This window comes from Candidatus Omnitrophota bacterium, from assembly GCA_025453395.1.
Taxonomy (GTDB): domain Bacteria; phylum Omnitrophota; class Gorgyraeia; order Gygaellales; family Profunditerraquicolaceae; genus JAlOQK01.
Window position 1 is genome coordinate 1 of record JALOQK010000001.1, and the last position, 57,671, is coordinate 57,671.

50 protein-coding genes and 6 tRNA genes (1 of these 56 running past the window's edge) are annotated in these 57,671 nt (G+C 43.0%); 1 reads left to right on the top strand and 55 read right to left on the bottom strand.

Annotated features, from left to right (window positions below; all coding sequences use genetic code 11):
- Positions 1 to 1,339 (top strand): hypothetical protein (locus MUF05_00005; protein MCU0665477.1); only part of this gene is annotated, 1,339 nt, incomplete at its 5' end.
- Positions 1,340 to 1,369: 30 nt separating this feature from the next.
- Here MUF05_00005 and MUF05_00010 read toward each other — a convergent pair.
- From MUF05_00010 to MUF05_00280, 55 genes are all read right to left on the bottom strand, one after another.
- On the bottom strand, positions 1,370 to 1,945 hold the full coding sequence (locus tag MUF05_00010; GenBank protein ID MCU0665478.1) for a hypothetical protein: 576 nt from the start codon (positions 1,943 to 1,945) through the stop codon (positions 1,370 to 1,372).
- Positions 1,945 to 2,523 (bottom strand): methyl-accepting chemotaxis protein, encoded by a 579-nt coding sequence (locus MUF05_00015; protein ID MCU0665479.1) that lies wholly within the window; start codon positions 2,521 to 2,523, stop codon positions 1,945 to 1,947. Before MUF05_00015 ends, MUF05_00010 begins: the two co-directional genes overlap by 1 nt.
- A 10-nt stretch (positions 2,524 to 2,533) precedes the next feature.
- Positions 2,534 to 3,013, bottom strand: coding sequence for a SurA N-terminal domain-containing protein (locus MUF05_00020; protein ID MCU0665480.1), 480 nt, complete (start codon positions 3,011 to 3,013; stop codon positions 2,534 to 2,536).
- Between the two features lie 240 nt (positions 3,014 to 3,253).
- Positions 3,254 to 6,214 carry a filamentous hemagglutinin N-terminal domain-containing protein gene (locus MUF05_00025; GenBank protein ID MCU0665481.1) on the bottom strand — a complete coding sequence of 987 codons (2,961 nt, stop codon included), beginning with the start codon at positions 6,212 to 6,214 and terminating at the stop codon, positions 3,254 to 3,256.
- Between the two features lie 183 nt (positions 6,215 to 6,397).
- On the bottom strand, positions 6,398 to 8,098 hold the full coding sequence (locus tag MUF05_00030; GenBank protein MCU0665482.1) for a BamA/TamA family outer membrane protein: 1,701 nt from the start codon (positions 8,096 to 8,098) through the stop codon (positions 6,398 to 6,400).
- 109 nt (positions 8,099 to 8,207) lie between these two features.
- Positions 8,208 to 9,257, bottom strand: a complete 1,050-nt coding sequence (locus MUF05_00035) for a hypothetical protein (GenBank protein MCU0665483.1) — start codon at positions 9,255 to 9,257, stop codon at positions 8,208 to 8,210.
- A 12-nt stretch (positions 9,258 to 9,269) separates the two neighbouring features.
- Positions 9,270 to 10,094 carry a hypothetical protein gene (locus MUF05_00040; protein ID MCU0665484.1) on the bottom strand — a complete coding sequence of 275 codons (825 nt, stop codon included), beginning with the start codon at positions 10,092 to 10,094 and terminating at the stop codon, positions 9,270 to 9,272.
- A gap of 149 nt (positions 10,095 to 10,243) precedes the next feature.
- Positions 10,244 to 10,909, bottom strand: a complete 666-nt coding sequence (locus MUF05_00045) for a M48 family metallopeptidase (protein ID MCU0665485.1) — start codon at positions 10,907 to 10,909, stop codon at positions 10,244 to 10,246.
- Between the two features lie 6 nt (positions 10,910 to 10,915).
- Positions 10,916 to 11,185, bottom strand: a complete 270-nt coding sequence (locus tag MUF05_00050; GenBank protein ID MCU0665486.1) for a cupin domain-containing protein — start codon at positions 11,183 to 11,185, stop codon at positions 10,916 to 10,918.
- Positions 11,186 to 11,198: 13 nt separating this feature from the next.
- Positions 11,199 to 11,399: a DUF6485 family protein gene (locus MUF05_00055; GenBank protein MCU0665487.1), complete on the bottom strand. Its 201-nt coding sequence runs from the start codon at positions 11,397 to 11,399 to the stop codon at positions 11,199 to 11,201.
- A 38-nt stretch (positions 11,400 to 11,437) separates the two neighbouring features.
- Positions 11,438 to 12,406: a hypothetical protein gene (locus tag MUF05_00060; protein ID MCU0665488.1), complete on the bottom strand. Its 969-nt coding sequence runs from the start codon at positions 12,404 to 12,406 to the stop codon at positions 11,438 to 11,440.
- Positions 12,407 to 12,775: 369 nt separating this feature from the next.
- Positions 12,776 to 12,864, bottom strand: a tRNA-Ser gene (locus MUF05_00065).
- A 154-nt stretch (positions 12,865 to 13,018) separates the two neighbouring features.
- On the bottom strand, positions 13,019 to 13,771 hold the full coding sequence (locus MUF05_00070; protein MCU0665489.1) for a response regulator: 753 nt from the start codon (positions 13,769 to 13,771) through the stop codon (positions 13,019 to 13,021).
- Positions 13,772 to 13,791: 20 nt separating this feature from the next.
- A complete protein-coding gene (tadA, locus tag MUF05_00075) occupies positions 13,792 to 14,256 on the bottom strand; it encodes a tRNA adenosine(34) deaminase TadA (protein MCU0665490.1) in 465 nt (154 codons plus the stop codon).
- A 186-nt stretch (positions 14,257 to 14,442) separates the two neighbouring features.
- Positions 14,443 to 14,516: transfer RNA gene (locus tag MUF05_00080), tRNA-Arg, on the bottom strand.
- A 190-nt stretch (positions 14,517 to 14,706) separates the two neighbouring features.
- On the bottom strand, positions 14,707 to 14,955 hold the full coding sequence (locus MUF05_00085; protein ID MCU0665491.1) for a prepilin-type N-terminal cleavage/methylation domain-containing protein: 249 nt from the start codon (positions 14,953 to 14,955) through the stop codon (positions 14,707 to 14,709).
- Positions 14,956 to 14,963: 8 nt separating this feature from the next.
- Positions 14,964 to 16,139 (bottom strand): S1C family serine protease, encoded by a 1,176-nt coding sequence (locus tag MUF05_00090; protein MCU0665492.1) that lies wholly within the window; start codon positions 16,137 to 16,139, stop codon positions 14,964 to 14,966.
- A complete protein-coding gene (locus MUF05_00095) occupies positions 16,139 to 17,269 on the bottom strand; it encodes a response regulator (GenBank protein ID MCU0665493.1) in 1,131 nt (376 codons plus the stop codon). The genes MUF05_00090 and MUF05_00095 overlap by 1 nt, the downstream gene beginning before the upstream one ends.
- A gap of 5 nt (positions 17,270 to 17,274) precedes the next feature.
- Entirely contained in the window at positions 17,275 to 17,649 is a 375-nt protein-coding gene (locus MUF05_00100) for a response regulator (protein ID MCU0665494.1), read from the bottom strand.
- A gap of 16 nt (positions 17,650 to 17,665) precedes the next feature.
- Positions 17,666 to 18,028, bottom strand: coding sequence for a response regulator (locus MUF05_00105; GenBank protein ID MCU0665495.1), 363 nt, complete (start codon positions 18,026 to 18,028; stop codon positions 17,666 to 17,668).
- 2 nt (positions 18,029 to 18,030) lie between these two features.
- The gene (locus tag MUF05_00110) at positions 18,031 to 20,796 is read right to left on the bottom strand and encodes an ATP-binding protein (GenBank protein MCU0665496.1); all 2,766 of its coding nucleotides are present in this window, start codon (positions 20,794 to 20,796) and stop codon (positions 18,031 to 18,033) included.
- Between the two features lie 7 nt (positions 20,797 to 20,803).
- A complete protein-coding gene (locus tag MUF05_00115) occupies positions 20,804 to 21,328 on the bottom strand; it encodes a PAS domain-containing protein (GenBank protein MCU0665497.1) in 525 nt (174 codons plus the stop codon).
- Position 21,329: 1 nt separating this feature from the next.
- Positions 21,330 to 23,438: a Flp pilus assembly complex ATPase component TadA gene (gene tadA / locus MUF05_00120; protein MCU0665498.1), complete on the bottom strand. Its 2,109-nt coding sequence runs from the start codon at positions 23,436 to 23,438 to the stop codon at positions 21,330 to 21,332.
- A 1-nt stretch (position 23,439) separates the two neighbouring features.
- Positions 23,440 to 23,814: a response regulator gene (locus tag MUF05_00125; protein MCU0665499.1), complete on the bottom strand. Its 375-nt coding sequence runs from the start codon at positions 23,812 to 23,814 to the stop codon at positions 23,440 to 23,442.
- A gap of 64 nt (positions 23,815 to 23,878) precedes the next feature.
- On the bottom strand, positions 23,879 to 24,742 hold the full coding sequence (locus MUF05_00130) for a hypothetical protein (protein ID MCU0665500.1): 864 nt from the start codon (positions 24,740 to 24,742) through the stop codon (positions 23,879 to 23,881).
- Between the two features lie 69 nt (positions 24,743 to 24,811).
- Entirely contained in the window at positions 24,812 to 25,369 is a 558-nt protein-coding gene (locus MUF05_00135) for a TMEM165/GDT1 family protein (protein ID MCU0665501.1), read from the bottom strand.
- Between the two features lie 3 nt (positions 25,370 to 25,372).
- The gene (carB, locus tag MUF05_00140; protein MCU0665502.1) at positions 25,373 to 28,576 is read right to left on the bottom strand and encodes a carbamoyl-phosphate synthase large subunit; all 3,204 of its coding nucleotides are present in this window, start codon (positions 28,574 to 28,576) and stop codon (positions 25,373 to 25,375) included.
- Positions 28,577 to 28,674: 98 nt separating this feature from the next.
- Positions 28,675 to 28,989 (bottom strand): zinc ribbon domain-containing protein, encoded by a 315-nt coding sequence (locus MUF05_00145; protein MCU0665503.1) that lies wholly within the window; start codon positions 28,987 to 28,989, stop codon positions 28,675 to 28,677.
- Positions 28,990 to 29,051: 62 nt separating this feature from the next.
- Positions 29,052 to 29,435: a peptide chain release factor-like protein gene (locus tag MUF05_00150; GenBank protein ID MCU0665504.1), complete on the bottom strand. Its 384-nt coding sequence runs from the start codon at positions 29,433 to 29,435 to the stop codon at positions 29,052 to 29,054.
- A 187-nt stretch (positions 29,436 to 29,622) separates the two neighbouring features.
- Entirely contained in the window at positions 29,623 to 30,717 is a 1,095-nt protein-coding gene (locus tag MUF05_00155) for a glycosyltransferase family 39 protein (protein ID MCU0665505.1), read from the bottom strand.
- 18 nt (positions 30,718 to 30,735) lie between these two features.
- Entirely contained in the window at positions 30,736 to 32,256 is a 1,521-nt protein-coding gene (locus tag MUF05_00160; protein MCU0665506.1) for an SDR family oxidoreductase, read from the bottom strand.
- Between the two features lie 8 nt (positions 32,257 to 32,264).
- On the bottom strand, positions 32,265 to 32,759 hold the full coding sequence (locus MUF05_00165) for a YajQ family cyclic di-GMP-binding protein (protein MCU0665507.1): 495 nt from the start codon (positions 32,757 to 32,759) through the stop codon (positions 32,265 to 32,267).
- Positions 32,760 to 32,904: 145 nt separating this feature from the next.
- The gene (rfaD, locus tag MUF05_00170; GenBank protein MCU0665508.1) at positions 32,905 to 33,882 is read right to left on the bottom strand and encodes an ADP-glyceromanno-heptose 6-epimerase; all 978 of its coding nucleotides are present in this window, start codon (positions 33,880 to 33,882) and stop codon (positions 32,905 to 32,907) included.
- Between the two features lie 64 nt (positions 33,883 to 33,946).
- Positions 33,947 to 34,945, bottom strand: coding sequence for a hypothetical protein (locus MUF05_00175; GenBank protein MCU0665509.1), 999 nt, complete (start codon positions 34,943 to 34,945; stop codon positions 33,947 to 33,949).
- 1 nt (position 34,946) lies between these two features.
- Complete coding sequence (hydF, locus tag MUF05_00180) at positions 34,947 to 36,203, bottom strand: [FeFe] hydrogenase H-cluster maturation GTPase HydF (GenBank protein MCU0665510.1); 1,257 nt, start codon at positions 36,201 to 36,203, stop codon at positions 34,947 to 34,949.
- Positions 36,187 to 37,575 (bottom strand): aspartate ammonia-lyase, encoded by a 1,389-nt coding sequence (locus tag MUF05_00185; protein ID MCU0665511.1) that lies wholly within the window; start codon positions 37,573 to 37,575, stop codon positions 36,187 to 36,189. The genes hydF and MUF05_00185 overlap by 17 nt, the downstream gene beginning before the upstream one ends.
- Before the next feature lie 8 nt (positions 37,576 to 37,583).
- Entirely contained in the window at positions 37,584 to 39,092 is a 1,509-nt protein-coding gene (gene hydG, locus MUF05_00190) for a [FeFe] hydrogenase H-cluster radical SAM maturase HydG (protein MCU0665512.1), read from the bottom strand.
- Between the two features lie 4 nt (positions 39,093 to 39,096).
- Entirely contained in the window at positions 39,097 to 39,345 is a 249-nt protein-coding gene (locus MUF05_00195) for an iron-only hydrogenase system regulator (protein ID MCU0665513.1), read from the bottom strand.
- Positions 39,346 to 39,769: 424 nt separating this feature from the next.
- Positions 39,770 to 39,855, bottom strand: a tRNA-Ser gene (locus MUF05_00200).
- Entirely contained in the window at positions 39,856 to 41,865 is a 2,010-nt protein-coding gene (gene glgP / locus MUF05_00205; GenBank protein ID MCU0665514.1) for an alpha-glucan family phosphorylase, read from the bottom strand.
- Positions 41,866 to 41,943: 78 nt separating this feature from the next.
- Positions 41,944 to 42,030: transfer RNA gene (locus MUF05_00210), tRNA-Ser, on the bottom strand.
- A 16-nt stretch (positions 42,031 to 42,046) separates the two neighbouring features.
- Positions 42,047 to 42,331: a hypothetical protein gene (locus MUF05_00215; protein ID MCU0665515.1), complete on the bottom strand. Its 285-nt coding sequence runs from the start codon at positions 42,329 to 42,331 to the stop codon at positions 42,047 to 42,049.
- A 328-nt stretch (positions 42,332 to 42,659) separates the two neighbouring features.
- Positions 42,660 to 42,747 (bottom strand) — tRNA-Ser (locus MUF05_00220).
- A gap of 311 nt (positions 42,748 to 43,058) precedes the next feature.
- Positions 43,059 to 43,751, bottom strand: coding sequence for a hypothetical protein (locus tag MUF05_00225; protein MCU0665516.1), 693 nt, complete (start codon positions 43,749 to 43,751; stop codon positions 43,059 to 43,061).
- Positions 43,729 to 44,997: a serine--tRNA ligase gene (serS, locus tag MUF05_00230; protein MCU0665517.1), complete on the bottom strand. Its 1,269-nt coding sequence runs from the start codon at positions 44,995 to 44,997 to the stop codon at positions 43,729 to 43,731. The genes MUF05_00225 and serS overlap by 23 nt, the downstream gene beginning before the upstream one ends.
- 30 nt (positions 44,998 to 45,027) lie before the next feature.
- A complete protein-coding gene (locus MUF05_00235; GenBank protein MCU0665518.1) occupies positions 45,028 to 46,464 on the bottom strand; it encodes an RtcB family protein in 1,437 nt (478 codons plus the stop codon).
- A 1-nt stretch (position 46,465) separates the two neighbouring features.
- Positions 46,466 to 46,888, bottom strand: a complete 423-nt coding sequence (locus tag MUF05_00240) for an archease (GenBank protein ID MCU0665519.1) — start codon at positions 46,886 to 46,888, stop codon at positions 46,466 to 46,468.
- An 8-nt stretch (positions 46,889 to 46,896) separates the two neighbouring features.
- Complete coding sequence (locus MUF05_00245; protein MCU0665520.1) at positions 46,897 to 48,678, bottom strand: NADH-dependent [FeFe] hydrogenase, group A6; 1,782 nt, start codon at positions 48,676 to 48,678, stop codon at positions 46,897 to 46,899.
- A 14-nt stretch (positions 48,679 to 48,692) separates the two neighbouring features.
- Positions 48,693 to 51,848, bottom strand: a complete 3,156-nt coding sequence (locus tag MUF05_00250; protein ID MCU0665521.1) for an FAD-dependent oxidoreductase — start codon at positions 51,846 to 51,848, stop codon at positions 48,693 to 48,695.
- The gene (locus tag MUF05_00255) at positions 51,845 to 52,360 is read right to left on the bottom strand and encodes an NAD(P)H-dependent oxidoreductase subunit E (GenBank protein MCU0665522.1); all 516 of its coding nucleotides are present in this window, start codon (positions 52,358 to 52,360) and stop codon (positions 51,845 to 51,847) included. The genes MUF05_00250 and MUF05_00255 overlap by 4 nt, the downstream gene beginning before the upstream one ends.
- A 136-nt stretch (positions 52,361 to 52,496) precedes the next feature.
- A tRNA-Lys gene (locus MUF05_00260) sits at positions 52,497 to 52,569 on the bottom strand.
- A 132-nt stretch (positions 52,570 to 52,701) separates the two neighbouring features.
- On the bottom strand, positions 52,702 to 54,114 hold the full coding sequence (locus tag MUF05_00265; GenBank protein MCU0665523.1) for an NAD(P)-binding protein: 1,413 nt from the start codon (positions 54,112 to 54,114) through the stop codon (positions 52,702 to 52,704).
- Positions 54,107 to 55,066: a class I SAM-dependent methyltransferase gene (locus MUF05_00270; protein MCU0665524.1), complete on the bottom strand. Its 960-nt coding sequence runs from the start codon at positions 55,064 to 55,066 to the stop codon at positions 54,107 to 54,109. The genes MUF05_00265 and MUF05_00270 overlap by 8 nt, the downstream gene beginning before the upstream one ends.
- Positions 55,041 to 56,402 (bottom strand): B12-binding domain-containing radical SAM protein, encoded by a 1,362-nt coding sequence (locus tag MUF05_00275; protein MCU0665525.1) that lies wholly within the window; start codon positions 56,400 to 56,402, stop codon positions 55,041 to 55,043. Before MUF05_00275 ends, MUF05_00270 begins: the two co-directional genes overlap by 26 nt.
- A protein-coding gene (locus MUF05_00280) for a hypothetical protein (GenBank protein ID MCU0665526.1) crosses the window boundary here: on the bottom strand, positions 56,399 to 57,671 show its 3' portion. Its footprint extends 632 nt past the window's final position; 1,273 of the gene's 1,905 nt are visible here — the last part of the coding sequence; its start codon lies off the right edge, out of view — the gene reads right to left on this strand; the stop codon is at positions 56,399 to 56,401. Before MUF05_00280 ends, MUF05_00275 begins: the two co-directional genes overlap by 4 nt.

Consider the following 57,671-nt stretch of genomic DNA (forward strand, 5'->3'; position numbering starts at 1 on the left):
TTTCCCTGTTTTCTTGCAAGGCATATCCAAGAAAACGATCCTCTATGCTTTAGTCATGGTCTTAGCTGTAGCTTTGGGCATAAGTTATTACACATTAACGACAAAGAAATTCTGCACTGCCGAGGCCAACCAATTCTTCGCCATGCGCATCTGGTCACAGGTATCTGGCGGCACAGGGCCACTACAATCTCTTTCTGATAAAAACATTGCTGTGGCCTTTATAGATGGCGCTCCCCCTGAACAAATGGTAAAAATAATCTATAAACGCGCAGGAGAAGCCTTCAGAGAAAACCCCTTGCGGATATTAAGGGCCATTAAACTATCCTACCAATTTTTATTTAGGGGGCTTAATTTCCCCTTCAGCAAAGATAAAATCGCAAACATCCTGTTTAGTATCGGCATATTCTTCATCATGTTCTTCATGTTCTTTGAAGCAAAAGACAAAAACCCTGGGAATATAAAACGCGGCATCCTTCTTATCCTGCTTTTAGCTTTAATCTGCGCTAATAATGAAATTACCCCTCTTATCTTATCCGGAATAGGCTTGTTGTATATTTTATTTTACGGAACAAAACCGCAAAGGTTATTTATTATTTTATACTTTGCTGGAATCGGAACTTCGCTTATTCTTAACGGCGGTGGCGGCTATGAACGCGAATGGCTTTCTCTTGAACTATTGCTCTATTACTTATGCGCTTCAGGGATTTACGCGCTTGTTCAAAGCCCTCCCCCGACAATAACCCAAAAGCCTATGTTATGGGCAGAGAATAAAGCCATAAAACAAATCGCCTTGCTTTTTGTTTTCTTACTGTTAATTTTTATTATCATCCCTGTATCCTTAAGAAATATGCGCCCAAACGGATACCCGTTATATGCTAAAATACAAATCACAAGCGCTGACATACAAATAAAATCTAAAAATAAACTGCCCATATTGTCTCCTGAAGAGTTAAAGGTATTTCTTTTGCTATGGCCGAAACCATCCTATGAAAAATTAAACGGAGTATACGCCTATATAATCTTAAGGCCATACAGAAGCTACCATCTTGTCCATTTGAAAGCTAACGAAGGCATAAGCTATGATCCGGATACTTTCTGGCCGCTTAGAGAAACAAAATTTACGCGCATGGTTTATATTGAAGACCGTTTAATCTTCCAAAAGGAAGCAGAAAGGCTTTTACTGGATCTTGAGGGAAAAGAAATAATTGTATTAGGAAGGCTTCTGGGCAGAGAACGCAAGTATTTTACTTCTACCGGATATGCGATCGTAGCGGAATACATCGGGTATCAAGATTGTTTTGGGAAAATACTCTGGGCAAAGGTAGGTAGTTTTACCTAATAACAAGCTTGCCTTATTGCTCTTCTTTCTTTATTCCAAAGATTTACGCAATTGATACTCCACGTAACCAGAGAGAATTTCCGCGGTCTTATGCGAAGGCTGAACCACAAAAAAATTGCTCGTTACTGCATGCGCAATCTCATGGCCCAAGATCCCGCGCGCGCACCCGGAAGAGGCAATATAAATAGTATTTAGTGTATAGGTATAAAAAGATGGGGCACTTATATCTGCTTCAAAAAGCTTGTTGTAAATAGCCTGCAGATGTTGCTGATCACGACAAACCTTAAGGATACCGCTAAAGTCATTAACATTCATTTCAAGAATATTGCAGGCGCGCAAGAATAAAATATCTACCATTGCTGCTAATCGCTGGGCAGATGAACCCTCTATCCTGCCCGGATAACCAGCTAATATCCTTTCGGCTTCAGTAACATTTAATTTATCAACAATAAGCCCGGGGTCCACGCCATCGGCGCAATAAATGGTAAAGTATCTGCCGTTTATTTTATTGCCAAAGCCAAATCCATCGTCAAAACAAACCCCCGGCTTTGAAGCTGAAAAAAATATAATAAAAAATATTACATAAAATACAAAACGTTTTGTCATCAAACCTTAAAGTGATGTAAAAGATCCTTTAATTCCTGTGATAATTTCTTAAGCTCATCAAAATCTTTTTGTTTATCCTCGGGCAGGCTAAACCCGGATAAAGAATTAACCTTGGCATTTATCTGATCACTTGCTTTTTGTATCGCGGTTATACTTTGTTTCATAGAATGAAGCACTTCATTTAAGGCGTCAGCCATTCCCTGGAGCTGATCCAGGCGGCGGATACTAAACCCTATGCGCAAGTCTCCTTTGGCCATACCCTCCATTATAGAGCGCAAGCGGTACATGGGGCCGGATATTTTATGCGAGAAAAATAATGTTACCCCTATAGCTAATATTCCCACAATGATCATTACGACGCTTACAGTCTGGATAAGCACCGGCATCAAGAAATCCGCGGTCGTGCGCACAACTACCCGCGAGTCAACGATAGAAACCGTAGTTGAGGATGAAGAGAAAAAATACAGGCTTAATACCGTTAAGGCCCCCCCTAAAACCACCAAGGAACAAAATTTAACAATAAAACTTATCTGAAATTTCTTATCAATAAGATATTTATGCCTTCTTGCTTCAGCCATATCGCCCCCTTTATTTATTCCCGATCAATAAATTCTCATTTATACTGATACTAGCCTGTTTACGCAGATCATCAATCCAAGCATCCATCAGATCAGCCTTTTTCTGTCTTAGAATATCCTGAGACTTATTATCAGAAACTTGCGCATCAAGGCTTCTATTTTTTGCTTCAAACGCGCGCTGAAGCAAAGACTGCTCCCAGAAACGCTGGATCATCTTTAAAAAATCCCTATCCTTATCTAAACCTTTCTTCTGGGCATCCTGCATAATAAGCTTACGATTAATCAAAAGGTTCAAGAAATTCTTGCGCGACTGCAAGGTATCATTCGCATAATAAGCGGAAGACCTGAATTCCTCTTCAAACTCATCTTGAGTGATCTTATAATTGTTCACCCGCGCCAAAACAGTTCCTCCTGCGCTATCATTGGATTTTACGCATCCAGAGATAAATAGGCCTGTAAATAAAAATATTCCGCATAATAAAATACGCATTATAGCCTCCTTGTTCAGCAGGAACACGCCCGCTTATCCAATTAAGCGGGGCGCCACCCAGAAAGGGCGCACCTGGCCTTCCTATAGGCCAGGGCGTTCCCAACAAAAGCAACATCAAACAGTAAATTTTGTCGGGTGTATCATGTAATTATCACAAACATTATACTATATGGCGTTTAAAAAACAAGGGGGACGCTTTCAGGCATCCCCCTCTTGTAAAACAAAACTAAAAATATACCATTATAGTTGCTGCTTTTTGCTTCTTTTCTTGACTTCATCTAATATGGGCATCAAACCATCGTGCTTAGGCATACCCAGCGCTCCGTCAATAAACTGATACGCCCCTTCTTCAAGGACAAACTTATCATACGCGGAAACATCCGAAGCAACTATCGGCTGATACAAAAATGTAGAACGCATCAAACCATCTGAAGACATCGCATCAAACGGCCTCACCTGCACGGGATTCTGCAGTCCTAAATTCTCTAATACCGGAAATATATACTTAAGGGTCATCAGATATTCCTGCTGCACTCCAAAAACAGGCGCAGGCAGCGCCGGCCAAATCTGTAAAGTCCCTGAAGGATTGACCGCTGAAGGCGGCAACAAAACCGTTGTGTCGCTATCAGTATCACGATAGAAAATATATCCCGGAGGAATGACCCCTCCTGCCAGATCTATAGCTGGCGAAGGGTACACCCCTGTTATAGCAGTTGTCCCTGGACGCACAATACCTTCAAAAGCTGCGCTTGCTCCAAGAACTCCGCTTAGGCCGTTTATCGTATATAAAGGCGCAGTACTTCCTCCGATTTGGACTGTTAAACCTGCTGTGGGGATAAACCCGAGAGGAACTGCTGAAAGCCCGCCCGGCAACGCCTGAATGGAGATACGCAACGGATTATAGATTGTCATATCCGTTGGCGTGCCCCATCCAATCGTACCTTTAGGCGCTGAGAAATATGAATAACCGCCTGCGGCCACATTGATGTTACTTGAAGAGCTACCAGCGTAGATCGAACCCTGAGAACTTTCAAGGTAAACCCCGCCATTAAACGAAACAATAGAATCCACGATCATACTGCCAAGGCTTCGTATATCTATAATACCGTTATTGGCAAAGATCGCTAACAATTCCAATAAACGGCTTGTTCCCTGATTTATATAAACATTGCCAACCCCAAAAGAATTGGCGTCTACGATATCTACATCAGTAGCAATAGCGGCTGACTGCGTTCCGATATTACCAGATGCTAAAAGGCTCAAATAATGCGCGACTATTTCTCCGTAACCGAAAATAGATCCGCCAAAAGTCCCAATATTCACGTCATTGGCATTGATATTGCCCACATTAACATCACCGGAATTTGTAACAAGATAAACAAGGCTATCTGTTCCAGAAGCCAAGATATCTCCTAAGGCGTTTATGCCGATATTTGCCACCATAATAATATTAGCAAATCCATTGGCGCTTAAAGCCTGTATCAAGCCTAAAGGAAAATTTACTTTTGCGGCATTTATACTAATTATCGCATCGCCTTTTGAATCTACCTTTGCCAAAAACTCACTGTTATTTACATCAACACTATCTACAGCCTTAACCTCTACTTTAACATCGCCATTAAAAGATTTAGCGGATATTAAACTGTTATTCACCGTCTTAACATCATTACCAGCCTCCACTAAAAGGTTAGCGTCACCGCTTATGCCCATGGCAGCAACCTGGCTCGAAGATACGTTAACGTCATTGCCGGATTTTATATCAATACTACCATTTCCGGAAATAGAGTTTGAGGCAATTTGACTGTTAACTATATTAATATCATCATCTGCTAACATCGACAGGTCAGCATCTTTAGAAACAGACACCGCAGAAGCTCTGGTAGCTTGCAGATTTATATCATTTCCGGCATCGACCCCCAAAACGGCTTTGCCAAGTCCAGCATACGACAACAAGAAACCTCCATTTGAAACAACATCATCGCCAGCCTGCAACTTAACGCTAGAAGCCCCCTTAGACGTAGTCGCAGATATATAACTGTTAATCAAATTTATATCGTTTCCAGCAGTAATATCCACATCCGCATTCCCATTGATCAAGGATAGCGACAAGAAGCTGTAATTTTCTATATTAATATCTCTCCCGGATTTAAAATATGCCAAAGCGCTATCAACAAGAGCATTCGAGGTAAATCTGGAGCCGCTTAAGTTAATATCATTATCCGCTGTAATATTGAGCGCCTTTACGAAATTAATTACACCATTATTGTCTATGTAGCTTGAAGAACCCGCCTTTAAATTAACTGTAGCGGAATTAATTGTGCCGCTATTATAAATATCTGCTCCACTTGAAACCAATTCCACTACCCCATTATTTAAAACCATAGAATTGGCATTTATGATGCCTGTATTATTTATCGCGTAATCAAAAATATTGTTTAAAATCTTGGCGTTAAGCATTACATAACCAGAGCTGATGGCCCCGGAATTGCTGATTGCGCTGTCGCTTGTGATGGGATTGCCAAAAATATCAAAGATCTTATCTTTATCTATAGCGGTATTAATCACCACAGAAACACTGGGATCAAGCATCAAGGTCATCTTTTTTCCTGATGCCAAAATTATATATCCTAAGGGCGCAATTAAAGACCCTTGATTATCTACTGCGCCGGCCAACAAACAAAGATAGCCGTTATTACCTATATTAATACTCCCCTGATTGACAATAGACCCATTCTTGAATAAAGGCGCTTTTTGAAAAACAAAGTTGCCGCTTGCAATACCATTATAGAAATCACCCCTTGTCATCCACAAGGTAGATGCCACAAGAGCCGGGGCATTTACAGAGCTGCCTGCGCCAAATAAAATGCCATTGGCATTAAGAAGAAAAAGGCGCATTTGCGCGTTTAAGCTGCCGAATATATTAGAAGTGCTTCCACTTATATCGCGGTTCAAAACATATAGAGAAGAATTCCCAAGGTAGTTTACGGTATGCCCGGAAGCGATATTAAACCCGCCCACCCAATCAATAACAGAATTATTCCCAACATTAACTTGAAGAGTTGAAGAATCAGGATGAGAAAAACTGACGGATGATCCGGGACTGACTATAGGCAGCTGAGGAAGGTCTCCTGCTAAAACAAATTGCGGAAAAATCAACAATGAAACAAGAATGCATCTTAATAGAACTAATTTTCTAGACATAGGGCTCTCACTTTCTGATTGTTAAGCAATCTATATGGGTAAGCTAAATTATTATATTCTAAGAACTTGCGGGTCTAGTTGAAAGGACAAGCTAAAGGCAATATGCGTAAGTATATAGCATAAAATGCTAAATGTCAAGATAGAATTACAAATTATAAAAACTTTCTAAAAGTATTTATGCTGTTAAAACCTTTTAGAGACTTCTAACAAAACATGCGCGTGATCACTGTCTGAAGGAGTATTATCCAAAGGCCAAGCAACCTCTACTTTAGCGAAGAAATCTTCCGGCAAACTCAAACGTAAACCGCAGCCGGTTGAACGAAGAGTGCGTGACTTCTCTTCCCCAGCCGCCACACGGCGCAAGCGCGCATTTGCCCAGTCATAAAACACTACCCAACGCAAAGAATCATAAACTGTAGCCTTAGAAAAAGGTACCTTCCAGCTGCGCGCAACCGGATACATCGGCAAAGACCATTCCCCGGTTATGGAACAACCCTGATCCCCCACTACTTCAGCTGCTGGATACCCGCGCACATTCACAATGCCTCCGATTTGAAACTGCTCTGCCGCTGGAAGCACATTATTAGTAAATTGAAACTGGTTTTTCCATAAAAAAACTGAGTCAAAAGGCATACGCTGCACACGCAACAGATTCAAATTATCTTTGGCAAAACTTCCGCCTGCCCCTGATATAGAACAATGGCTATCAACATCATTTAATCCGCCCATAATATTAGGTATACCTAAATTAACATCATTGGTCAAAATAGTGCGGCCAAAATTATCGCTTTGGTCAATATCAAACCCTATACGCGCAACTCTTAGCCTGTCGCGGCTTGTTTCTGTGTTAGCGGTAAAATTATAAATATCTTTATGGTCAAAACCTAAAGTTAAATTTGCCAGAATATTATCTGTATACAGCAGGTTTTGCGTGGCATAAAAGGAATAATACTGGCTTTTACCGCGTATGTTCAAATCCCTATACTCTCTGCCTAAGGCTATTCTGGAACGCGCGGTAAAAAAACCTAATTGCAGGCCCTCCGTGACCGGAAACAGATAACGCGCGCTTAACAACTGATAATCTTCTCGCTGAGAAACCTGATACTGTATAGATAAAGAATCATCAAGCCCTAAAAAATTATTATGAGAAAGGGTCACGCGGTAACGATCTTTATCCACATAGCGCGAAGCGTAATTATCATAATCAAAGGCCACATGCATAGGCAAGCGGTCTTTTACCTCTAAATTGACATCGGTAGTAGCTGGGACTTTTCCGGGAGCCAAAACCGCTTTGACATTTCTATCCGGATTTTCATTGATTCTGCTTAGGTCTTTGCGTAAAGAATTATAATTGAATATTTCGCCTGATTTAAGCCCGATCCTCTTCATCAACAAGGCAGTCTTGAAATATTTATTACCCTGCATTTTAATCGTCCCGGTAACCCCTTCCACTACGCGGATCTCCAACAAGCCATCTTTAATTTTCTGCGGCGGCAGATACGCGCGGGAAGTAATATGCCCATTTTTGCGGTAAAGCGCGGTTATCGCGTCAGCAATACCAACCATCTGCTTAAGGGTCAATTCCTTATTCTGATACGGATCAACAATAGCGCGGATATCTTTTTCAGGGATAATGGTAACCCCTGATACTGTAATTGACTTAACCAAAGCCTTTTCTTCATTAACCCCGGGGGCTTCTTCTTTAACTGCCGGCTCTTCTACCTTGGTTTTCTGGCGTTGACGCTCTATTTTCTCCCTAAGAAGCTTATCCTGCAATATCTGCTCTTCAGAACGCTGGATTTTACCCGCCTGCTGGGCAAAAAGCGTTGGTTGTACAGCTAGACAAAATAAACCCAAGAATAGAAGCCTTGTTAATCTGTTCATTACTGCCTCCTTGATATAATTGGTTCAAGAAAACGAATACTTCTTATATTACAGCTAAAACCCTTAGAAAACAAATGATTTATTCAGGGAAATGGTTCCTTGCCTTTTCTTAGCGGGCCAAATATTTATACAGGATATTGGCTAAAATCATGTTCCCTCTGGCATTAAGATGGATCTGGTCCACATGGAACTTTTGATAATCGTCATCAAATATCCTGCGCAGGTCTAATATGAGGACATTATTATTGCCTAAATAACGCTGGTTAAGCACAGATAAAAACTCTGCCTGTTGCAACCTATGACACTTATCAAGAATAGATCCTGCATTAACATCCTTAAAAGCACTGCCAAATTCAGGCAAGTAAAAAGAAGGGCGCATATGCGGCTCTATAATGACTATGACTTTGATATTTTTGCTTAAACATTGATCAATTGTGTCTATTTCCGCGCCCAACATAACCTTCAGCCTCTTCTGGTTCTCCTCCATGATATCGGCATCTGTGCCATAAGCCACGGGGATGGGCTTACCCTTGTTGATATTTCTTAATATATAAGTATAGATCCCGGGCAGGTTTATTTTAACCATATAAGCAAAGTACCTGACAACCGGATTACGGATATAAGGATTAACATATGAACCATTGGAATTGGAATAATCAAAAGTTTCATAGGAATATTTATTTTCACTTATTTTCTTAGTTATAATCGGCAGATCATTATAGCCATCGTGCAGAATAATGCACTCCGGCTTATAAACAAAAAGTATTTTCTTGATAAAGAAATTTGTAGCTATTGAGCTTACCCCGGAAACCCCGCAATTATAAACACTGGCACTATTTGAAGTCTGGTAATTATGGCTAAACAACTCTCCCAGAATATAGGGAAATGATTCTTCGGCCGCATACCCGCCATGGGTTGTAGAACCACCAACACAAATGATCCAAGGGCGTGGATCACTTTTCTTAGGGGGATGGCTGTGGGTAAAAAGTCCGGTAAAGCTTACTATACTAGGAGAAACAGTGCGCGTAGGAGCAAGAACAAAACCATACTTAGATTCAAGGCGCATCTCAGCAAACCAGACTATCGCTATGCATATAGACAATGAAACAAAAAAAGCGATGAAATTATGCAACCATCTTTTAACTTTGAGATTATCCATCTAAGTAGGAATTTATTCTAACCTTATTTTACCGACTAGGCTTTGGCCAAGAAAAACGCTGTATTCTCCGGGTTTTAGGCTGTCTATTATAACAGACGTACTCCAGAGACTAGGCATGTAGTTCTCAATATGCGGCCCTTTTCGCCTTTGCATATTGATCAATAACTCTATTTTATCTTGTCCTGATTTGACTTGCGCGATCCCAAGCATAGTCCATCTAAAATCGCCTGATCTGGCGATTACAAGCTTAACCGGCTTACCCGAATTAAAAATTACGAGGTTTTCTGCGGATAACTCTTGCCAACTTTCTTTTATCCCTAACTCTTCTATCTGGCCTAAGAAAACTCCCCTATCAGGCACTTTCGCCCATGGAACAGCCTCATCCAAATTATTTGTGGCGTAAACATGCCCATTGCTAAGGTAGCCTGCGTCCTGCCAAACATCTTGCGGATACCCTACTGACATAACGTGCTTTTCTGGATCTGCGTTATTATACCCTATTGCTTCAACTTTCGGCAAATCCTGTTTTTTAATAAGAAACCTTATTTCTGCTTCATATTCTGGACAGACATCGCATGCCGCGCAAACTGGTATTTCATTTATTTCTTTTCCCAATATCTCTATCTTTTCTTGAGCGAATTTTTGCTCTTGTTGCGCGATAAGATCCGCTAGATTGTCAGCTACAGGCTCAACAGCAGAAAGAAATTTATAACCTCCCGCTGGCGCGCATTGCGCTGGGCCCTTAAAACTTTTGTTCACCCAAACTTTAGATTCTCCAGCAGCAAAGCAAATATTAACAGCTAAAAATATCGCGATTAAAATTAAATTCGGTTTCATAATTAATCCTCCTCTGCCTCAAACCGGCACCCACAAACATTGCACTCATAAACCGACATTTCCTCATTCGGCTCAACGAATCTAGTATCTTTGCTGGTGCATTTAGGACATTCAACCGGCGGATTCCAGTCAGGCATAATATTCCTTTTCTATATATGCAATAAATGTTCGTTAGCTTTAAGCCAACTTACGTGTTTTTTATAATCGGGGATAAGCGCCCTGACCTTACACCAGAAATTCGCTGAATGATTCCGCTCTTTTATATGCGCAAGCTCATGCGCCAGCACGCAATCAATTACCTCTAACGGCGCCATGGCCAATCTCCAGCTAAAATTCAAGCTACTCTTATTCGCGCAAGAACCCCAGCGCTTCTGGGCGCCGGTAATTGCGATAGACATATTATCAACTCCTGCTTGCCTCGCATACCAAGCTATCCGCTCTTCTATTCTTTGCTTGATCTGGCTCTTATACCATTCTTTAAGATTCTCTTTTGCCTTTAAAAGCATGCTTCTTGGAAAATATAAATATTCTCCGATTGATATCTGTTTTTCATCCACGATTTTCAGTCTAAAAGCCTCTCCCAGATACAAAAATTCTTCTCCATCAACAAATTCTTTAGGCCTAGTTTTTGGCCGGGATTGAATATCGCTTATCTTTCTTTTAATCCAGGAACTTTTCTTACTCACAAGCTTTTCAATATAATCAAGCGGCAAGCGCATAGGCGCGCGCACCGTCAAAGCCGCATCCGGGCTTATAACCAGCGCAACTGTCCGACGCTTGGACCTAATAATCTTATGTATTTTAATCTGTTCCATATTAGATTAGCGAAAATTATAGTGTTTGCGCACAGCTTTCTTAATATCCCATACGCAAGAAAGGCCTTTGGGGAAAGTTACAAAATCCCCCTTGCCAAAACTTATCTTCTGTCCGTCTTTTGGCTCTATCACGACTTCGCCTTCTAAGATATAACACTCTTCTACCGAATCATAATGCCAGTTAAACCGCGAAACTTCTTTGGCCCAGATAGGCCATTCAAAAACCCCCATCTCGTCAAGCTCTTCCTGGCTTAACTTCTGAACTTTGATTTCCATAAAACAGCTCCTTTTATCTGCCGCTTTTGGTTTTTATGAAATTCTCCATTGAACGGTCATAGGTGCGCCCAGCTTTTTTATCAAAATAACAAGCCGGCAGTTCATTGTTTGAGCGATGATAGGCAATACATTCACAACACACTCCATGCCTGGGACACCCGGGATAAGTGCAGTTACATACCGCATCATTCTTTTTCTTATTTAAGCAGTCCATTTTCTCTTAAGCGCAAGGTGCGCCCATATTCCAACAACCTACCTTATGATCTTCCATTCTTTTTTCGCTGAAATCATTTTACGGCATAATGTTATATCTTGCTCGGTAAATAAAGAAACCTCTTTTCGCGCAGGAAAATCTTCCAACATTATTCCCAGCGCCTCGGCTGCCCAATACCTTGCAGGCAAAAGTATTGTATCGTCTGACTCGTACAGCGGCCCCTCATCACTATTTAAGTACTTCGCCAAAACAGGAATTACCTCTGGTTGGCGTATATATTGCAGGCGGCTAAATAAGACGCTATATCTCATCATCTTGTCTTTCTCCTGCTCTACTAATTGGATACACCGTATTATATCCTCTTTGCTTCCCATGCGCGCCCGTGCCCTGCGCGCAGCCCAGCTAGTTGTTCCGTACCAACTACCGGCATGTTCTTTTTTCTCATATTGACGTTCGTCTTCAAGAAGATTTTTCAATAACGACAGTATCGATTTTATATCTGCCACGCCGCAAATAAGTATAATATTATGAAAATCTCTACTGGAATCTGATTTCGCGTAATATGATAAAAAATCATTCTCCAGCCACTTCTTTGTATCTCTAGAAAAATCTGATGCGGTGAAATCTAAAAGACACTTAGCTACATGCGGTTGCACAAGAGGAGAAGAATCTGCCAGCGATCTGGTAAGAATACCAACGATACGGATGCGATCAGCCTTGAGGGGAGCGTTATTTACCCCTATTTGCCACAGCATTGCACAAGAAATATACCTGACGTGTTCTGAATCATCATGCATGTATCGTTCAAGGAAAGGCAATAAATTTACACCATAAGTTTCTACTAATTGATTGGTCCTTATTGTAACTGCTTCTCTGTTCTTGGTCTGACTCATCAAAGTTGCAAGCGAGCTTTCCATTTCCGATAAAGAAGTTTCTTTTTCTTGGGAATAGCCAGAAGCCAGAATAACTGTTCCTGTGAAAACGAAACTGAATAGCAAATAAATCATTACTCTGAATTTTATCGACATAAGTATCTAGTCTTAAAAGAATCACCCATTTTTTGCTCTCACAATAAAGGGGACGATTCTATTTATTCCATTATCAGGAATCATAGAAACGCCCCCTTTTGGTTGTGCTCATCACAGAAACTATATTATGGCTCGACAGAGCCCTTATTTAAGGTACGCCGCCGCATTCGCTGGGCTTACTCCGGCTCGTCAGAGCCTCGCCGGAGTCCGTTTTTCTTTTTTAAAGGTACAGCGGCGCATTCGTTAGGATTACTCCGGCTCGTCAGAGCCTCGCCGGAGTCCGTTTTTCTTTTTCTATATGTTGCGAGAAATTATCTCCAGATAATTTCTCGCATTAAGGAAGAAAAACGGAGAGGCTGGGATTTGAACCCAGGGACCCAGTTTCCCAGGTCAACTCATTAGCAGTGAGTTGCTTTCGACCACTCAGCCACCTCTCCTTGAGCACAAAAATCTTTTATCCAGCGAAACTTCGCGAAGCGAAGTAAGAGCACAAAAATCTTTTATCCAGCGAAACTTCGCGAAGCGAAGTAAGAGCACAAAAATCTTTTATCTATCTCACCTTGGAATAAAGGATTGCCAAGTGCGCATTTGCTATGCAGACTTTACCAAAATATCCAATTCCTGCTGGAATGATTGCTCGCTAATGCGCGCGTCAAAGAACATCGTAGCCTGAGCATTCAACCAGGTATCTTTAATCCTTCCGATATCCCGCTTTTGATGAATACCAGAATCATCAAAGTTAGCGTCTGAATACAGCAAAATCGAAGTATCCTGATTCTTGGATTTCTTTAGCGCAAGCATAAACTGTCCCGCGTCCTGCGTTACAAGATTAAGATGGACAATAAGCAGATTATATTTAAATTTATTGACCTCTTCCCAGAAAAGCCTCTCTTCATTAACCGGGCTGATCACGTAATTATATTTATGCAAAGCAAGCGATACCCGGTCCACCAAAGAGGTATTGTCTGTCAATACCAGCGCCTTGGTCTGAAGTAAAGACGTAACCCGATTCACCAACATCCCCGCATCACAAGGTTTGTCCAGAAAATCATCAACCCCAAAAACCTCAAAAGTATCCTTCATCCTGTTCTTAGCTGTAAGCATGACAACCTTGATCCCGCGGGTAGCCAGATCCTGGCGGATTTTCTTAAACAAAGTAAACCCGTCCATTACCGGCATAATATGGTCCAAAATTATCAAATCCGGCTTCTGTCTCTGGATCTTATTCCAGGCCTCTTGTCCATCTGAAGCAACATCAACAGAAAACCCCTCAGACTCAAAACGAGCCTTTAGCACTTTCTGCACATCAACTTCATCATCAACAACCATTATTTTCTTATTCATTTGACCTTTCCTTTTAGAAATTATTGATTTTGCGCGCGCTTCTTGCGGAAGAATTCTGTCAAAAGACCAGCGCAATCTTCTTTTAAGACGCCGCCTTGCGCCTTTATGCGATGATTCAATTTTTTACTTGCGGCGATATTAAACACCGAGCCGCAGGCGCCGGTTTTAGGGTCGGCCGCGCCAAAAAATACATTTTTTACCCTGGCTAAGACAAGCGCTCCGGCGCACATACTGCAAGGTTCAATTGTAACATATAGCGCTGCGCCATTCAACCACTTCTGCTGCAGATAATTTGTTGCGCTTGTTAAAGCGATCATCTCGGCGTGCGCGGTAGGATCTTTGAGGCGCTCAACCTGGTTATGTGCGCGGGAAATTATCTTCCCCTCATGCACAATCACGCAGCCAACCGGAACCTCATCCTCTTCAAAGGCTTCTCTGGCCTCTTTCAAGGCCTCAAGCATGTAAAATTCATCTAATTTCTTCATGAAAGCTAAAAATTAAAAGCGTAAAACGAAAAACCACATCGTAAAATTCAAAATTTTTAATTTTAAATTATAGCTTTGCGTTTTTAGTTTTGCGCTTTTAGCTTTAAAAGCGCGCCCAGCCCTTCGACTCGTCCGCCAAAATGCGGCGTCCTCGCTCAGGACGGGCGTTGACTTGCAACAAATATACGCGCCCAGCAGGAGTTGAACCTGCAACAACTTGCTCCGTAGGCAAGTGCTCTATCCAATTGAGCTATGGGCGCATAGTAAATGCGCGCTTGAGCCTGCCGGCAGGCAGGCAATACCGCATAAGCGCAAGGTGCGCAAAATTTGTATGGTCGCACAAAAGAGTTTTTATTATAACCTATTTTATCGCTTATTCAAGGAGATTGTTTTATTGCTACCCGGAATTGTTTCATAATCTTATGCGCTGCATTGGTTTAGCTAAAGCGTCTACTCTTTTATTTCCTCCAGTTCCTTGGCGCGCTGGGCCTGGATGCCTTCAATCTTGCTCTTGGTGTCATTAACAATGGATTTATAACTTGTGGTGCTTATGCCCTGCTCGTTAAGGGCTTTTTGAGTTTGCGTATCGGTAATAACCGAGCCCTTCTTAAAATATTTATTCATCAGCTGAAAGTATAAAAACAAAACTATAACCGTAACAATCAATATCTCTATTAAAGCAAAACCTTTTTTAAGCATCCTGCCTCCTACTTATTATCTGCGATCTGCTTAATGTAATTTATCGGAACGGCAAAATTTACATTTTGCGAGAAAAGAAACGAAGCTAAAGTCGTAATCCCCACTACTTCCCCGTATTCATTCAAGACCGGCCCGCCGCTAGACCCCGGAGAAACCGGCGCGGTCATCTGCAAAAGTTTCATTTTATCATTTGAGCGTATCGCGCTTATCACCCCTGTTGAAACCGACCGCTCAAAACCTGAAGGATTTCCCAAAACCACAATATCCTGACCGTTCACCAGTCGGTCTGAATCTCCGGCAAAAAGAACCGGTAGATTTTCCGCCTTGATCTTAATCAAAGCTATGTCCAGATCCGGTACCCCCTTGATAAAATACGCCTCTTTATAGGTCTTATCCCCGATTTTTACTTCGACTTGCGCCGCCGATTCTACCACGTGGAAATTGGTCGCGATCACTCCGTCGCCTGAAACCACAAACCCGCTTCCCAAACCAAGCCGCGTTCCGTATTTATTCTTAGTGGTAATCGTGGCCACCGCAGGCATGCATTTCTGAGAGATGTCTGTGGAACTCATCTTTTTTCTTTTTCTGCGGCTTAAAAAACTTAATTTAAAATTACCTATCTCCTGCATGGAGGCGCGCTTAAGCAAAACCCCCTTCTTGGGTTTATTCACCATGGCAATAATACTTTCAAACGGATTTCGCGCCTGGTCTTTATTGTCATCTTTATAACACTGCAGGGTGTAGGCGGTAAATAACGAAATAAAAATAATGCTTAAGATTACTTTGGTTACCTTCTTGAAACGCGCGCCCGCCCAAAGATTGATCATCCCCAATGGCGAGAGAGGCGGAATAAGGGTAAAGAAAACAAACCGCTTGCGAAAATACCATTTCAAGTTCTTTTCATTCTTATCGCGCAGGAGGTTTGAAACAATCACCATCACAAACCACGATACGATCAGACTGCCGTGAAAAATAACTATTCCTAAAAGATTGTTCCTGCCTGCCGCATATCCCAACATGGCATTGCCCCATAAAATAAGCAAAAACCCCAGAATAAGCGGATGGTCCCCCAGGTTAGCGATAAACCAGTTTTTCGCCTTTTCGGGAGTAGCCCTTTTTATCTTGCGCCGGGAAACCCGAAGATACCTTCTGATTTTATTCTTTTTCTTTTTCTTTTTCATCATTAGAGCAGAGTTGGTATCTGTCCGAGGCACTTCTCCACCATCCCCGGGAAATCCTCCTCGGCGACCCTTAAGTCAAAAAAATTATCCGCCTTTGCTTCCAGCCACTTGTTAGAGATCTCGCGCAGCACAACAATGTTTCCTGTTTCTGTCCCGGGGGTCTTAGAATTAGAATAAATAATAACCGGGGTATCCTTATTTTTATCTTTTTTTATAAGCGCTATAAACTGCGCGGGCTCATAATTAACCACAGATGGCACATAAACTACAATGAATTTATATTTAGAAAGCGCTAGATTCTCAAACATTTCCTTTTCAGTTTTTACCAAAACCGCTTTACAGCCTCTATCCCAAATATCCTGGCCTATTTTCTTAGCTAATCCGTCGGCATCACAAAGCACAAGCGCCTTGGGCAAAAGAAGCTCTTTGGCAAGGTCCACAAGCTCTCCCGCGTCAAAGGGTTTAGGCATAAACGCGTCTGCCCCTGCCATTTCAAAAGAATCTTTTAACGGCCCCCGGGCGGTTAAAACAATTACCGGGATACTTGAGGCGTAGGGGTCGCTTTTAATTATCTTAAAAAATTCATACCCATTCATTACCGGCATCATAAAATCAAGTATGATCAGGTCCGGAGATTCAGATTTTACTTTCTCAAGGCCCTCTTGGCCGTTGGTGGCGGTTACCACCGCATAGCGGTTCGCTCTAAAACGCACCTCCAGGACTTTTAACAGATCTGCTTCATCATCAATAATAAGCACCTTTTTCCCGCGGATCTCTCCTAAAAACTTACGCGCCTTGCCCGCGACTATCCCCGGAAGAAAAGGCTTCCTAAAAGAATCATTGATCTGCCCCTCTTCAAAAAGCTCCATCATGCTGCCGTACTCACTGGCGACAATAATCGGAATATCCTTAGTTTCATGGTCTTTTTTAAGTTTGGCCGCGAGCTGATAACCATTAATCTTAGGCAAAATCACGTCCATTATAATCAGATTCGGAACTTGCGTCTTAGCTTTCATAAACCCGTCTTCACCGTCAAAGGCCACAACCACATCATAACGCTGGGCCTCAAGCTCTTTGCGCATCAACTCCAAGACTTCCACATCATCATCAACAATGAGTATCTTCTTTGCCATAATACTTATTCACTTATCCTTTTTTGTATTTCACCTAAAAGATCATTTGGCTCATAAGGCTTGGCAATAAAAAAATTACCTCCGGATTCCCTGCCGATATGCTCCTCGTCATTTTTCGTCACCAGGCAAGTCAGGAATATAACCGGAATATTCTTAGTTCCAGGATCCTGCTTTAATGCTGCCGCCACGTCCGCGCCGCTAATATCCGGCATCATAAGGTCCAAAAGGATTAAATCCGGTTTTTCTTTCTTGGCCAAGAATATAGCGTCCTCTCCATTATTGGCCTTTAGTACCGCATAGCCGGTTTTTGAAAGCCTTTGATCCAAAACTTTCAAGACATTCTGCTCGTCATCAACTACAAGTATTCTTTTCTGTGCCATAAAATTATCCCCTTTCTTAACTAAGAAATTTTTTCGCCTTATTAACCAATCCTGCAGAATCAAACGGCTTAAGCAAGTAATCATCCGCCTTAACCTGTTTTATCTTCTCATCAAGCTGATCCACGCTTGCGGTAAAAATTACCACCTTTATATTCTTTAACTTCTCATCGCTTTTAATTTGCTGACAAACATTGTACCCGTCTATTATAGGAAGGCGCAAATCCAGAAACATCATGTCTGGAGCAGTCTGCCGGACAAAATCCAAAGCCTGCTGGCCATTAATAGCGGTAAAAACTTCGTAGCCGGCCATTTTCAAACGCACTATCGCTACCTTTAACACATCTGGCTCATCATCAACAACAAGTATCCTCTTAGGCATGGTCATACCCTCCGCTCTACAATAGGCAACAAGAAAGAAAATGTTGCGCCCTGTCCATATGTTGACTCTACCCAGATTTTCCCTCTATGGATCTCAATTATTTTTTTAGCGATTGCCAAACCTAGCCCCGTTCCGCCAACCTTACGCTCATTGGGAGATTCAAGCTGGCTGAACATTTGAAATAATCTATCTTTGTCTTCTTCTTTTATCCCCGGGCCGGTATCGCGCACAGATACTATCTCAACATTGCCATGCCTGCCGGTACAAACAGTGATCCCCCCTTGTTGGGTGAACTTCAAAGCGTTATTCATCAGATTAGTCAATACCTGAATAATTTTATCCCGGTCAATTTTTATATCCGGCAGAGCTTCTTCCAAACTCATCTCTAAAGTCAAATTCTTAGCTTCTATTAAAGGCCGCATAGCCTGAACAACTTCTGATACAAGAGAATTAAGGTTTCCCTCTTTGATCTTAAAGACCATCGCCCCGGCGTCTAATTTCTGAAAATCCAATACCTCATTAATAAGCCGCGCTAATCTGTCCATATTTTTACGGGCAATATCCAAGAATTCTTTCTGCTCGTCGTTAAGAGGCCCCAGCGTTAGATCCTGCACAAGCGCGATGCCTTCCTTTATCGCGGTCAAGGGAGTCCTTAACTCATGCGAAACAACTGAAATGAAATCCGACTTTACATGCAAAGCCTTTTCAAGGTCCTGGCTGTATTTCTCCATTTTATCCTTAGCCTCTGTTAGGTCTTCAAGGATATTAAGGGTGGCTTCCTGGACACGGCTTAGTTCTTTGGTGCGCTCTTCAACTTTCTCCTCGAGATGTCTTGAGAAATCCTCTATTCTGTGTTTAGCAACAATAAGCGCGTCCTGCTGCTTTTTAAGCTGAACAATCATTTCCCTGAAGGCTTCTGCGAATTGTTCAATTTCATCTCCGGTCTTAATGTCTATCGGATAATCCCATTCTCCGGCGATGATCCTCTCTGCGGCTATATTCAGCTTCCTGATCGGCACAGAGAACCGCATCCCGATTTTTAAACTCAAGAATATTGCGATAGAGATTACAACAAGCATAAGCAATACCATCCCGATTATCAAATTTCCTAATGAAGCAAATAATTCTTCAATATCCTGCAAAACGCAGACATACCAAATTACTCCGTTTTTACGCAAGATCTGATTGTCTATCCTGTAAATGGAATTGAAAGAGCCGCGGCGTTTGCCAGTATCTTCTATCCTCCCGGACATCAAATCACTTCTACTTAAAGCCTTAAGTATGTCCTTTTCGCTAAACAACTGCGCGCTAAAAGGTTTTATATTTTCATGAAAGATTACGTTTCCTTTTCCATCAACTAAAGCCGCATGCCCGGTTATCCCAGCGCGATATTTCTTAAGTGGAGAGAAAAACAGCCCTATCTCAATATATTCTTTAGCCGCTCCAAGAGCCTGCCCTGCCTGATCAAAGACCGGCAAAGCTATAGGAATACTCAAGGCGTTGCTTGACTGATCCATCTCGATATCACCGACAAAAATATCACCTTTACCTTGTGAATAGGCCTTCTGCCACCATAGCTCATCCGCCTGATAAAAATCAGTTGTTTTACGAGAGGCAGCAACCAATCCACCATAACGGTCTGTCAGAAATATCTCGGCCACTTCCCTATCCACATCTGCCAACTCTTTCAAGTCTAAACTTACCGGACTTTCCAAAAGACTCAATAATTCAGGCGCATCAGAAGCCCATAAAACATCTTTTTTGAGCATGTCTTCTACAATAGCTTCCGAAGCAACAGAAGAATATTGGGCATTCTGCTCAATAACCGCCTGCCTCCACCGGTTCTTTCCCAAATGTACCTGAAACTCATATATCTTGTTGTCGATCATATGGCCTATGGAATAAGAAAGCGCCTTGGCAACTTCTAACTGTTTACTTTTAATATCTCTAACCATAAATTGATACATCCACGAAATAATGATCACGCAAGTCAACAAAACAGAAATAACCGCCACCGAAGAAAAAACAATAGAGAACCTTCCGGTAATACCGCGGCGTATCTCTATGCGCTTTTTATCTCCATAAAAATAAACTCCAGTTAAGAAAAAGAAACTTAAGGCCAGGATGATCGCGCAAATCATCCGGTAAAACTGGACAGGCACTCCAGTTAAATCATTAAAATTAGGATAATTGATAAAAGAGGCAAAAATAAAATCTGCTTTGGGCACAACAATTCCGCTTAATACCCCATAAGCAAAGAAAGTTACGGAAGCAACCCACGTAGAAACTAAAACAGGCCTGGGGACTTGCTTCATATCTGCTTGAGAGTAAATAGAATATAGCCCTATGGCAGTCATCCATGTACCGGGCAGACAAAGGAAATAACGCGCGATTATTCCGGAAATAAGAAAGTCTTTTGTTAAAAAATACCCGAATAGCCATACAGCTACTACCGGCACCCATAGGTATTTCAAATATCTTAAATTATTATTTGCTTTGAAAATGACCCGAACCCCGAAAATAACCAAAAAAATAAAAGATAATGGAAGAAGAATTGCCCCCACAGTTTTAAGAATTGCCACATCAAACGGCTTGCCTATTAATATCAAAAGGTCAACCCACTCATTTATCCCGTGGATGAACCCGAATACTCCGATCATCCATAAATTATCGGATAAACCAAACAGGTCATTTTTCTTGGGCATCAACGAGATAACAAGGCCCATCAGTAAAAATGCCAAACCGTAAAAGAAAAAGATTACAAGCATTTATCCACTACCTTTGTTTTAACTGTGATTCTAGTTGGACAATTTGAGCTTTAAGTTCTTTCATCTTCAATTCCCTGTCCACGGTAATCCTTTGAAAACGCTCTAAGGCCTCTATCCTTTTGTGTAGCTCATCCTCTATTTTCTTGCGCTCGCTTATATCCTTAGCAACGTGCACAACTCCAGCATATTCATTATTTTCATCAAAAATGGGAGATGTAGTCACTAGCAGAGGAAAACCTATTGCCGGGTCATTAACTTCTTCTACATGCGCAAAATGATCAGCGTTAGTTTTCTCTAAGGGACATAAATGCCAAGGGCTATTAGATTTATGCATCACTTCGAAGCATTTCATTCCTACAATCTGATCATAAGTTTTCTGCAAAAGATCCAAAGCCGCTTTATTGGCCTTGACTATTGTATGGTTCTTATCAATTATTAAGATCGTGTCTGAAATAGCGTTAAAGGTCCTGTCCCATGCGTCATGGCTTTTTCTTAAACGATCTTCCAATCCCCTGCGCTCTAGGTCATCCATCTTATGCCTCTTTCCTTCTTAAAAGCATCTTTACACGCGCCAAGATTTTATCCGCATCAAAAGGCTTAGTAATATAATCATCTGCTCCGAAATCAAGCCCGGCGATTTCGCTTTCCTTATCCTGGCGCGCGGTCAAAATTATTACTGGAACAGAAGCAGTCTGAAGACTGGAACGCAATTTCTTCACCGCTTCAAAACCGTTTACCTTAGGCATTGTTACATCAGAAATAATTAAATCCGGCTTTTGCTTGTACGCTAACTCCACAAGCTCGCCCCCGTCGCGAGCCATGTCCACTTCGTATCCGGCAGCCAAGAGCCTTCTTTGCAAGACCTGCAAAATATCTTCTTCATCATCAGCAATCAAAATCTTAAAGACCTGCCCGGTTTTCTTGGATTTCTGCGACAACTGCTCCTCTTGGCTTATTCCGACTACCTTGATTACTTCTTCTAAAGTCGTAACCCCATCAGCTACTTTCTGCATCCCGGATTTTAACAAAGGCACCATACCGCTATTTTTTGCCTCCTGAAACAGGCTGTCCTCATTGACTTTCTGACTTATTAACTGTTTTAACCTATCATTGATAATAACTAACTCAAATATTCCGGTGCGGCCCAAATAACCGGAAAAAGCGCATTTTTCACATCCCTTGCCCCTATAAAATTTCGTGATGTTTAATTCCTGAATATAAGGCATTAATTTTTCCTTGATATCAGCAAGCGGCGCATCTTCGGTTTTACAATGAGGACAGATAATCCTGATCAAACGCTGTGCGATGATTATATTTAACGATGAAGCTATGATATACGGCTGCAGGCCTATATCTAAAAGCCGGGTCACAGTAGCTATGGCGCTATTAGTGTGCACTGTAGAAAAAACCTGATGGCCGGTCAATGCCGAACGAAAGGCGATATCCGCGGTATCGCGGTCGCGGATCTCTCCGACCATAATCACATTAGGATCTTGGCGCAGGATATTCCTTAGTCCATTGGCAAAAGTGACATCCTTGGCAAGATTAACCTGCATTTGATTGACCCCGTCAATAAGGTACTCAATGGGATCTTCTATGGTAATAATATTCTTGGCCTCGGTCTTGACAAAATTCAAGGCCGCGTAAATAGTCGTGGTCTTTCCAGAGCCTGTCGGCCCAGTGACTAAATTCATTCCTTGCGGTTTCTTAAGCGTTTCTTTTAACATCTGAACTTCTCTTGTGGAAAGCCCAATTTGATCTAAAGGTTTTCTTGCTTCCTGCGGATCCAATATCCTGATCGCGATAGACTCTCCGTAAAAAGCAGGCAAAATCGAAACCCTAAGATCGATCTGTCTATTACCTAAAGTAACCTTGATCCTACCGTCTTGGGGCTTGCGGCTCTCCGCAATATCAAGATGCGCGAGGATCTTGATCCTGGCAGATAACGACAAATGAAAATTAATCGGGATCTCAAGTATATTCCTCAAGTCGCCATCCACGCGATAGCGAATAATAGAAATCTTTTCTTTAGGCTCTATGTGGATATCTGAGGCGCGCGCCTTGATGGCGTCGGATAAAATAATATTAGCAAGTCTTATTGCCGGAGAATTCTCGTATTTTACAGACACATCAGAATAATCTTCAGGAACACTGTCCTGAATAAGCTGCAGCTGCTCGGATTCATGAAAATTTTTCAATATGTCATATACCGAATCATCCGAATTATAATGCGTGTCTATTAATTTTGTTATTTGACTTCTAGCAGCAAAAACAAGCTGCAATTTAACTGCGGGAACGGCCATTTTTATGTCATCGATAGCCAGCACATCCTGCGGGTCGCTTATTGCCAAGGCTAAATTATCATTTTCTTTGCGCAAAGGAAAAACCCCGTGCCTGCGGGCAATCGCATAGGGAAGAAGCTTTGTTGCGGCTGGATCGATTTTTTCCTGGGAAATATCTATTATCGGAAGCTTAAAAAATCTCGATGATGCGGCAAGGATATTTTCTTCGCTTATAAAACCCATCTCCACTAATAATTCCTGTATGGGTTTCTTAGCGCCGATCTGCTTGGTCTTAGCGTCGTTTAATTGACTAGCGGTGATAAGATTTTCGTTGAGCAAGAATTCCGCTAAATTGGGCATACTATGCGGTATTTTTACCTAAAACTTCCCTTATAATGCCAAGAAGCGATTCCCAATCATAAGGTTTTTCAACATAAACCTCTGCGCCTTCTTGTTTGGCGATATCCTTGTATTGCGGATCAGACATACCGGATAATATAACAACCGGGATACTCATCGTCTGCGAAGAGAGCTTAAGATTTTTTAAGACAGATATCCCACCGCCTGAAGGGATCATAAGGTCCAGAATGATCAAATCCGGCCTTTCTTTAATGCTGGAAGAAAGCCCTTGATAAGCATCCAAGGCTGCCAAAACTTGGAAGCCCGCAGCGTGCAGCCTTTTGGATAAAACAGCATTTACATCAACTTCATCTTCAATGATCAGGATTTTAGCCATATAAATAAGGGTTATGTTTGTTTATCTAATTATATCTTTTACAATAAGTTAAGCAATAAATATTTTACCTAGAAAATTTCCTCTTACGAACAACCCCACTAGCGCGTTTCTGCCACGGCGGCCTGTTGCTTGTTGTGCCTTCGCGCTTTACCCATGGCTTGCTTGCTGGAGCGCCTGCACTTTCGCTTCTTTGCCACGGCCTGCGCGCGCCCTCTTTCTTTTGCCACGGCTTAACCGGGCCTTCGCGTTTCTGCCAAAGGCCGGTTTTATCTTCGGATTTCTGCCAAGGCGGGCGGCTTGTTGCGCCTTCGCGTTTTTGCCACGGGGGCCTGTTGCTTGTTGTGCCTTCGCGTTTTTGCCACGGGGGCCTGTTGCTTGTTGTGCCTTCGCGTTTTTGCCACGGCCGCGCCTGTCCTTCAGGCGGCTTTTCTCCTCGATTTTTCTCCCACGGTTTAGAATATGGCGCCTTCTTGCGCCAACGCATGGGATTTTCTTTAAATTTCCTTTCGGGCATAGGTCCGGTAATTCCTGATTCGGCCCGGCGCATCATAAAACTGCGGGTGCGCCTGCCTTTCTTATATTCACCTGTTCTTTCAAAAGTAAACGCCTTAGGATGCAACTCTTTATGCTCTGGGCGTTGGTATTCGTGATGCGGCTTCTTTTCTTTCGGAACTTCTCTTTCCGGCTTCTTAGGCAATGCCGGCATGACATTTATGGCTCTTCCTAAAATTTCTTTTCCGTTTAACGCCTCAATTGCCCTGCGCGCCTCTTCGTCGTCGGGCATCTCCACAAAACCAAATCCCCGCGAGTGCTTGCCTTTTTTGTCCATCACAATCACAATGGAAGAAACTTTTCCATGCGCCATAAATTCCTGATAGACATCTGTCTCTTTCGCGTCAAATGATAAATTCCCTACAAAAATATTCATTTTATACCTGTCCTTTCAATATGCTGCCGCAGAAAGCGGCATACTTTGCCTTCAAATAGGCAAAGGTACCTAAAAACAATTTAATATTCCCATAATCCCAAACAATATAAAAATAACTGCACTTATCCACTTAATTGTCTTCTCCGGAATATGCTTGCGCATCACAACTCCGACGATAATACCAAAGGCATCTGCAATGAGCATGCCACATGTGGTGCCCATAAGAACACCAAGCATGTTCTGATATTTAATTGCCAAACTGATTGTGGCTAACTGCGTTTTATCCCCCATCTCTGCAAGGAAAAACGCGATTGCCACTGTGACAACCGGACCAAACTTACTTTTTTTCTTATCTTCGCCATGCAATTCATCGCCACGCAAAGTCCACAGGCCAAAGATAATAAATGAAAAGGAAGCTAAAAAAGAAATAACCCCCATGGGGATAACAGTAGTTAAAAAACGCCCTGTTATTACCGCCAAGGAATGGTTGAGAATGGTGGCGATAAAGACCGCGAGTAATACTTTGCCAGCGTTATAGCGCGCGGCAAAGGCCATTGCCAAAAGCTGGGTTTTATCTCCGGTCTCAGCCAAAACCACAAAAATCAAAGAACTTATAAAAGCTGTCATATTTTACAGGCTGTGATATTCCTGTAAAGCCTTTGGGGCAAGGCACCCCCTTAGCGCTTCTTCAATTGCTTCAATACTTGCCCGCGCTGCGGCCATGGTAGTAATATAAGGAATTTTAAGTTGAATAGCCATAATCCTTATATAACTATCGTCAAATTTGCTGTCTCTTCCGGCGGGAGTATTAATGACTGCCTGTATCTGGCTGTTTTTTATGGCGTCGGTAATATTGGGCCTGCCCTCATGAAGTTTTTTAATAAGCGTGTTTTCAATCCCATTCTTTTCCAAGAACGCGCTTGTACTTGTGGTGGAAAGAATATTAAACCCGGATTTCTTCAAACGCTTAGCAATATCCAGCAGCTCTGGTTTATCTTTATCATTTACCGTCAAAAGTATACTTCCTTTAAGGGGCAGTTTAAATCCGGCGGCTTCCTGCGCTTTGTAAAACGCGGCGCCAAAAGTATCAGCCATGCCCATGACTTCTCCGGTTGCTTTCATTTCCGGGCCCAATACAGGATCAACCTCCGGAAACATGTTAAATGGAAACACTGCTTCTTTTACTCCAGTCCAGGTGATCTTGCGCTTCTTTAGCAATTCCGGAAAATCTTTGAGTTTCTTTCCCAGCATAAGATCTGTGGCAATGCGCGCGATGCGATACCCGGTAACTTTTGCTACCAAAGGCACTGTGCGCGAAGCGCGCGGGTTTGCCTCTAAAATATAAACTTTATCATTGCAGATTGCGTATTGAATATTCATCAAACCCACCACTCCCAAAGTCAAAGCTATTTTATCGGTGTAATCGCGGATGATCTTTAAATGCTCTTCTTTGATCGTGCGCGGAGGAATAGCGCAGGCAGAATCTCCCGAATGAACGCCGGCGTATTCAATATGCTCCATTACTGCCGCAACAAAAGTCTCTTTCCCGTCGCAAAGAGCGTCCACTTCTGTTTCAAGCGCGTTATCTAGAAAACGATCTATTAACATGGGATATTCGGGTCTGACTTGTATTGCTTCAGTAGCGTATTTAGTAAGCATTTGCTGGTCGTAAATTATCTGCATACCACGGCCACCCAAGACAAACGACGGCCTGACCATCAAAGGATAACCAATGCGCCCGGCAATGGCAACTGCCTCATCTAAGGAACGCGCAGTGCCGCTTTCCGGTTGCGGAATATCAAGCTCAATCATTTTCTGACGGAAAAGCTCTCTGTCCTCGGCAAAAGCAATACTTTCCGGAGTGGTGCCTAAGATCTTTACGCCGGATTCTTTTAATTCCTGCGCAATATTAAGCGGAGTCTGTCCCCCGAATTGCACAATCACCCCTTCTGGCTTTTCTTTTTCATAAATTGCCAAAACATCTTCCACAGTCAAAGGCTCAAAATAAAGTTTATTAGAAGTGTCATAATCCGTAGAAACTGTTTCCGGGTTGCAATTGATCATTATAGATTCATACCCAGCGTCGCGAAGGGCAAACGCCGCGTGCACACAGGTGTAATCAAATTCAATGCCCTGTCCAATGCGGTTTGGCCCACCGCCTAAGATCATGATCTTTTTATTTTTGGATACCTCTACTTCGTCTTTTCCGGGGCTGTAAGTAGAATAATAATAGGCAGCATCTTCAACACCACTTACCGGGACTTTTTCATAGCGCACGTGTTTGCCTAATTTCAGACGACGCTGGCGCACAATTTTTTCTTTGATATTATAAAGCTTGGCGATGTAGCGGTCAGAAAAACCCCATTCTTTGGCTTTTATCAAATCGCTATCGGGTAACTTCTCCCATGCAGAAGAAAGAAGTTTTTCTTCAAATTCCACAAGCTCTTTCATCTCTTTGATAAACCATTCTCCGATGTGAGTCATGGAATATAATTCCTCAACGCTTATGCCTTTTCGTAAGGCCTCATACATAAGAAAAACACGCTGGCTTGAAGGCATAGCAAGGCGCGACTTTAATTCAGTAAGCGAAAGGTCCTTAAAATTATTGGCGCCTCCTAAGCCATATCTACCAATTTCTAAAGAGCGGATAGATTTCTGAAATGCCTCTTTAAAAGTCTTCCCGATACTCATTACCTCGCCCACGGCCTTCATCTGGGTGCCTAAAACATCTTTGGCCTTAGGGAACTTCTCAAAAGCCCAACGCGAGAATTTTATGACCACATAATCTCCGCTTGGAGTGTATTTTTCTAGTGTCCCGTCGCGCCAATAAGGGATCTCGTCCAGATTAAATCCCGCGGCTAGCCTCGTAGAAACCATAGCAATAGGAAATCCGGTTGCCTTAGAGGCCAAAGCTGACGAACGCGAAGTGCGCGGATTAATCTCAATGACCACTAGGCGCCCGTCTTTTTTATTATGCGCGAATTGTATGTTTGTCCCACCCACAACTCCGATAGCATCAACGATCTTGTAAGAGAGTTCCTGCATCTTTTTCTGCAATGCTTGCGGCACGGTCAACATAGGAGCTACACAGAAACTATCCCCTGTATGTACCCCCATAGCGTCAATATTTTCAATAAAACAAACCGTTATTTTTTGATTTTTCTGGTCGCGCACCACTTCAAGCTCAAGCTCTTCCCAGCCGATCACTGCTTCTTCAATTAATACCTGATGCACTAAACTTAAGTTCAAGCCGCGCTGGGCAACAACCTGAAGCTCCTCCACATTATAAACGATCCCGCTTCCTGTGCCGCCCATAGTGTATGCCGGGCGCACTACAACCGGATAGGAAAGTTTCTCGGCGATTTTCTGCGCCTCTTCCACGCTTAAGGCAATCTCTGAGCGAGGAACAGGAATCCCCAAATTTTTCATAGTCTCTTTAAAAACTTCCCTGTCCTCGCCGCGCTCAATGGCATCGGCTTTAACCCCGATAACTTCTACACCGTATTTCTTTAATACTCCGGATTTAGAAAGGCTTGAGGCAAGGTTCAATCCAGTCTGACCGCCTAGATTTGGCAATAAGGCGTCGGGTTTTTCTTTGGCGATGATTTTCTCTAGACATTCCGGGGTCAAAGGCTCAATATAAGTCTTATCCGCCATTTCCGGATCAGTCATGATGGTGGCCGGATTAGAGTTAACTAAAACTATTTCGTAACCGGCTTTTTTCAAGGCCTTGCAGGCTTGGGTGCCGGAATAATCAAATTCGCACGCCTGTCCGATAATTATTGGCCCAGAACCAATGATCAATACTTTCTTGATGTCCGAACGCCGCGGCATAAAATTCCCTCCTTGCCTAGAAAAGGCACACCGGCGCAATTCAAATAAGCGCCGGGTGTTGCCTAATAATTACACACCTGGCCGACCGGGGTGCATATCTACATCCCTATTTCTTTAAACATTATTTTATAATAAGACTCTATTGATTTGAACGCCTGAACCGACAAAACCCATAGAATATAAGATATAACTGCGACAATAACAGTGACGATGATTTTATTTCTTTGGCTTATCCTGGGATTTAGCCACAATAGCGGCAAGGCAAGAGGGCCCACGCATAAAAAAGCGGTAACCAATATTGAAGTCTTAAGATACCAAGGCACCTGCGGCTTTTCCTCCAGCATACTGCCGCAATGCTTGCATTTTATAGCTTCATCTTGAATTTCTTCCGCGCAAAACGGGCATTTTTTCATGGCTACTCCACCCCTGTGGAGTCTTAAAGACTATACATAAAACCCCTGCTAATGTCAAGCGCTTACTCGTTGCTATCTCGGACCTTGGCGCGCAGGGATTTCTTCTGTGAATGCCTGCGTTTTGCCTCTAAAACCTTTAGTTTCGCCTGGCGCGATCTCTTACGCTTTTGCCTGCGGATTTTCTCAATGCGTTTTTTCTCTTCGGAAAGCTCGCCCAAAACTTGGGATTCAATTTTCTTTAACAAAATCCTGCGGGCGAGAAAGCGATTTTGAGCTTGCGAGCGTTCTTGCTGGCATTTAACTTCAATACCAGTTGGGATATGACGCAAGAAAACACAAGTAGCGACTTTATTCACATTCTGACCGCCGGGGCCTTGAGCGCGGATAAATTTCTCTTCCAAGTCACTCTCCCGCACCCCCAACCGCGCCATCATTTCTTTTATCATATTGTAGACGCTTTAGCTAACCTCATGCAACACAAATAATTACAAAACAATTCCGGGTGACGATTTATTAACACCTTAAGCTTATATCTAATTTATTATACCTTTGCCTATCTCACCTTGGCACAAGCGATGTTCTCCTTACACATTATATCCCCCTCATATTGTTTTAACAACTATTTATGCCGGCTTAATAGAGCCTGCCTGCGAGCATAAAATATATGCCGAAGGCACAGAGCATAACTGCGCAGAAAACATAAAAAACATAAAGCAGTAACCGAAAACGACAAGCGCAGGCAATGGCAATGAAACAGGGAAAAATCACACTTAAGAACCTGCCCATAGATTGCAAACTGGTTAAAACAGGCGTGATGATCAGACAAAAAGCAAACAACGCATACCCGGCCTTTAAATAGCGCAGGACATTCCTCAGTGAAAAAATAAAAAAAAGCGTTAAGATAACGTAGAAAAGATAAAGAATGGCCTTGTCATCGGCCAGAAAATTACTAAAGGCATAATTCAAGCGGCTGAAGTTAAACAGGCCCCTTTCCCAGGCTAGTTCAGTAGAACGCAGCATAAATAAAGGATTTGTCCCGAACCTCATCCAAAGATAACCCATATAAAATAAAAACCCCAGCGGAATAATCAAAAGGCAGTAAAAATTTGCCCTTATCCTTCTGCGGTCAAACTCAATCTTTTCCAGATAACGCAGGATCAAAGCCGGCAACAGGAAAAGCCCGACAGCCCTGCTGGCAGAGCAAAACATCGCGGATAAAGCCGCCTTACCCCAGTTGTCTCTTTCCGCATAATAAAAACTTAATACTGCCAAAAGCAGGAATAATGATTCAGCGTAAGCGGTAGAATAAAAAAATGAAAAAGGGAAAAGCGCCAACAGCAAGGTAGAATCCCAGGCCGCGCGTTCACCAAATTGCTGCTGCACAAGTTTATATAGAAAAACCAGCGCCAGTAAAAAACAGGCATTTGAGATTATAACTGCGGTAAGCGCAAGGTTATGAAAAAAGAGATTAAAAAAGAAAACCAGCATGGGGTATAGCGGGAAGAAAACAATATTCGAGCGGCCCGAGGGAACATAGGAGTAGCCGTTTTCTACGATAGAGAAATACCACCCGCTATCAGCCCGCGCCCAATGTCGCAGCCATGCATCCAGGCTCAAGGGCGCTCCTAAATTATGCATACTGCAGGCAAATGCGGCATAAACTGCCGATAGCAAAAGTATCCGGCTGATAAGAAAAATAAATAAAGGTGCGGCCTGTTTTCTATTCATCGCTCCTACAGCCCCCTATCACCAATCAATGGGAAAATAATCTTTTAAAAACTTTCCGCACCAATGTTCACCACTTAAGATTCCGTGAAAAAATGGATCGCACGCCCTTGCCGCTCCGTCCACAATATCTAACGGCGGCTGGAAATCATGTTTTTCTTTTTTGTAAGCAGCCAATGCTGCCGGGTCCTCATCAGTCACCCATCCTGTATCCACCGCATTCATAAAAATTCCATATTTTGCCAAATCACCGGAAGAAGTGTGCGTCAACATATTTAAGGCGGCCTTGGCCATATTCGTATGCGGGTGGCGCGAATCTTTTTCAAAGCGGAAAAATTTCCCCTCCATCGCCGAAACATTCACAATATGTTTGCATCCGGTATTATCGCGTTTCATCATATTGGATAATTTATTACACAAAACAAATGGCGCGATAGAATTAACTAACTGCAGCTCCAGCATCTCGGCGGTAGGAACTTCGCCCAAACGCAAACGCCAGCTATTAACCTTACGCAAATCCACCTGCTGTAAATCCGCATCAAGCTTCCCAACAGGGAAAACTTCTTCCACCGCCAAACCCTGATCATAGGAATAAGGTATTTGCGAAAGTTTCGCCGAGGCGCGCAATCCCACACCGGTTATTTTCCCGTCCCAAGCTACAGGAAGGTTGGATTCTTTTGGCGCATCAAGCCTGCTTTTGCATTCTTCAAAATGCGCCAAAGGCATTCGCGTTCTTTCAGGTAAATCTTGAAAATTTAAATTCTCATTTTGCATAAGATGCGCGTAAAATCCCGGCGGCCGGCGCACAGTCTGGGCGGCGTTATTGATTAAAATATCAAGCCGGTCATATTTTTGTTGAATATAAGAGCAAAAAAGCTCAACACTTGGGATGTGGCGCAAGTCTAATCCATAAATATGCAAACGATCTGCCCACTTAGCGTAATCCTCTTCTTTGGAAAATCTTAAAGCCGAATCAATGGGAAATCTAGTTGTGGCAACAACCTTAGCCCCTGCGCGAAGCATCATCAATGTTGCCTGATAACCGATCTTTAAGCGCGAACCAGTGATTAAAGCAGTCTTCCCCTCAAGAGGCGCGGTCTGAAACCTTTTTTGATAATTAAATTCCGCGCAAGATGGGCACATAGAATCATAGAAAAAATGCAGTTTTTTATATTCGGCTTTGCAGATATAACAATTCCGGGGAGATTTTAATTCGCTAAAGTGTTTCGGATCAATATTTTCTTGAGTAATTATTTTTGGCGCGCTAAAAACAGCTTCTTCTCTGGCCTTGCGGATGCCGGTATTTGCCCGGGCAAAGCGTTCCAACTTCAGCACCCTTTGAGTCTTGGCTTGCTTAATATCCTTATTGCGCTTCTTAATCTCATTTCTGTCTGGATAAGCTAAACGACCAGCGGCTTTCATCAAAGCAACACGTTGCTGCTGGGAAAGAAGCATCAATTGCGAGCTGTCTTGGGCTAGAGCCTGAACGAATGCTATGTTCGCTGATATTTCTTCTTGAGTAAGATTATTTTTCTTACGCATTAACATTCTTAACGATAATTTCCAAAAGCTAACGGCAGGGAAAAATCAAGAGTCCTTAAGTGCGCGATAACTTGCTGTAAATCATCTTTTTTAGCTGAGGATACCTTTATTTTCTCGCCTTCAATTTGGGTTTGCACTTTTAGGCCCAAATTCTTAATGATCGTATTTAACTCTTTTGCTCTCTCCTTATCAATACCCATATTGATTTCTACTTTCTGACGTAAATAACCCTCGAAAGCTTTTTCCGGGTCATTAAATTTCAGAGACTTTAATGATATCCCGCGCTTGGCCATACGAGTAACCAGCATATCGGTAAGCGCCCGAAGTTTAAAATCATTATCCGCAACTAAAGTAACCAGTTTTTCCTTACGGTCAAAGACAATCGAGGCCTTACTGTCCTTAAAATCATACCTCTGGGCAAGCTCTTTGGTTGCCTGATTCACCGCGTTATCCATTTCCTGCAAGTCAACTTCCGAAACAATATCAAAAGAAAAATTCGCCATGTTTAGTTTTCCTCTCTAATCATACCCGGATTTTATTTGTAAATCATTATCCCACATCGGTTTAGCTAAAGCGTCTACTGAACTAGAAAAGGCGGTTCTCATTCTTCCGTTATCAGGAATCACAGAGCCGCCTGTCTTGCTCAACCTATAGATAAGTTTTTTTGTCCAGATAAGAAGTATAATCTTTTATTGCTTCTTCAAGTGAAGTGAATTTATGTTTACACCCGCAGGCGCTTAATTTATCCATCTTGGCTTGAGTATAATATTGATACTGCCCCTTTATTTCAGGCGGCATTTCAATATATTCTATTTTTGGGGATTTTCCTAAAGACGAGAACATGGAAAGCGCCACATCGTTCCAACTGCGCGCTTTTCCGGTACCTAAGTTATAAATTCCTGTCTTATCTAGATTCTTATAAAAATAATACATGACTTCAACAGCGTCTTTGACGTAAATAAAATCCCTTTTCTGCTCACCGTCTTTATAACCTTCGCAATAAGATTTAAAAAGCCGCATTGACTTGCCCTCTTTTAATTCATCAAAACGCTTGCAGATAACACTCATCATCTCTTTTTTATGGTATTCATTTGGGCCAAAGACATTGAAAAACTTTAATCCCACAGCTTTCTTAAGTAGATCATTCCGCAACAGCCACAGATCAAAGAGGTGTTTGGTGTAACCGTAAATATTAAGCGGCTGTAAACCTGACAAAGATTTTTCGGCATCATCATAGCCTAAACAGCCGTCTCCGTAAGTCGCTGCTGATGAAGCATAAATAAACTTGGCCTTATGAGAGAACGCCCACAAAGCAAGCCGCTTGGAATATTCGTAGTTGTTTTTTAAAAAATAAGAGGCGTCATTAAGGATAGTTGAACTGCAGGCGCCCATGTGAACAACTGTTTTTATTTCAGGCAGTTTCCCAGACTCTAAAATATCCAGAAAATCATTCTTCTGGATATAATCAATAAACTTCTTTCCGGAAAGATTCTTCCACTTATCGCCTGAATCAAGGTTATCCACAACGATAATATCGCTTACTCCCTGCTGGTTAAGCTTCCACAAGAAGCAACTTCCGATGAATCCTGCCCCGCCGGTTAAAATAGTGATTTCTCTCTTAGCCATAATTGAATATTATACTATAAGTTACACAAGAAATAAAGGGGGCAATTCCATTAAAGCGCCCCTTTTACCATCTCCACCCCGCGCCAATAAGCACAGCCTTTTCTTTCTTTTCCGCAAGAAGGCGCAAATAAATCTGCCCGTTTCCTTTAAAAATATCACGCGACAGTTCTAACTCAGCGCATATTTTCTTATTCAAGCTGTTCCTAAGCTTAAATGATACTGTGCCTTTATCTCTAAGCTTGGCCTCTGCGCCAAAAACAATTTCCTGTATTTTCCTTTCGCCGCAGCGCACTTCAAAAACCAAACCTATGTCTTCCTTTATCTTCCATTGGCCAAACAGAGTAACTACGCGCTTGAGCGGATTATTCTTGCGCGATAGTACGATACCCAATTCATATTTAATAAATCCGTCTTTAAACAAGCCTGCGCTTATACGAAAATCAAATGCCGAGCCTGAATCCGCGTCTAAAACATAAGATAATCTCGCCTTATCTTTGATGTCCCAATACCCTTTAAAAATAAGAGTATGGATATCTTTGTTTCTGCGAACCAGATTCTTTCTTTGATAAGAATAGATGATCTGGTATTTTTCATTTATTTCCCATGCTCCTTGAAAAACCAGAATATCAGATTCGCCTTGCCCCTTATCTACTTCAAAAGTAAGCCGGTTGCGCTTATCCACCTGCCAGCAGCCGGAAAGCTCTAAGGTATAAAGCGAAGTCATGCCGTTTTTTGTATGAGTGGTAACCGCAAAAAGAAGCGAATTACTTTTGACATCCAGTATTTCACCCTGCAAGGTCAACTGCTGGCCAAAAGTTTCCCTTTTTGACTGGTCCAAGGTAAGGCGCAGCTTGTGATCTTCTGTTAAAGACCAGATACCTTTTAATTTCAGTTGATGCGGGGATTTTACTCCTTTAGGAACAGGATATTTTACATGGTAAGATAAAATATTTTGGCTGGATATCTTGAATTGCCCGTCTAAAACCTTTCTTGATCCGCGCAAGGCGCTGTTCTTAACCGTTATCCTATTATACGGGTCAAGCTCATATCTTATTTTTTCCATATTACTTATTAGCTGTTATCTTCCCTGCGAGTTGGCTCTGGTAAGCGTCCAGGGCCGCAGGGAACGGCGAGAGCGTGCGCTTGATCACTCCCTGCACAACCGATACTGCCATGCCGTAATTAGTGATAGCCACGCCTGCCTCTTTGGCCTTCTGGATACGAAAAAGCATTTCCCTGCGAGTCAGCATGCAACCTCCGCAGTGAATGACTAATTTATACTCGCTTAAATTCTCCGGATAATCTTTTCCGGAAGAAACATCAATCTGGATATCCCCTCCTATATATTGGCGCAGCCACCTGGGGATCTTGACCCTGCCGATATCGTCCTCAATGGCGTGATGACTGCAGGCCTCGGAAATCAAAACCTTATCTTGGGGTTTAAGCTTTTCAATGACTGCCGCGCCGCGGGCAGCCTCAATCAAATCTCCTTTGTAACGGGAAAAGAGAATGGAAAAAGTCGTGCATTTAACATTAACCGGCGTATCGGCAACCATCTTCAACACCACTTGGGAATCACAGACCACAATATCTGGAGGATTTTTTAATTTATCAAGCACTGCGGCGTATTCCCTTTCCTTAACTACCACAACCCCTGAATCATTATCCAAGGCATCGCGGATTGCCTGCACCTGCGGCAAGATAAGCCTGCCCTTAGGCGCCTGTAAATCTATCGGAACGATCAAAACCGCCAATCCTGCGGCAGGAAGAAGGTCTCCAATTAAAGGCGGCGGATTCAGAAATTCATCCGGGCAGACATTAAGGATATGCTCTTTCAAGGCGTTCAGGTATTTATCGCGATTGGCAAGGTCCAGGCTGGAACAGGAAATAACCCGCGGCACTTTTATCCCGGAAAGAAATTCCTCATCAGGCGCTTTCAGATCAGTTTTATTCACAACCGCGATAAGCGGAATTTTTCTTTTTTGGGCCTCTTCAACAACCTGATTCTCATAAGCGTCCCAGTTTCCCGCTTCTGTTAAAAGCACAATCACATCCGAACGGTCAAAGACCTTGCGGGTTTTCTTAAGCCTTGCCTCGCCCAGAAGCGAGCTGTCATCAAGCCCGGCAGTATCCAGAAACACAACTGGCCCCACCGGCAATAATTCCATTGTTTTTTCCACCACATCGGTAGTAGTTCCGGCGATAGAAGATGTGATAGCAATATCCTGCCCGGCAACCAGGTTCAGGAAACTTGATTTGCCGACATTAGTCCTGCCGAAGATACCAATATGCAAACGCAGTGATTTAGGAGTTTTTTTCATCTTGTTTGTAGCCTAAAGAAATAAGGTTATACGGATCAAATACCTTATCTATCAATTGCTTCCCCAGTTTCTCCTCAAGAAACAAGCGCAGGTCTTCTTTCGCGGATTTTCTGAATTCATCAAGAAGCGCTTGCGCTCTATCGTAACCGATATAAGGCAATAAAGCGGTAACAATCGCCGGGCTTCTGTTAAAATACCAGAGGCATTTTTCCGGATTGGCGATTATCCCGGAGGCGTGCGCGGCAAATATACGGTTTGTATTGATTAAAACATCCAGCGACTCAAGCAATGCCTGAGCAATAGAGGGCATAAACTCATTTATCTGCAGGCTTCCTGAAGAACAGGATTGAGTGATAATAAGGTCATTAGCAATAACTTTCATCCCGGCTTGCGCAACTACTTCCAAGATCACCGGATTAATTTTCCCCGGCATAATTGAAGAGCCGGCTTGCGCTTTGGCTAGAGAAATCTCTCCCAAAAGATTCAACAAGCGCAGGTCATGGGAAATTTTTATTAAATTTGAAGCATGGGCTTTTAATATTCCGGAAACCTCCACAAAGCTATCGCTGTTGGCGGTCTGGTCAAGCACTGTCTCGCCTCTTGCCAAGCCAAGGCCGGTCGCCTGGCGCAGGGTTTCTATGACTAAGAAAATATAACTGCGCGGCGCGGTTAAACCTGTGCCTACCGCGGTCCCGCCGATATTAACCAAACGCAAGCGCTCTTCGCATTTAAAAGCCCTCCAGCGGTCGCGGGCAACAGCCTCGCTAAAGGCGCTAAATTCCAAACCCAAAGTTATGGGAACAGCTTCCTGTAATTCGGTCCGGCCGATTTTAACAACCTTAGCGAATTCCTTTTCTTTTTTCTGAAAAACTCCCTGAAGCCCGGCGATCTGTGCGCTTAATTCCCGGAATTTAAAGATAGCCGCAATCTTTAAAGCTGTAGGATATGTGTCGTTGGTAGATTGATTGAGATTAACGTCCTGGATCGGATTGACCAAAGTATAATCGCCAATTTTTCCGCCCAAGATTTCAATCGCGCGATTAGCCAAAACTTCGTTCACATTCATATTGGTAGATGTTCCGGAGCCGCCTTGCAAAGCATCAACCGGAAAGGATTCAATAAATTTCCCCTCTGCAATTTCATCGCAAGCCTGAATGATCGCGCCAGCTTTTTGATCATCCAGAAGTTTTAATTCGCGATTTGCCTGGGCGCAGGCTTTTTTCACCAGGCAATAAGCCTTGATCAAGGAAAAATTTACTTTTTGCCCGGTAAGCGGGAAATTCTCCAGCGCCCTTTGAGTATGGATTCCCCAATAAACACCTGAGGCGATTTTCATTTCACCAAGCGAATCTTTTTCTCTGCGATATTCCATATTCACCTTTAAAAACACAAGTCGCGCTCGCCGTTTTTTATCCGGCGGTGATATTCTTTAAAAGAATTTAAAATACTGGAAGAAAAATCAGCCGGCACCCTTTTTTCAATTTCGGCGATTTCACGGGCAATCAATCCTTCACCCATCTTCCTGGTATCATCGCTTGCAAAATCTTCCAGCCATTCCTGAAAAGTCAAAACCGCGTTCAATTTACACAAACACCCCTCTTTGCCGCTTTTTAACATACCCATAATATTATCCCCGGTTCTTCCGCAGCGGTAACCGGCAGTGCAAAAAGAAGTAATATATCCCATTGACGCCAGATCGCAGATCACCTCATCAAGCGAGCGGCTGTCGCCTAAAATAAACTGCTGGATATTTTCCTCCTGCGTGTCCCCGCGTTCGCTGTAGGCTCCGATACCGACTTTGGAAGAAGCATCACGCTGGGTGCACATGGCTATAACTTCCCGCATCACTGAAGGGTTTTCCCTGCAGGTAACAATCATTCCGGCATAAGGTATAGACAGCCTCAACACTGCGACTAATTTCTTAAAATCTTCATCGCTGACCAAGTACCCGGTATTTTTGACAAAAGGGGTATTTGCCGCCGGCTCAAGCCTGGGGAAAGACACGGTGTGCGGGCCAATACCAAAAAAACTTTCCAGGTCGCGGGCATGAGAAAGTAATCCCATTACTTCAAAGCGCCAATCATAAAGCCCAAACAGCGCTCCGATAGCCACATCATCAATTCCGGCTTCCATTGCCCGGTGCAAACTATAAAGCCGCCAGAGGTAATCGCCTTTTATGGTCTGCGCGGGATGCACCAGGCTATAAGTCTGGCGATGATAAGTCTCCTGAAAGATCTGGAAAGTCCCTATCCCCGCGGCTTTGACCTGTTTATAATCTGCGATACTCATAGAAGCGGCATTGACATTTACCCTGCGGATAGCCCCCTCGCCGCGGCGGGCCTTGACTTTTACCGCGTAAATCTGGCGCATTACTTCACAGATATAATCCGCTCCCGACGCAGGATGCTCACCAAAAACCACAATCAGCCTCTTATGCCCCAGATTTCCAGCAAGCACTTCTGCTTCTTTGCGCACTTCATCAAGGCTTAATCTCCTGCGCTTAATAACCTGATTCTCCCCGCGAAACCCGCAATAGGCGCAATTATTCACGCACAAGCTTGAGCAGTAAAGCGGCGCGAAAGTCACTATCCGGTTGTCGTAAACTTTTCTTTTGATGCGCGCGGCAGCCTGGAATATCTGTTCCCATAAATCTTGGCCTTGCACATTAAGCAAAGCCGCAGTTTCCGCCAACTCAAGTGTCTGAACATCCAAAGCTTTCTGGATAATATCCCGTATCTTGCCAGGGTCAACATTCCGCTTGGCTTCCAACAAACGCGCAATCTGCGGTTCGTCTATAAAACACCTGCCGCCTTTAAGATATTTGGCGTTCTCTTCTTCCCTGATCACTTCTTTCTTCCAATTCTTAGCTTGTTCCAGAATATTCTGCATATTTTTAAACCTTAGCCAGGGTACTTTTCACGGTCACGCTCTTAAACATCCCTAACTTTCCGGTCAGTGCTCCGATTTCATCAGTAGTACCGTCCACGATCAGAGTGATCACATTCACTTTGCGTTCATGATAAGGAAAGCCCATTCTGGCGATGATGATCTTGCCGAATTCAGTTAAGATTTGATTCACTTTAGGCGCTGCTTCTTCTCTTTTTTTGATGATAACTACTACCGCTCCCAAATGTTTTTCCATATCCATTCCTTTCTTTTGGTTACTAACAAATAAAAACCCCCGAGCCCTAAAAAAACAAAGCTGGGGGTAAAATTTTATTTTCATTACCCCCTCGGATTCAGAATACCTCCCTGTTCCTCAGGTATACCTTAATTATAGCACTAAAAGAAATATTGTAAAGCTTCCAGAAATAAAAATAAAAGGGCGTTTCTATTTCCCCATCATGAAACCATGTGAAATCATAGAGACGTCCCCCTGTTATTATAGGAATTAGATTCCGGTTCGGCAGAGCATTTATTTAAGGTACAGCGGCGCATTCGCTAGGATTACTCCGGTTCGGCAGAGCATTTATTTAAGGTACGGCGCCGCATTCGCTCACTCGGCTTATCGCCTCGTGATGCTCATTGCGGCATCCGTAAATTTTTTCTTTGTCAGAAAAAATTTACGGAGAGGGAGGGATTCGAACCCTCGGAGCCTTGCGACTCACGTGTTCTCCAGACACGCCCGTTACGACCGCTTCGGTACCTCTCCTTAATCTTTACGCTTCCAAATTTTCTCTTTATATTGATCCAGCATCCGGTAGGTATTGAAATACGCCCCCGCGCACAAGCAGTTTATCATCATATCGATCCAGGGCGAGGAAACATCGACCTGCCCTTTTTTATTGGTCGTATAATAAATCCGCGCCATTTCCCCAAGGGCATCATACAACTGACGAGAATCTTCATTCATCTTTAAATCATGTTCGTTGCCTATATCCGTACCGTTAAACCTATAACCGAAGATCTTGCCTATCCCCTTATCTTCAGCCTCTACCACCCATCCGTCAAGAGTGCTAACTTGAAGCACGCCGTTTAAAATCGCCTTCATGCCGCTTGTGCCGGATGCTTCAAAAGGCGGCAGCGGGTTATTAAGCCAAATATCCACGCTTGAAATCAATTTCTTGGCAATAGAAATCCCGTAATTCTCAAGCATAACAATTTTAAAAAGGTCATACGATCCGGAAAGCTGGTCTATTTTATCAAGCAGCTGATTAATATAGGTAAAACCCAGATTGTCTTTTGGATGAGCTTTCCCGGCGAGGATTACCTGCAAGGGGCCGAATTTCTTGGCGATATCAATAAGCGCCTGGGCGTCTTGAAGGATCATCCCCGGGCGTTTGTAAGAAGCGATCCTGCGCGCCCAGCAAATAGTTAAAACATCTTTATTAATCTTCCATTTCTCAAGCATATTACAGAAATCGGCTTTATTCTCCTGATGCGCCTGCCAGATATCAAAGCGGAAATTCATATCGCTGGCTAATTTCTTGGTTTTATCTAATCCCATGGGATTTGCCCTAACATCTCCAATGGATGAAGAATATTTCTCAAGAAGCGCCTTAAATCTATCCGACATCCAGGTGTGAGAATGCACGCCGTTTGTCACATATTGTACCTTATCCTTATAACGGGGAAACTGCAGATGCATGACTCTTTGATGGCTTAAGGCAACCGCGTTTACTGCCCGGGATGCGTTTATGGAAAGTAGCGTCAGGTTTACTGTATCGTTATTTTCTTTACCCAATGCCTCTATTAACGCGCAGTCTTCGCTCTTAAGAATCGCGCTTAGATCGCTCACAGGATAACGGTCATGCCCGGCGGCAACCGGAGTATGGCAGGTATAAACAAAATGCTGGGATAATTCTTTTATTCCGTCGGCAGGGACGCCGCGGGCCCTGCCCACAAAAGCAAATACCGCGTGGCCTTCATTCATATGATAGGTATTGATCTTATACTTTAATTCATCTACCGCAAGAGCCCCTCCCATACCTAATACGATCCTCTGCATAATTTGCGCGGTCAGGCTTTCGCTTCTATATAACTGGTCGGTCAAACGGCGAAAACTGCCTTCATTCTCCGGAACATCCGCGTCAAGAAGCACCAAAGGTATGACATAATCATGCTTATAGCTATAGACATAATATTTCCAAAGTTTCAAATATAGGTTGCAATTACGTAAAGACACAACAACTTTATTCTTTAGCGGAACTAGCCCCGGATACGAATGCGCGTGCCAATGCATTGCCTCGGGGAACTGGCCGTATTTAAAAAAGAACCTCTGGCGGAAATATCCGGTATTCCATAATATCCCCACTCCCACCGCCGGAAGATGATAATCCGCCATAGTCTTTAAAGTATCCCCTGCTAAAACCCCCAATCCTCCGCTATATATGGGAAGATCCTCCAGGGAATCCAGTTTCAAAGTGAAAAAATAATCTGCCAAGCGGTAATTGGAGAAAACTTCGTGCTCTGCGACTTTATTCCTGGAATCAGTTAAACGCACAGACTGGAACCTATTATAAAAACTTGTTGCCAGGCCGTATTCCATGGAAAAATAGGCCAGAGGATTTTCTTTCTCTGATCTTAGGCGCTTCTCGGCTTCTATAATAGAGCCTAGCGGAAACCCGAAATATTTACCGTCTTTTATATCAACGCTGTAAATATTATCAAAATCATCCACCTCTACCAATGATAGAAATTCTTCTAACTGCTTGTCTGGCATGTTTATACTAAACTCCTTTTTAACATTATAACACGTTATCTTATTTACGCTATATACTTAACTATGCAAAGGCTAAAACGGTGGGGCAGGGATTCGAACCCTGGGTGGACTTGCGCCCACAACAGTTTTCAAGACTGCCGCTTTCAACCGCTCAGCCACCCCACCAGAATTTCCTATAATCCTAACTATTCCAAAAGAAAATCAAGATCCCCAAGCCGCACAACACGCACACCGCTGCAAATATAATCTTGTGCCGCAAAAGCCAGTGATGAAAAACGTAAACATTCTTCTCTAAAGCGGGAAAGGAGATTTTTCTTATGCCGCCGACTTCTTTAGAGAGCCGGCTTTCTAATCTTTCATAATCCTCTGCCCTGAGAAGCAGAAAAAACGACCCGCCGATAAGAATAAAAAAACTCAATGATATCTGAAAAACTTTGAAAAGATTTACAATAACTTCATTGTCCATACATGCCCTCCTCGTAAAATAGTTTTAATCCCCGAATACTCAAACTTTTTAACATATAAAAATTAAGGTGCGGCGCCGAAACCAGTCTATCGCAGACACTACGCTCGCTACGGACCTTGTCGGGCCGTTTAACGTCTGCTAAGATACCAAAACCAGTGGTTTTAGTATCCGCCTTTTGCCGCCAGTGGCGACAACAAAATACTTAACTCGCTGCTGGCTTTGTCATTAAGGCACTGGTTCGCCAGAGGCTCACCAGTGCCGTTTTTTCTTTTTCTATATGTTTCGAGAAATTATCTTCAGATAATTTCTCGCACAAGGAAAGAAAAAACGGAGAGGGTGAGATTCGAACTCACGTGAGCCTTACGGCCCAACCGCTTTTCGAGAGCGGCCCGTTATGACCACTTCGGTACCTCTCCTTGAGCACAAGAATCTTTTATCTAGCGAAACTTCGCGAAGCGAAGTAAGAGCACAAGAATCTTTTATCTAGCGAAACTTCGCGAAGCGAAGTAAGAGCACAGTAAGAGCACAAGAATCTTTTATCCAGCGAAACTTCGCGAAGCGAAGTACGAGCACAAGAATCTTTTATCTAGCGAAATACCACCGAATATGCCAAAATTATGGAACAGAATTTTGGCATATCTTATGAGGTGGTATAATCATAAAACTTAAATTTCAAATAAATTATCACCCGCCAACGCTTTATGGCGGGCAAAAATCTTTATCTAGCTTATTTTCTAAATAGGAAAAGCTGTTCGTAGGCCCTCTGGAAAATAAACCCTGCCCGGTCAAGAAAATTCCTGCAGAAAATCACGAAATCAAAACCCTTTAAAATAACGCTAAGGCACAAAGAAAGAAGAAAGATATTTATGATATAGATAAGCGAAAACCCAAAAAGGTAATTGGCTTTTAAGGCATCCTCTTTCTTGGTGCGCAAAGTCTTGGCGGAATAAACAAGATGCAAGCTCAAAGAGAATGCCGCCCAGAAAATAAAATACCCCAACAATCCTTCAAACGCCCAGGATAAACAAGCATATAAAACAAGAAGAAGGATTGTATAAACCGGTAAAAGGTACGGCGCGATCCTCACCAGGGGCCTGACAAAAGTAAATATCCATTCCAGTATTTTCTGCCCGCGGGTGTAAATTTTTGCTGGTTCCCAGACAAAAAGATAAATTAATAAAAAGGCGGCTATCCCCCACCAGAAAATATCCTGGATTGCGGGATCAACTTGCATAAACTGGCTGTAGAAAGCGCTGGATATGGAATAAACAAAAGGAAGAAGCAATATTCCAAGAATAAATTTGACAAAAATAAAAAGCCACTTTGCCCAACCGGAAAGCTTACTTTTAATTTCCGAAGCCATTGGCGAAGGTTCCGGGCCTTCCGCAGGTATATTTTTAAAAAATTCTTTCTCTGCCATCGAAATAGGGCCTCAAGTTTTCCGGGATAACGACCGACCCGTCTTTTTGTTGATAATTTTCTAAGATCGCGATAACTGTGCGCGCTAAAGCCACCCCTGAACCGTTTAAAGTGTGCACATAATCCAACTTCTTGGTATCCTTGCGCCGGAATTTAATATTGGCGCGGCGGGCCTGGAAATTCTCAAAATTACTGCAGCTTGAGACTTCAAACCACTTATCGCTTCCTGCGGCATAAGCCTCTAGATCATAGCACTTGCTGGCGGCGAAACTTACATCCTGCGTGGAAAGAAGCACCACCCGATACGGCAGGCCTAATAATTGCAAAACCTCCTCGGCATTGCCCACTAATTTTTCCAACTCATCATAGGAATCTTCCGGCTTTACAAATTTAACCATCTCTACTTTATCAAACTGATGCACGCGCGATAAACCCTTGGTGTCTTTTCCGTACGAGCCAGCTTCACGGCGAAAACAAGCACTGTAGGCAGCATAATAAATAGGGAGATTTTCTTCCTCAAGAATATCATCACGGAAAATATTGGTTACCGGAACTTCTGCTGTGGGGATAAGAAATAAATCATCGTCTTTTAATTTATACATATCCTCTTCCAACTTTGGAAGCTGCCCAGTGCCGGTCATCGAAGCGCGATTCACTAAAAACGGCGGGAATATTTCTGTGTATCCGTGTTTCTTGGTGTGTAAATCAAGCATAAAATTAATAAGCGCTCTTTCAAGCCGCGCGCCTAAGCCTTTATAAAGTATCCAATTTGAACCGGTGATTTTGGTGCCGCGCGGAAAATCAACGATATCTAATTTTTGGCAGATTTCTGTATGCGGCACAGGTTTAAAGTCGAACTTCGCAGGCTGACCCCAACTTCTTACAATCTTATTATTTGAAGCATCGCCTTTGGGCAAAGAAACATGCGGGATATTGGGGATAGTCATGGCGATTTTCTTCATTGCCTCGTCAAGCGAGCGCTCTTCCTGTTCCAAAGAAGAAATCTTCTCGGAAATTTCTTTCATGGACGCAATCACCGGTTTGGCGTCTTGTTTTTCCTTAAGAAGCCGGCTTATTTCGTCGTTAGCTTTATTTCTTTGAGCACGCAAAGATTCCATTTCTGTAGAAATCTTACGGCGGGATTCATCAAGATTTAAGAATTCATCAAGCCCAAGAGATAGATTCCTATCCTTAAGCGCCTGCCTTACTACATCCGGATTTTCGCGAATAAATTTAATATCTAACATATTTACTCCCTAACCCTTATCACTTAACCCTTAACCCTTAATTACCCCTAACGGACGCATCCTGCAGACGCGTTTCGCCAAACCTGCCTCATGCACCACGCGCACCACATCATTCACATCCTTATACGCCGCAGGAGCTTCCTCCACAATTGTGTCGCGCCCTGAAGCCTTTACAATTATACCCTTGGATTGCAAATCTTTCAATAGGATATCTTTATTTATTAAACGCAAGGCAGATGTGCGGGATTTGACTCTACCCGCGCCATGACAAGCAGAGCCAAAGGTTTCGTCCATGGCTTTTTGCGTGCCGAACAAAAGATATGAATTTCTCCCCATATCACCGGGAATAATTACCGGCTGGCCAAACTGGCGGTATTTATCCGGCAAGGCGGGATGCCCCGGGCCAAAGGCGCGGGTGGCGCCCTTTCTATGCACACATAAAGCTTTCTGCTCTTTTCCAACCATGTGTTTCTCTATTTTAGCGATATTATGCGCCACATCATAAAGCAAACGCATGCCTAATTTCTCCCAAGATTTACTAAAGACGCGCGCGAAAACTTCCCGGGACAAATGCATCAAACACTGACGATTCGCCCAAGCGTAATTTGCCGCGCATTTCATTGCTCCTAAATAAGCCTTGCCTTCTTGAGAGTTAACCGGCGCGCAAGCAAGCTGGCGGTCCGGAACAGTAATGGAATATTTTTGCATGCAACCGACCATTTCTCTGGCATAATCATCGCAGATTTGATAACCAAACCCCCGCGATCCAGAATGAATCATCACAGTTACCTGCCCCAAACGCAATTCCAGCGCGTCGCAAATTTCGCGGTCATAAAGCTGGTCAATTACCTGCACTTCCAAAAAATGATTTCCTGAACCCAATGTCCCGGACTGCGATTGCCCTCGTTTATAGGCCTTCTCTGAGACCATATCAGGAAGCGCGCCTTGCATACATCCGTTTTCTTCAGTATAAATTAAATCCTCATCTATGCCAAAACCCCTTTTCACCGCCCAACCCGCGCCCTTAAGTAATATTTCTTTTTCTTCTCTGGCGCTTAAGCGGATATCACCTTCAGAGCCCACCCCTGATGGAATATCAGAAAACAAAGCATAGACTAAAGTTTCGAGTTTATCTTTAACTTCATCATAATCAAGGTACGTAGTCAAAAGCCTGATGCCGCAATTTATATCATACCCTACCCCTCCGGGAGAAATAACTCCTGCTTCTTCCGGGTCGGTTGCCGCCACCCCTCCGATCGGAAAGCCAAAACCCCAGTGTATATCCGGCATGGCCAAAGACGCTCTAACAATCCCCGGCAAGAACGCCACATTTGCCACCTGTTGGACAGCTTTATCCTGCAAAATATCCTTAAGAAGTTTTTCATCCGCGTAAATAATGCCCGGCACGCGCATGCCGCCAGTTTTAGGAACGCGCCAGCGAAAATCGTCAATTTTCTCTAATTTTATTTCAGACATCAAAGACAACCTGGGCCTGGTAACCGCGCGGGGTTTGGGAAAGCTTAAGTTCGTGGTAGGTAGCAGCTTTTATTTCAGTATTAACTTTATAATGATTCATATCTACGCCCACAGCAACAGCATCTATGAATTTGTCACTTACCTGATTGATCTTAAAATCCTCAAAAACCATTGATTCCGTCTGCGACAAATACAATAATTGATTCAGCCAATTCACTAAAAGCTCTTCAGCGTTAGCGCCTTTTTGCATCACAACCATTTGATGGCTTTCTGTTTTAGAGGGATTGACTTTTTGAGCAGAAATATCAAAAAGCGCCAAGCCAGCATTACGGAAAAGGCCAGATAAGTCTTTTGCCTGCACCCGCATGCCGATATCTGCGGTATGATCTAAGATCTGGTAAAAATCTTTTCCCATAGGATAACTTATCTGGAATAAACCGGCCGCGCGCAGTAATGGGTATGCAGAAGCTCTTCGGATTTCTCGCCTAATGGCTTTTCCAGAAACTCCTCGTATAATTTTTTAACCGCCGGATTCTCATGGGACTTGCGGATAGGCTTATTTTTATCTTCCTCGTAAATAGCCTGCATTCTTTTCTGGCGCACTTCTGTATTAGTGGGCAAAGGCTGGCCGCCTCCGCCGATACACCCGCCGGGGCAGGTCATAATCTCAATAAAAGCATATGGAGACTTTCCGGATTTTATTTCATCAAGCAATACGCGCGCTTTGCTTAAAGAACTTGCCACCGCCACTTTTATTTTTAAGCCATCAATATCCACTTCCGCGGTTTTGATTCCATCTAAACCGCGCAAATTCTCAAAGTCTAGTTTTTCAAGCGTTTTTCCTGTTAACACTTCATAGGCGGTGCGCAGCGCCGCCTCCATAACTCCGCCGGTTGCGCCGAAAATTACTGCCGCGCCGGTTGAAACTCCCAGAGGTTCATCAAAATTCTCATCTTTTAATTCATTAAAACATATCCCCGCCTCTTGTATCATGCGCGCGGCCTCGCGGGTAGTTAAAACATAATCCACGTCAAAAAACGCCTCTTCATCCTTAAGTTTCATCTTATCTTTCCAATATAAAAAGGCGCTTTTCATTTCCGCTCGCTTGGCCTCAAATTTCTTGGCAGTGCAGGGCATAATAGAAACTACCACAATATTTCTGGGGTCAACGCCCATCTTTTGGGCGTAATAAGTCTTGGCAATTGCCCCGAACATCTGCTGGGGAGATTTACAGCTTGATACGTGTTTTAAGGCCTCAGGATAAAAATGCTCGGCAAACTTAATCCAGCCTGGCGAGCAGGAAGTAATCATCGGCAAAACACCTTTATGCTTAATGCGCTCAATCAACTCAAAACCTTCCTCCATAATGGTAAGATCGGCGCTAAACTGCGTATCAAAAACCTTATTGAATCCCATACGGCGAAGCGCGGCTGCCATTTTGCCGGTAGCCAAACTCCCCGCAGGCATGCCGAATTCCTCGCCTATGGAAGCGCGCACTGCCGGAGCAGTTTCCACTAAAACTATTTTTTTAGGGTCTGACAGATCCCGCCATACATTTTCAATCGCGCTTTGCTCAATAATCGCGCCGGTTGGACAAACCAATAAACATTGCCCGCAGTTAATACATTCAACATTGCCCAGGCCCATCTCCATAAAAGTTGAAACGTAGCTTAACTTACCGCGGTGTATAGTATCAATGGCATTTACCGACTGCACTTTAGAGCAGACCGCGATACAACGCCGGCACAAAATACATTTATCCGCGTCACGGATCAGAGAAGGAGAAGTCTTATCTACTGTAATGCCGGATTTAAGCGCCTTGACAAAAGGGGCATCTCTGACCCCCATATCATGCGCCAGGCGGCGCAATTCGCAATGCTGATTGCGGTCGCAAAAAAAACAATCTTCAGGATGAGACGCAAGCAGCAATTCCAGATTTGTCTTGCGCGCGCGGCGCACACGCTGGCTGTTAGTAAGAATCTCCATGCCGTTGTTTACCGCGGTAACACATGAGCGCAAAAGCGTCTTTGCCCCCTTTACTTCCACGACACAAATAGAACAGCTGGCCTCTTCACTTATACCTTCAAGATAACAAAGCGTCGGGATGACAATCCCGGCGCTTCTGCAGGCTGCAAGTATCGTTGAGCCCTGAGGAACCTCTATATCTTTTCCGTCAATTTTTATGCGCACATTATTTTCCGGCATGGCATTTCCTTCTTTTATTCAATAAGCGCTTCCTCTTTCACGTCGCAACGCAGGCAACGCGAAGCTTCAATATCAACCTGTTTTCTTGATAATCCTTGCGAAACTTCCTTAAAATTACAAAGGCGTGATCCGACCGGGAGAAACTTTCCGGATTGTTTGGACTGTCTTGCCGGCTTAAGAGGAACTTTATTCCTGTATTCATGCTTTTTAAATAACTTAATAAACCTATCCTTACCGGTTAACTCTTTATCAATTACCTGCGCCGCTTTCTTGCCATAACCCATGGCTTCAACCGCGGTAGAAGGCCCGGTAACCAAATCCCCTCCCGCGTAATAACCGCTTACGTTGGCCTTGAGGGTAAAACCATCAATCTTGACCGTGCCGTTTTTATTAAGATTGATCCCGCTTTCCCTGATAAATTCCGAATCCACGCGCTCGCCGATAGCCACCATCACCGTATCGCAGGGGATCTGGTAAGTTTCATTAGTTGCCTCGGGGATTTTTCTGCCCGCAAAGTCATAGCCTCCGGGCAGCATCTTAACAACTTCAAGCGCCTTTACCTTTTTTTGCGCATCAGCCAATATCGCCTTGGGAGAAGCAAGAAAAACAAATTTAATGCCCTCAGCTTCGGCCTCTCTTATCTCGTCTTTATTCGCTGGCATATCCTGCTTTTCTCTGCGGTAAACAACCGTAACTTTTGCGCCCAGCCTCCAGGCGGTGCGCGCGGCATCAATAGCGGCGTTACCAGCCCCGATAATCAAAACTTCCTTTCCGATGTCAATTTTCTTGCCTAGAAGAACTTCTTCCAGGAAATGCGTAGCCGAATAAACACCCGGGAATTCTTCTCCGGGGATCTGCAAAAACATGCTTTGGTAAGAACCGGTTGCCAAAAATACCGCATCGTAATCCTGCCTTATTTGTTTAAGCCTTTCAGAATTTACTTTCTTATTAAAAACAAATTTTACTCCCAGCTTTTTAATAAAGCCTAATTCCTTGGCAAGGATCTTTTTGGGCAGGCGATACTCAGGTATCCCGTAACGCAAAATACCGCCTGGTTGGGATTTTTCTTCGAAGACAACTACTTCGTGGCCTAAGCGCACAAGATAAAAAGCTGCGGTAAAACCTGCGGGGCCGGCTCCGATGACCGCAACTTTCTTGCCGGTCTTAGGCATTTTCTCCTTGATAAAACGCCTCAGGACTTCAGGTTCTTTCTTTAGCTTATACACCTGGTCCGCGACAAATCTGTGCACTTCGCCTTGAGAAACTGGCTGGTCAAGGTCTTCCCTGCGACAACGCATCTTGCAATGGAAATGACAAATCCTGCCTGAAGAAGAGGGTATGGGATTATCCCGGTAGATCAGGTCAAAAGCATCTAAAAGCCTGTCTTCTTTTATAAGTTCCAGGAAACCGGGGATATTCATATGCAAAGGGCAGCTGTTTTCGCAAGGAGAAAGAAAAAGCGTCTTACACACGCCTGCATCGCAATGTTTTCCCTGAATATGTTCAAGATATTCATTGCGGAAATATTTCATAGTAGTTAATATTGGATTTGGCCCGGTCTGGCCAAGCCCGCAGAGGGCGGTATCTTTAATTACCTCGCCTAAACTTTCCAGCTGCAACAATTGCCCAAGATTTGCTTTACCCTCAGCAATAGCATTCAAGGTATTAAGCGACTGATATAGGCCTTCACGGCAGGGAGTGCATTTTCCGCAAGATTCAGAAGTAGTAAACTCGGTAAAATAACGCGCTACATCCACCATGCAATTGTCATCGTCCATAACCACCATCCCGCCTGAACCCATAATCGCGCCAAGCGCATTTAAGGATTCATAGTCTACAGGGGTCTTAAATAATTCTACAGGGATACATCCTCCGGAAGGGCCTCCGGTCTGCACAGCTTTGACTTTTTTCTTAGTCCCGGTACCTTGCCCGATATTATAGATTAACGTAAGAAGAGATTCGCCTAAAGCAAGCTCAACTAATCCGGTATTTTTTATTTTCCCCACCAAAGAAAAGACTTTTGTGCCTGAGCTTTTTTCTGTGCCGGTCTGGTTAAACCAGCTTCCGCCTTTGGCGATGATCGCCGGAATGTTACAGTATGTTTCCACATTATTGATATTTGTAGGCTTATTCCAAATCCCCTTTTGGGCGGGAAACGGCGGACGCGGACACGGCATGCCTCTTCTTCCTTCAATAGAAGCAATAAGCGCAGTTTCTTCGCCGCAGACAAAGGCCCCTGCCCCCTCAACAAGATGTATATCAAAGCAAAAATTACTGCCTAAAATGTTTTTCCCCAAAAACCCGTATTCCTGCGCTTGAAGGATAGCTTTCTGCAAACGCTCAACCGCAAGAGGATATTCCGCGCGGATATAAATAATGCCTTCATTTCCGCCCATGGCAAAGGCTGCGATAAGCATGCCTTCAATAAGCATATGCGGGTCGCTTTCAATTTCATTGCGATTCATATATGCTCCGGGATCGCCCTCATCAGCATTGCAGACAATATATTTCTTGTCCGCTTTTTCCTGTTTCATTAACTCCCATTTTCTCCCTGTAGGAAAACCCGCGCCTCCTCTGCCGCGAAGCTTTGACAACTTTACTTCTTCTATGACTTGTTCTGGCGACATACCGTTTATAACCTTAGCAATACTGCTATATCCGCCAACAGCAATATACTCTTGGATATCTTCGGGATTAATCAGGCCGCAATCTCGCAAGACGATTTTTTTCTGCCATTTAAAGAAATCTACTTGATTCCATAAAGGTATCGCATCCAACCCTTGCCCATAAGTAATCTGGCCGGTTAAGTGATCCCATTTCTCTATACGGCAAAGGGCTTTTTTCTCCGGAATATTGCCACGGGAAACAGCATCAAGTATTGCCTTAACATCTTTGGTTGTGACTTTCTGAAGAATAACAAGCGGATTTCCCGGAATAGCGATATTTACCAATGGCTCATTCACGCAAAAACCAAAACAACCTACCTTGGTAAGATTAATCTTGAGTTTTCTTTTAGTAATGCCACTAGCAAATGCTTTATAGACCTGGTCCGCGCCGTTACCTATGCCACAGGTACCTAAACCCACGGCAATGCGCGGCCTGTCAGTAAAGATTTTACTCAAACCCTTTTCTCTGACCACTTGCAAATCATTCAGATTCATAATCTTCATTTTTTCTTCTTTCGGGCAATCCCTTGCACGATCTGACGTAATTTACTTTCAGTCATATGGCCGTAGATAACTCCATCCACCTCTACAACCGGCGCCAACGCGCACTGGCCAAAACAAGCCACTGTCCTTAAGGTAAATTTATTGTCCGCAGTAGTTAAAAATAGCTTCTCGCCCTGATGATGGCCCTCTTCTTTCAGGCCTAGAAGCTGTTTAAGATATTCCAGAATATTTTTTGAGCGTCGGGTATGGCAGGCAGTGCCGCGGCAGATAATAATAGTATGGTCGCCTTGGGGCTTAAGATTAAAAAAAGCGTAAAAAGTAACTACCCCGTAGATTTTGGCAAGAGGGATATTGGTTTTTTGAGAAATGTATTCTAATGTTTCCTGAGGAAGATACTTGTGGCAATTTAGCTGCTGGACTTCTTCTAATATGCCCAAAAGCGCTCCGGGATTCGAGCCATATTTAGCAATTACCCGGTCTATCTTTTTGGTATGGTTACTTTGCGTGGACATTTCCGCCATTTCCGTTAAAGAATTAGCCAGCTATAATTAACGCTTATATTAGCATCAACTTATGCCTGTGTCTATTTCTTTTTAGGATCCGCTTAGCAGATGATATTTTCTTAAGAGGATTATCGGAAAATTCAACTGGGCCATGCGGGAGTCGAACCTGCGACCTTGACATTAAGAGTGTCCTGCTCTACCAATTGAGCTAATGGCCCTATATTCTTTATATGTAAGAGCCATTAGCGGAATCCTCCGAAGCGGAATGAATTCCCCAAAGGCCCTAATCTATTATAGTGGAGGGATATTCTATCCTAAAATACCCCGGTTTGCAAGGCAGATTTTCATTCTTAATCCACTATCTGATATTCCTCTGCTCTCTTGTGAAGCAATCGGTTTATTTCGGGGACAATAACGCCTGCGTCTAAATTCTTGGCAATAAACATGGCCATATCCAAGCAGTGATCCACATTATAGTAATCTGACATACCAAGCCTTCCTGTATATATTATATTCTCAATAGAATTTAATTCTTTAAAAATCTTATCTTTTTTCTCCTGAAAACCAAGCTCATACACAGGATAAAAAGCCGGAATCCTGACTAAACAGCTATCCAGGACCTGATTCTTATTTACAATCTTTAAGCCCTCTAACCCCTTAACGCAAAGCGCCAGGATTTCTCCATCTGGTTTCTTAAAAAGGCCGCTTTTTACTTCGCTTGTAAAATCACAGCAGATAACTGTCTTATCTTCAGGAAAACCCTTGGTCGAAATAAGCTTTTGCTCTGAGATGCGCGAAAAAACAAGCTCCTTATCCGGACAGAAAACCCAATGATCATTCAAACAACTTGGCTTATCTATTAGAAAATAAGCGATCATACTGTGGCGCATCTTCAAAAAGTTATCTTCTTGGTTAATTTTCCTATCATCAGGAAATAATAAAGAAGTAACCTCATTTAAAGGAATAGAAGAAACCAGCATATCACAGTCTATGGCCTGTTTATTATCAAATACAACTGTCTTTATTCTCTTCTCCTCCATGATAAATTTAACCGGTTTCTGGCACGTGCGGATTATATGACCCGACCTTAGAAGATTGTTAGCTAAGCCATCACAAACCTGGTAAAAACCTTCCTGAGGGTAAAAAAAGTGGCTGGCGTCAGTAAACTTACTTTCCTTCTTTATATTTAAGAGGCGAAAAACAAGGTCGTACATATTCCTGACAGGAATTCTTTTCTTGGCAATCTGGGCGCTTAACTCTTTTGGATCTCCCCAGACTTTATACGCTAACGGTAAGAAAACCGTCTGGTAAATCTTATTGCCAAAGATATTCTTACAGTATTCTTCATAGGTAGAAGCTTCTTTCAAGAATGGCGTGCGCAGAAGTGTAAGCAATACTGAAATACTTAAATGGATAACTTCTATTGGGTTAAAAACCTTAACCAATTGCACCAATTTCACCGGATAATCCATCAATTTCCCGCGCAGAATAATCTTATGCTTCTTTTCTACTGTCTTAAGCGTGCTATTTGAAATCTTCATAAATTCATCCATGATCCCCGGGATAACAGAATAAACCTTGTGCGGACCGTAATCAAGTTTTATGCCTTTAAAATCATAATACCCGCACAATCCCCCCAGCCTATTTTCCTTCTCGCAAAGAACAATATCATACTTATTCAGTTTAGACAATTCCCACGCGGCAGTTAAACCGCTTATACCGCCTCCTAAAACAATAACCTTTTGCTTATTTTTATTATTCATCTTTTTTCCGGGCAATCATTAAATATTGACTGGCAAAATAAGGCAGAAGCATTTCTTTAATGGGCATAAACGCATACGGAAACCTTGCAATCTTGGCCAAAGGCTTAGAATACACTTCCAAACGGCTGGCTAAATAATCATAGCTTAATTTTTGAAAGTGCATTTTATGGGAGATTCTTTTGAAACCATGCTTATCCAAATATGCCGTAAGCGTTTTAGGCGTAAAATAATAAAGGTGCACCGAAAGTAAAAACCACCAATGCCTTCCTGAAAGACGCGCCAAGAAATCATCTATGCGCGGATAATTAATCACCAAAAGCCCCCCGGGTTTTAATATCCGATTTATTTCTTTTAGTGTTTCACCCGGAGAAGCAACATGCTCTAAAACATCCCACAAGGTAACAATATCAAAACTTTTATCCGGCAATTTCGCTTCTTCTAATACCCCGCAAAACATCTTAACAGCGTAATTCTTCCTGGCAAATTCACACAGCCACTTGGAAGGCTCTACCCCTAAAGCATCATACCCGGCATCCCGGGCAACCCTGACAAAAATCCCGGAAGCCGCCCCCACATCCAATAAATTTCCTGACCTGCACAAACCTTGAATGGCTTTAAGGCAGTTCTTAAACGTTTGACTTCTGCCTTTTTCCTGCGAAACATACTGCTTATCCTCAGCCAAAGAATAGCTTTTAACGATTAATTCCTGTTTTGCCCGAGGCGAAAGATAAATCAAGCCGCATTTCTTACAGCGCACGGCCTGCTCAAAGAATATCTGGCTGCTCGCGGAGGAATAGATCTTTAACAACTCATCTTTTGCCTTGGGAATCTTTGTTGGGTCTGAAGCAAAAATAACTTCGCTTTCCAAAGAAGAACTGCCGCAAAAGTCACACGGCACATCTTCATAGAGATCAAGAGAGAAGTGCTTATTTTCTAAAGGTCTGGTAGCCATAGGCAAAATCTACGAACAATCTTCCCTGAATACTTGATTTAAATAGTTTCTTGATCAAGAAACTAGGCCTTAAATAAAAACGCCTGTGAAAATCATTATAATAAAAATTAAGCTTATCCCAACTAAGCGTATCATGCTGGTATATTTGGCTGGGATTGTGAAAATTATAACAGGCCCAATCTTGCGTCTTTATAAGGCCCTGCTGCTTATACTCATCGTAAATGCTTGTCCCGGGAAAAGGCACCATAATAGTTGCCTTGGCAAAATCGGGGTTTAGTCTTATGGCAAAGTCTATTGTCTTGTTAATGCTTCTTTCAGTTTCACCCGGAAACCCCAGCATAAAAAACCCCACCAACTCAAGGCCTGCTTTCTTAATCATTCGGCTTGCGCGAAATGCCTGCTCTATTGTAATGCCTTTATTGATCTTATCAAGCATTTCCTGACAGCCGCTTTCAAACCCCACGCCCACCTGATAACATCCGGCTTTCCTGGCAAGCTTCAAGAATTCATCATCGATGCGATCTACCCTTACACCTGTTCTTAAATTCCAAGTCATATTGATATTGCTTCTAATAATTGCCTCGCAGATTTCTTTTGCTTTACTAATATCAGTAGTAAATTGATCATCCAAAACATGAAATTCCCGATACCCCAGCTTCTTTAAGATAAATAGCTCCTCAACAACCCTCTTGGCAGACTTGATCCGGAATTTCCTGCCATGCACTGTCTTGTTACAAAAAGTGCAATTAAAAACACAGCCCCTGCTCATTTCTATGGGCCCCACGGGATTATTTCTGGCAATCATCCCGGGACAGGAATAGTTATTTATGTCAAACAAATGCAAAGCAGGAAACGGCAGATCCTCTATCGGCAATTCGCCGCCCTTCTCTATTATCTTGGAAACTTTCTGGCCTCGCGCTATTTTCTTGATAATCTGTTCGCCTTCGCCAACAACTGCAATATCAAAAGAGGATTCTCTCAAAACCTCTTGGGGAAGCGAAGAAGCGTGCGGCCCGCCTATAATTGTAAGGATATTTCTCGATACAGACTTGGCAATCTGACTTATTCTTGAGGCTTCGTAGAAAAGCGGCGTGGTTGAAGTAACCCCGACCATATCAGGCTCAAAATCCAGGATCCTGCTTCTGACTTGCTGCCAGATATCGTTTGCGCAAAAAGCGGATAAATCAATTATGCTTACATCTATTCCCTCTTCAATAAGGCTGGCGGCGATCATTGCCAAAGACATAACCGGCAATCTGGGAACAGCAGCCCTTATCTTGGATTTACTGTAAACACTAACCGAGCTGGGAGGATTAAATAAAATACATTTCTTCATTTTAATATGTCAAACCAAACCAGTTTCCCGTCCTTATCAAAATAACCGATACTATGCGCGATAATCAAAAAGCCCTCGTCGTAAAATCTTGGCCTTTTTGCCCCAATAATCTTCCCAAAAACAACTATATCCCTGTCTTCGACCCTTTGGGCGATCCTCTGGGTAAAGCCGGGAAAAATGATCTTATTCTCGATGTATACGGCTCTTGGGAAAGGCAAAGGTTTTAGGGCCCAATATTCCGGATGATGCTCTGCCATACCCTGGCCAGGCCCAAGATAAAAAGCATGAAAACTTCTATAGCGCAAAGGATAATAACAATACGCTGCGTCAACTCTCTCAAAAGAAGGCTGCGGCCACATTATATGTATTGTCCGCATATCCGTAGGGGTTAAAATTTCACCCAGATGGCCAAATTTTTGCCTTATCTGGTCTTCTGTAACCTCAAAGCGCCTTGTATCTTTACCTGATAAATTCGCCAACCTTAAAAAAAGGGGAATCGCTATTAAACACGCAAAGAATATAATATACAGCTTGATTATTTGAGGATAAAAAGTCTTTGGCGTAAATCCAAACTCTGCTTTAACATTTTTCTTGCCCTGGAAGCCTTCAAACAGAACAAATACCCCTGCTGCCAGCAGGCAATACATAACAATCTCCAAGGACATCCATTCACGGTCTCCTCCCATGCCGCCGTTAAATAATAATGATAATAACATCCCGGCAAAATATAAAATTATGAATATGCGCTGATGCCTTGGCGCAAAAAATAAAATACGCAATAATCCAATTACGGCAAAAACATTGAAGAATAATCTATTCTTCAATAATAAAATAACCAATGCCGCGATAAATAATATCGCCTTGCCCCTCTTGGCTTTTAAAGAAAACAATTGCTTGATCCTTTCCCGGTCGTAAAAATACAAAAGAAGAATCAGGAATATGCATGCCACAAAATACGCTCCGCCCGTTTTTTCATTGCTAAAAGCGCCGAAGATGTCTCTTGCGAAGAATTTAAAGGTCCACCTTAAACCCTCAAGCAAATTTTCCGGATGCTCAACTGCTTGCTTTAGCGCCCCCAAATACAAGGCCTTCACCATGCCGGGGTTATCGTTTTGGATATAAGAAATAGCTACGTTTTTATCCGAATAGATATCCGATGTAAACCCTGTTCCGCGATGCGCCTGCTGCCAGATCCTTATTGCAAAAACCTCGTTTGATTCAGTAGTGCAATAAAACTTAACTGAAAAAAGATAAAAACTTATCCCCATA

What these genes read in the sequence shown, in the direction of transcription:
- MUF05_00215 (MCU0665515.1), bottom strand. Translation starts at nt 42,331, where the DNA reads ATGGACAATGAAGTTATTGTAAATCTTTTCAAAGTTTTTCAGATATCA.
- MUF05_00275 (MCU0665525.1), bottom strand. Translation starts at nt 56,402, where the DNA reads ATGAAGAAATGTATTTTATTTAATCCTCCCAGCTCGGTTAGTGTTTAC.
- tadA (MCU0665490.1), bottom strand. Translation starts at nt 14,256, where the DNA reads ATGAAGAAATTAGATGAATTTTACATGCTTGAGGCCTTGAAAGAGGCC.
- MUF05_00025 (MCU0665481.1), bottom strand. Translation starts at nt 6,214, where the DNA reads ATGTCTAGAAAATTAGTTCTATTAAGATGCATTCTTGTTTCATTGTTG.
- MUF05_00095 (MCU0665493.1), bottom strand. Translation starts at nt 17,269, where the DNA reads ATGGCAAAGAAGATACTCATTGTTGATGATGATGTGGAAGTCTTGGAG.
- MUF05_00135 (MCU0665501.1), bottom strand. Translation starts at nt 25,369, where the DNA reads ATGACAGCTTTTATAAGTTCTTTGATTTTTGTGGTTTTGGCTGAGACC.
- MUF05_00100 (MCU0665494.1), bottom strand. Translation starts at nt 17,649, where the DNA reads ATGGCACAGAAAAGAATACTTGTAGTTGATGACGAGCAGAATGTCTTG.
- MUF05_00040 (MCU0665484.1), bottom strand. Translation starts at nt 10,094, where the DNA reads ATGAAACCGAATTTAATTTTAATCGCGATATTTTTAGCTGTTAATATT.
- MUF05_00175 (MCU0665509.1), bottom strand. Translation starts at nt 34,945, where the DNA reads ATGGAAAAAATAAGATATGAGCTTGACCCGTATAATAGGATAACGGTT.
- MUF05_00130 (MCU0665500.1), bottom strand. Translation starts at nt 24,742, where the DNA reads ATGAATATTTTTGTAGGGAATTTATCATTTGACGCGAAAGAGACAGAT.
- hydF (MCU0665510.1), bottom strand. Translation starts at nt 36,203, where the DNA reads ATGAAAAAAACTCCTAAATCACTGCGTTTGCATATTGGTATCTTCGGC.
- MUF05_00185 (MCU0665511.1), bottom strand. Translation starts at nt 37,575, where the DNA reads ATGGAATATCGCAGAGAAAAAGATTCGCTTGGTGAAATGAAAATCGCC.
- MUF05_00125 (MCU0665499.1), bottom strand. Translation starts at nt 23,814, where the DNA reads ATGGCTAAAATCCTGATCATTGAAGATGAAGTTGATGTAAATGCTGTT.
- MUF05_00020 (MCU0665480.1), bottom strand. Translation starts at nt 3,013, where the DNA reads ATGCGTATTTTATTATGCGGAATATTTTTATTTACAGGCCTATTTATC.
- MUF05_00015 (MCU0665479.1), bottom strand. Translation starts at nt 2,523, where the DNA reads ATGGCTGAAGCAAGAAGGCATAAATATCTTATTGATAAGAAATTTCAG.
- MUF05_00160 (MCU0665506.1), bottom strand. Translation starts at nt 32,256, where the DNA reads ATGCGTAAGAAAAATAATCTTACTCAAGAAGAAATATCAGCGAACATA.
- MUF05_00010 (MCU0665478.1), bottom strand. Translation starts at nt 1,945, where the DNA reads ATGACAAAACGTTTTGTATTTTATGTAATATTTTTTATTATATTTTTT.
- MUF05_00255 (MCU0665522.1), bottom strand. Translation starts at nt 52,360, where the DNA reads ATGTCCACGCAAAGTAACCATACCAAAAAGATAGACCGGGTAATTGCT.
- MUF05_00050 (MCU0665486.1), bottom strand. Translation starts at nt 11,185, where the DNA reads ATGGAAATCAAAGTTCAGAAGTTAAGCCAGGAAGAGCTTGACGAGATG.
- MUF05_00270 (MCU0665524.1), bottom strand. Translation starts at nt 55,066, where the DNA reads ATGGCTACCAGACCTTTAGAAAATAAGCACTTCTCTCTTGATCTCTAT.
- MUF05_00165 (MCU0665507.1), bottom strand. Translation starts at nt 32,759, where the DNA reads ATGGCGAATTTTTCTTTTGATATTGTTTCGGAAGTTGACTTGCAGGAA.
- MUF05_00245 (MCU0665520.1), bottom strand. Translation starts at nt 48,678, where the DNA reads ATGCCGGAAAATAATGTGCGCATAAAAATTGACGGAAAAGATATAGAG.
- MUF05_00070 (MCU0665489.1), bottom strand. Translation starts at nt 13,771, where the DNA reads ATGAATAAGAAAATAATGGTTGTTGATGATGAAGTTGATGTGCAGAAA.
- MUF05_00250 (MCU0665521.1), bottom strand. Translation starts at nt 51,848, where the DNA reads ATGAAGATTATGAATCTGAATGATTTGCAAGTGGTCAGAGAAAAGGGT.
- MUF05_00155 (MCU0665505.1), bottom strand. Translation starts at nt 30,717, where the DNA reads ATGAATAGAAAACAGGCCGCACCTTTATTTATTTTTCTTATCAGCCGG.
- MUF05_00225 (MCU0665516.1), bottom strand. Translation starts at nt 43,751, where the DNA reads ATGGCAGAGAAAGAATTTTTTAAAAATATACCTGCGGAAGGCCCGGAA.
- MUF05_00150 (MCU0665504.1), bottom strand. Translation starts at nt 29,435, where the DNA reads ATGATAAAAGAAATGATGGCGCGGTTGGGGGTGCGGGAGAGTGACTTG.
- MUF05_00030 (MCU0665482.1), bottom strand. Translation starts at nt 8,098, where the DNA reads ATGAACAGATTAACAAGGCTTCTATTCTTGGGTTTATTTTGTCTAGCT.
- rfaD (MCU0665508.1), bottom strand. Translation starts at nt 33,882, where the DNA reads ATGGCTAAGAGAGAAATCACTATTTTAACCGGCGGGGCAGGATTCATC.
- MUF05_00145 (MCU0665503.1), bottom strand. Translation starts at nt 28,989, where the DNA reads ATGAAAAAATGCCCGTTTTGCGCGGAAGAAATTCAAGATGAAGCTATA.
- carB (MCU0665502.1), bottom strand. Translation starts at nt 28,576, where the DNA reads ATGCCGCGGCGTTCGGACATCAAGAAAGTATTGATCATTGGTTCTGGG.
- glgP (MCU0665514.1), bottom strand. Translation starts at nt 41,865, where the DNA reads ATGCCAGACAAGCAGTTAGAAGAATTTCTATCATTGGTAGAGGTGGAT.
- MUF05_00105 (MCU0665495.1), bottom strand. Translation starts at nt 18,028, where the DNA reads ATGCCTAAGAGGATACTTGTTGTTGATGATGAGCCAGATGTGTTAAAG.
- MUF05_00060 (MCU0665488.1), bottom strand. Translation starts at nt 12,406, where the DNA reads ATGATTTATTTGCTATTCAGTTTCGTTTTCACAGGAACAGTTATTCTG.
- MUF05_00110 (MCU0665496.1), bottom strand. Translation starts at nt 20,796, where the DNA reads ATGCTTGTAATCTTTTTCTTTTACGGTTTGGCATTTTTACTGATGGGC.
- MUF05_00035 (MCU0665483.1), bottom strand. Translation starts at nt 9,257, where the DNA reads ATGGATAATCTCAAAGTTAAAAGATGGTTGCATAATTTCATCGCTTTT.
- MUF05_00045 (MCU0665485.1), bottom strand. Translation starts at nt 10,909, where the DNA reads ATGGAACAGATTAAAATACATAAGATTATTAGGTCCAAGCGTCGGACA.
- MUF05_00195 (MCU0665513.1), bottom strand. Translation starts at nt 39,345, where the DNA reads ATGGAAAAACATTTGGGAGCGGTAGTAGTTATCATCAAAAAAAGAGAA.
- MUF05_00115 (MCU0665497.1), bottom strand. Translation starts at nt 21,328, where the DNA reads ATGGATGACCTAGAGCGCAGGGGATTGGAAGATCGTTTAAGAAAAAGC.
- MUF05_00055 (MCU0665487.1), bottom strand. Translation starts at nt 11,399, where the DNA reads ATGGACTGCTTAAATAAGAAAAAGAATGATGCGGTATGTAACTGCACT.
- serS (MCU0665517.1), bottom strand. Translation starts at nt 44,997, where the DNA reads ATGTTAGATATTAAATTTATTCGCGAAAATCCGGATGTAGTAAGGCAG.
- MUF05_00240 (MCU0665519.1), bottom strand. Translation starts at nt 46,888, where the DNA reads ATGGGAAAAGATTTTTACCAGATCTTAGATCATACCGCAGATATCGGC.
- MUF05_00090 (MCU0665492.1), bottom strand. Translation starts at nt 16,139, where the DNA reads ATGATGAAAAAGAAAAAGAAAAAGAATAAAATCAGAAGGTATCTTCGG.
- MUF05_00265 (MCU0665523.1), bottom strand. Translation starts at nt 54,114, where the DNA reads ATGAATAATAAAAATAAGCAAAAGGTTATTGTTTTAGGAGGCGGTATA.
- MUF05_00085 (MCU0665491.1), bottom strand. Translation starts at nt 14,955, where the DNA reads ATGCTTAAAAAAGGTTTTGCTTTAATAGAGATATTGATTGTTACGGTT.
- tadA (MCU0665498.1), bottom strand. Translation starts at nt 23,438, where the DNA reads ATGCCCAATTTAGCGGAATTCTTGCTCAACGAAAATCTTATCACCGCT.
- hydG (MCU0665512.1), bottom strand. Translation starts at nt 39,092, where the DNA reads ATGCAGAATATTCTGGAACAAGCTAAGAATTGGAAGAAAGAAGTGATC.